The 50,019-nt window shown below is 63.7% G+C and carries 49 protein-coding genes (1 of these 49 only partly in view); 25 read left to right on the plus strand and 24 right to left on the minus strand.

The annotated features are described in order from the left end of the window. Positions 1 to 233, plus strand: the end of a protein-coding gene (locus tag LB553_RS23755; RefSeq protein WP_224516723.1) for a MaoC family dehydratase. The gene continues 238 nt to the left of window position 1, outside the view; 233 of the gene's 471 nt are visible here — the last part of the coding sequence; its start codon lies beyond the left edge, outside the window; it ends in the stop codon at positions 231 to 233. After that, positions 230 to 700, plus strand: coding sequence for a MaoC family dehydratase (locus tag LB553_RS23760; RefSeq protein ID WP_224516724.1), 471 nt, complete (start codon positions 230 to 232; stop codon positions 698 to 700). Before LB553_RS23755 ends, LB553_RS23760 begins: the two co-directional genes overlap by 4 nt. Positions 701 to 742: 42 nt before the next feature. Here LB553_RS23760 and LB553_RS23765 read toward each other — a convergent pair whose 3' ends face one another. The 5 genes from LB553_RS23765 to petA all read right to left on the minus strand — a co-directional run bounded on the left by LB553_RS23765 (position 743) and on the right by petA (position 5,071). Continuing rightward, the gene (locus LB553_RS23765; RefSeq protein ID WP_041004452.1) at positions 743 to 1,288 is read right to left on the minus strand and encodes an adenine phosphoribosyltransferase; all 546 of its coding nucleotides are present in this window, start codon (positions 1,286 to 1,288) and stop codon (positions 743 to 745) included. A gap of 193 nt (positions 1,289 to 1,481) precedes the next feature. Beyond that, complete coding sequence (locus tag LB553_RS23770) at positions 1,482 to 2,177, minus strand: acid phosphatase (RefSeq protein ID WP_224516725.1); 696 nt, start codon at positions 2,175 to 2,177, stop codon at positions 1,482 to 1,484. Between the two features lie 139 nt (positions 2,178 to 2,316). Beyond that, entirely contained in the window at positions 2,317 to 3,171 is an 855-nt protein-coding gene (locus tag LB553_RS23775) for a cytochrome c1 (protein WP_224516726.1), read from the minus strand. A 21-nt stretch (positions 3,172 to 3,192) separates the two neighbouring features. Next, positions 3,193 to 4,494 carry a cytochrome b gene (locus LB553_RS23780; protein WP_224516727.1) on the minus strand — a complete coding sequence of 434 codons (1,302 nt, stop codon included), beginning with the start codon at positions 4,492 to 4,494 and terminating at the stop codon, positions 3,193 to 3,195. A gap of 16 nt (positions 4,495 to 4,510) precedes the next feature. Further along, entirely contained in the window at positions 4,511 to 5,071 is a 561-nt protein-coding gene (petA, locus tag LB553_RS23785; protein WP_112126775.1) for a ubiquinol-cytochrome c reductase iron-sulfur subunit, read from the minus strand. Positions 5,072 to 5,382: 311 nt separating this feature from the next. Between petA and LB553_RS23790 the strand changes: the two genes are divergently transcribed. After that, the gene (locus LB553_RS23790; protein ID WP_224516767.1) at positions 5,383 to 5,727 is read left to right on the plus strand and encodes a cupin domain-containing protein; all 345 of its coding nucleotides are present in this window, start codon (positions 5,383 to 5,385) and stop codon (positions 5,725 to 5,727) included. A 4-nt stretch (positions 5,728 to 5,731) separates the two neighbouring features. Here the strand turns inward: LB553_RS23790 and LB553_RS23795 are convergent, their stop codons facing one another. The 5 genes from LB553_RS23795 to LB553_RS23815 form a co-directional block, all read right to left on the minus strand. Further along, positions 5,732 to 6,043, minus strand: coding sequence for a DUF6665 family protein (locus LB553_RS23795; RefSeq protein ID WP_224516728.1), 312 nt, complete (start codon positions 6,041 to 6,043; stop codon positions 5,732 to 5,734). Positions 6,044 to 6,052: 9 nt separating this feature from the next. Further along, a complete protein-coding gene (locus tag LB553_RS23800) occupies positions 6,053 to 7,936 on the minus strand; it encodes an ABC transporter ATP-binding protein (protein WP_224516729.1) in 1,884 nt (627 codons plus the stop codon). Beyond that, positions 7,933 to 9,825, minus strand: a complete 1,893-nt coding sequence (locus tag LB553_RS23805; protein WP_224516730.1) for an ABC transporter ATP-binding protein — start codon at positions 9,823 to 9,825, stop codon at positions 7,933 to 7,935. The genes LB553_RS23800 and LB553_RS23805 overlap by 4 nt, the downstream gene beginning before the upstream one ends. Before the next feature lie 254 nt (positions 9,826 to 10,079). Continuing rightward, the gene (locus LB553_RS23810; RefSeq protein ID WP_224516731.1) at positions 10,080 to 11,960 is read right to left on the minus strand and encodes an ABC transporter ATP-binding protein; all 1,881 of its coding nucleotides are present in this window, start codon (positions 11,958 to 11,960) and stop codon (positions 10,080 to 10,082) included. A gap of 26 nt (positions 11,961 to 11,986) precedes the next feature. Beyond that, the gene (locus LB553_RS23815; RefSeq protein ID WP_224516732.1) at positions 11,987 to 12,403 is read right to left on the minus strand and encodes a hypothetical protein; all 417 of its coding nucleotides are present in this window, start codon (positions 12,401 to 12,403) and stop codon (positions 11,987 to 11,989) included. Positions 12,404 to 12,846: 443 nt separating this feature from the next. On the opposite strand from LB553_RS23815, the gene LB553_RS23820 reads away from it, so the two are divergent. Next, positions 12,847 to 13,308 (plus strand): tRNA (cytidine(34)-2'-O)-methyltransferase, encoded by a 462-nt coding sequence (locus tag LB553_RS23820; protein WP_224516733.1) that lies wholly within the window; start codon positions 12,847 to 12,849, stop codon positions 13,306 to 13,308. A 146-nt stretch (positions 13,309 to 13,454) separates the two neighbouring features. Further along, positions 13,455 to 13,898, plus strand: a complete 444-nt coding sequence (gene soxR, locus LB553_RS23825) for a redox-sensitive transcriptional activator SoxR (RefSeq protein WP_224516734.1) — start codon at positions 13,455 to 13,457, stop codon at positions 13,896 to 13,898. Between the two features lie 162 nt (positions 13,899 to 14,060). Here the strand turns inward: soxR and LB553_RS23830 are convergent, their stop codons facing one another. After that, on the minus strand, positions 14,061 to 14,318 hold the full coding sequence (locus LB553_RS23830) for a hypothetical protein (RefSeq protein WP_112099415.1): 258 nt from the start codon (positions 14,316 to 14,318) through the stop codon (positions 14,061 to 14,063). 121 nt (positions 14,319 to 14,439) lie between these two features. Between LB553_RS23830 and hemF the strand changes: the two genes are divergently transcribed. The 5 genes from hemF to LB553_RS23855 all read left to right on the plus strand — a co-directional run bounded on the left by hemF (position 14,440) and on the right by LB553_RS23855 (position 18,192). Next, positions 14,440 to 15,354: an oxygen-dependent coproporphyrinogen oxidase gene (gene hemF / locus LB553_RS23835; RefSeq protein WP_224516735.1), complete on the plus strand. Its 915-nt coding sequence runs from the start codon at positions 14,440 to 14,442 to the stop codon at positions 15,352 to 15,354. Between the two features lie 258 nt (positions 15,355 to 15,612). Next, entirely contained in the window at positions 15,613 to 15,873 is a 261-nt protein-coding gene (locus LB553_RS23840; protein ID WP_224516736.1) for a DUF1344 domain-containing protein, read from the plus strand. A gap of 239 nt (positions 15,874 to 16,112) precedes the next feature. Continuing rightward, the gene (locus LB553_RS23845) at positions 16,113 to 16,298 is read left to right on the plus strand and encodes a DUF1059 domain-containing protein (protein ID WP_040989704.1); all 186 of its coding nucleotides are present in this window, start codon (positions 16,113 to 16,115) and stop codon (positions 16,296 to 16,298) included. Positions 16,299 to 16,572: 274 nt separating this feature from the next. After that, the gene (locus LB553_RS23850) at positions 16,573 to 17,148 is read left to right on the plus strand and encodes a hypothetical protein (protein ID WP_224516737.1); all 576 of its coding nucleotides are present in this window, start codon (positions 16,573 to 16,575) and stop codon (positions 17,146 to 17,148) included. Positions 17,149 to 17,220: 72 nt separating this feature from the next. Continuing rightward, a complete protein-coding gene (locus tag LB553_RS23855) occupies positions 17,221 to 18,192 on the plus strand; it encodes a S8/S53 family peptidase (RefSeq protein WP_224516738.1) in 972 nt (323 codons plus the stop codon). Positions 18,193 to 18,214: 22 nt separating this feature from the next. Here LB553_RS23855 and LB553_RS23860 read toward each other — a convergent pair whose 3' ends face one another. Genes LB553_RS23860 through LB553_RS23870 form a run of 3 tightly spaced genes read right to left on the minus strand, consistent with a single transcriptional unit; the run spans position 18,215 to position 20,801 of the window. Next, entirely contained in the window at positions 18,215 to 19,483 is a 1,269-nt protein-coding gene (locus LB553_RS23860) for a CCA tRNA nucleotidyltransferase (protein ID WP_224516739.1), read from the minus strand. Continuing rightward, a complete protein-coding gene (locus tag LB553_RS23865) occupies positions 19,480 to 20,112 on the minus strand; it encodes a CoA pyrophosphatase (RefSeq protein ID WP_224516740.1) in 633 nt (210 codons plus the stop codon). Before LB553_RS23865 ends, LB553_RS23860 begins: the two co-directional genes overlap by 4 nt. Beyond that, positions 20,112 to 20,801 carry a DUF1285 domain-containing protein gene (locus LB553_RS23870; RefSeq protein WP_224516768.1) on the minus strand — a complete coding sequence of 230 codons (690 nt, stop codon included), beginning with the start codon at positions 20,799 to 20,801 and terminating at the stop codon, positions 20,112 to 20,114. Before LB553_RS23870 ends, LB553_RS23865 begins: the two co-directional genes overlap by 1 nt. A 154-nt stretch (positions 20,802 to 20,955) precedes the next feature. Between LB553_RS23870 and LB553_RS23875 the strand changes: the two genes are divergently transcribed. From LB553_RS23875 to LB553_RS23890, 4 genes are read left to right on the plus strand one after another with little or no spacing between them, the layout of a single operon-like run. Then, the gene (locus tag LB553_RS23875; RefSeq protein WP_224516741.1) at positions 20,956 to 21,960 is read left to right on the plus strand and encodes an AAA family ATPase; all 1,005 of its coding nucleotides are present in this window, start codon (positions 20,956 to 20,958) and stop codon (positions 21,958 to 21,960) included. Beyond that, positions 21,960 to 22,874 carry a DUF58 domain-containing protein gene (locus tag LB553_RS23880; RefSeq protein ID WP_224516742.1) on the plus strand — a complete coding sequence of 305 codons (915 nt, stop codon included), beginning with the start codon at positions 21,960 to 21,962 and terminating at the stop codon, positions 22,872 to 22,874. Before LB553_RS23875 ends, LB553_RS23880 begins: the two co-directional genes overlap by 1 nt. Continuing rightward, positions 22,871 to 25,693 (plus strand): DUF4159 domain-containing protein, encoded by a 2,823-nt coding sequence (locus LB553_RS23885; RefSeq protein WP_224516743.1) that lies wholly within the window; start codon positions 22,871 to 22,873, stop codon positions 25,691 to 25,693. Before LB553_RS23880 ends, LB553_RS23885 begins: the two co-directional genes overlap by 4 nt. A 3-nt stretch (positions 25,694 to 25,696) precedes the next feature. Then, positions 25,697 to 27,784, plus strand: coding sequence for a hypothetical protein (locus tag LB553_RS23890; protein ID WP_224516744.1), 2,088 nt, complete (start codon positions 25,697 to 25,699; stop codon positions 27,782 to 27,784). A 42-nt stretch (positions 27,785 to 27,826) separates the two neighbouring features. Here LB553_RS23890 and clpS read toward each other — a convergent pair whose 3' ends face one another. From clpS to LB553_RS23910, 4 genes are all read right to left on the minus strand, one after another. Beyond that, entirely contained in the window at positions 27,827 to 28,132 is a 306-nt protein-coding gene (gene clpS / locus LB553_RS23895; protein ID WP_224516745.1) for an ATP-dependent Clp protease adapter ClpS, read from the minus strand. A gap of 132 nt (positions 28,133 to 28,264) precedes the next feature. Beyond that, the gene (locus LB553_RS23900; protein ID WP_224516746.1) at positions 28,265 to 28,579 is read right to left on the minus strand and encodes a hypothetical protein; all 315 of its coding nucleotides are present in this window, start codon (positions 28,577 to 28,579) and stop codon (positions 28,265 to 28,267) included. 155 nt (positions 28,580 to 28,734) lie between these two features. Beyond that, positions 28,735 to 28,968 (minus strand): hypothetical protein, encoded by a 234-nt coding sequence (locus LB553_RS23905; RefSeq protein ID WP_224516747.1) that lies wholly within the window; start codon positions 28,966 to 28,968, stop codon positions 28,735 to 28,737. 36 nt (positions 28,969 to 29,004) lie between these two features. Further along, positions 29,005 to 29,307 (minus strand): hypothetical protein, encoded by a 303-nt coding sequence (locus tag LB553_RS23910; RefSeq protein WP_224516748.1) that lies wholly within the window; start codon positions 29,305 to 29,307, stop codon positions 29,005 to 29,007. A gap of 234 nt (positions 29,308 to 29,541) precedes the next feature. Between LB553_RS23910 and LB553_RS23915 the strand changes: the two genes are divergently transcribed. The 3 genes from LB553_RS23915 to LB553_RS23925 all read left to right on the plus strand — a co-directional run bounded on the left by LB553_RS23915 (position 29,542) and on the right by LB553_RS23925 (position 32,134). Continuing rightward, complete coding sequence (locus LB553_RS23915; RefSeq protein ID WP_224516749.1) at positions 29,542 to 30,258, plus strand: response regulator; 717 nt, start codon at positions 29,542 to 29,544, stop codon at positions 30,256 to 30,258. After that, positions 30,255 to 31,664: an ATP-binding protein gene (locus LB553_RS23920; protein WP_224516750.1), complete on the plus strand. Its 1,410-nt coding sequence runs from the start codon at positions 30,255 to 30,257 to the stop codon at positions 31,662 to 31,664. Before LB553_RS23915 ends, LB553_RS23920 begins: the two co-directional genes overlap by 4 nt. Before the next feature lie 95 nt (positions 31,665 to 31,759). Next, positions 31,760 to 32,134 (plus strand): YciI family protein, encoded by a 375-nt coding sequence (locus LB553_RS23925; RefSeq protein ID WP_224516751.1) that lies wholly within the window; start codon positions 31,760 to 31,762, stop codon positions 32,132 to 32,134. Positions 32,135 to 32,154: 20 nt separating this feature from the next. Here LB553_RS23925 and LB553_RS23930 read toward each other — a convergent pair whose 3' ends face one another. Then, positions 32,155 to 33,633: a pyridoxal phosphate-dependent decarboxylase family protein gene (locus LB553_RS23930; RefSeq protein ID WP_224516752.1), complete on the minus strand. Its 1,479-nt coding sequence runs from the start codon at positions 33,631 to 33,633 to the stop codon at positions 32,155 to 32,157. A 75-nt stretch (positions 33,634 to 33,708) separates the two neighbouring features. Beyond that, positions 33,709 to 34,794 (minus strand): PLP-dependent cysteine synthase family protein, encoded by a 1,086-nt coding sequence (locus LB553_RS23935; protein ID WP_224516753.1) that lies wholly within the window; start codon positions 34,792 to 34,794, stop codon positions 33,709 to 33,711. A 242-nt stretch (positions 34,795 to 35,036) separates the two neighbouring features. On the opposite strand from LB553_RS23935, the gene LB553_RS23940 reads away from it, so the two are divergent. Further along, on the plus strand, positions 35,037 to 37,037 hold the full coding sequence (locus LB553_RS23940; protein WP_224516769.1) for a transcriptional regulator: 2,001 nt from the start codon (positions 35,037 to 35,039) through the stop codon (positions 37,035 to 37,037). Positions 37,038 to 37,083: 46 nt separating this feature from the next. Here LB553_RS23940 and LB553_RS23945 read toward each other — a convergent pair whose 3' ends face one another. The 4 genes from LB553_RS23945 to LB553_RS23960 all read right to left on the minus strand — a co-directional run bounded on the left by LB553_RS23945 (position 37,084) and on the right by LB553_RS23960 (position 41,322). Next, complete coding sequence (locus LB553_RS23945; protein WP_224516754.1) at positions 37,084 to 38,121, minus strand: MBL fold metallo-hydrolase; 1,038 nt, start codon at positions 38,119 to 38,121, stop codon at positions 37,084 to 37,086. Between the two features lie 109 nt (positions 38,122 to 38,230). Further along, positions 38,231 to 39,412, minus strand: a complete 1,182-nt coding sequence (gene choV, locus LB553_RS23950; RefSeq protein ID WP_224516755.1) for a choline ABC transporter ATP-binding protein — start codon at positions 39,410 to 39,412, stop codon at positions 38,231 to 38,233. Further along, positions 39,409 to 40,263 (minus strand): choline ABC transporter permease subunit, encoded by an 855-nt coding sequence (choW, locus tag LB553_RS23955; RefSeq protein WP_224516756.1) that lies wholly within the window; start codon positions 40,261 to 40,263, stop codon positions 39,409 to 39,411. Before choW ends, choV begins: the two co-directional genes overlap by 4 nt. Positions 40,264 to 40,386: 123 nt before the next feature. Then, positions 40,387 to 41,322, minus strand: coding sequence for a choline ABC transporter substrate-binding protein (locus LB553_RS23960; RefSeq protein WP_224516757.1), 936 nt, complete (start codon positions 41,320 to 41,322; stop codon positions 40,387 to 40,389). 250 nt (positions 41,323 to 41,572) lie between these two features. On the opposite strand from LB553_RS23960, the gene LB553_RS23965 reads away from it, so the two are divergent. The 7 genes from LB553_RS23965 to LB553_RS23995 all read left to right on the plus strand — a co-directional run. Then, on the plus strand, positions 41,573 to 42,184 hold the full coding sequence (locus tag LB553_RS23965) for a thymidine kinase (protein ID WP_224516758.1): 612 nt from the start codon (positions 41,573 to 41,575) through the stop codon (positions 42,182 to 42,184). Between the two features lie 279 nt (positions 42,185 to 42,463). Beyond that, positions 42,464 to 43,552 carry a hypothetical protein gene (locus tag LB553_RS23970; RefSeq protein ID WP_224516759.1) on the plus strand — a complete coding sequence of 363 codons (1,089 nt, stop codon included), beginning with the start codon at positions 42,464 to 42,466 and terminating at the stop codon, positions 43,550 to 43,552. Between the two features lie 29 nt (positions 43,553 to 43,581). Next, a complete protein-coding gene (locus tag LB553_RS23975; protein ID WP_224516760.1) occupies positions 43,582 to 44,727 on the plus strand; it encodes a hypothetical protein in 1,146 nt (381 codons plus the stop codon). Positions 44,728 to 44,751: 24 nt separating this feature from the next. Further along, positions 44,752 to 46,662, plus strand: coding sequence for an AAA family ATPase (locus LB553_RS23980; RefSeq protein WP_224516761.1), 1,911 nt, complete (start codon positions 44,752 to 44,754; stop codon positions 46,660 to 46,662). Positions 46,663 to 46,884: 222 nt separating this feature from the next. Further along, entirely contained in the window at positions 46,885 to 48,183 is a 1,299-nt protein-coding gene (locus LB553_RS23985) for a DUF6638 family protein (RefSeq protein ID WP_224516762.1), read from the plus strand. A gap of 218 nt (positions 48,184 to 48,401) precedes the next feature. Beyond that, the gene (locus LB553_RS23990; RefSeq protein ID WP_224516763.1) at positions 48,402 to 49,526 is read left to right on the plus strand and encodes a DUF2333 family protein; all 1,125 of its coding nucleotides are present in this window, start codon (positions 48,402 to 48,404) and stop codon (positions 49,524 to 49,526) included. Between the two features lie 308 nt (positions 49,527 to 49,834). Continuing rightward, positions 49,835 to 50,019 (plus strand): formate--tetrahydrofolate ligase (locus LB553_RS23995; protein WP_224516764.1); only part of this gene is annotated, 185 nt, incomplete at its 3' end.

A 50,019-nucleotide genomic window follows, 5' to 3' on the forward strand; every position in this document is an offset into this window, starting at 1 on the left:
CCTCGCAGGGCTCGCCGGGCATCGAGCATGTGAAATGGAAGAAGCCGGTGCTGGCCGGCGATACCTTGCGCGGCACGGTCACGATCCTGTCCAAGCGCCAGTCCAAGTCGCGGCCGCAGCTCGGCTTGATCACCATGCGCAGCGAATTGGTCAACCAGCGCGGCGAGAGTGTTTTCGAGCTGGAGAACACCGGCATGTTCCTCGCGCGTGATGCCGCAAGGGACCTGTCATGACCCTGGACGAGTACTTCCTGATCGGCGAAACGGTCACGCTCGGCTCGCATAAGTTCGAGGCCGACGAGATCAAGGCGTTTGCCAAAAAGTACGATCCGCAGATCTTCCACGTCGATGAAGAGGCGGCGAAGAAGAGCGTGCTTGGCGGGCTCTGCGCCTCGGGCTGGCACACCGCCGCCACCTGGATGAAATACAATCTCGAAAAGCGCATGGAGACCGAGGGCGTGCGCTGGACTGGCCCCGGCCCGCAGCCCGAATTCGGCCCGTCGCCCGGCTTCCGCAATTTGAAATGGCTGAAGCCGGTCTATGCCGGCGAGACCGTGACTTTCACGCGCACCGCGCAGGCGCACCGCCCGCTCGCCGGGCGTCCGGGTTGGAATCTGCTCACGCTGCGTTCGGAAGGGTTCGATTCGACTGGCGACAAGGTGATCGAGTTCGACAGCGCCGTTCTGGTGAAGGTGGGATAGTGAGCCTCTCCCTTGTCCCCTTGTGGGATGAGGGAAAGCTCTTCAATGCCCCTCGAACCCGATCAGCGTCCTGACCGGCACGCCGAGCGCTTCGAGCTTCTGGCGGCCGCCGAGATCCGGCAGGTCGATGACGAAGCAGGCGGCGACGATGTCGGCGCCGATTTGCCTGAGCAACTTCACCGCCGCTTCCGCCGTGCCGCCGGTGGCGATCAGGTCGTCGACCACGATCACCTTCTCGCCCGGCGAGACGCCGTCCTTGTGCATCTCCATCTCGTCCAGCCCGTATTCGAGGCTGTAGGCCACGCGCACCGTTTCGTAAGGCAGCTTGCCCTTCTTGCGGATCGGCACGAAGCCGGCCGAAAGCTGGTGCGCAACGGCGCCACCGAGGATGAAGCCGCGCGCCTCGATGCCGGCGATCTTGTCGATCTTCAGCCCGGCATAGGGATGGACCAGCTCGTCGATGGCGCGCCGGAAGGCGCGGGCGTCGCCAAGCAGCGTGGTGATGTCGCGAAACAGGATGCCGGGTTTCGGATAGTCAGGAATCGTGCGGATAGCCGCAAGCAGCGTGTCTTCTAGGGAGGATTTCATCGAGGCTTTCCGCGTGTCCGGCTGTCGGATGTGGCGGCGTCGGCCATTGCTGCCCGACGCGACCGACAAGGGCTACCGCGATGTCGAGCCAGAGACAAGCACATCCAGCAAAGGATCGGCACCGACCGGCCTCGGACGAAACGAAAAGGGCGCCCGCGAAGGGGCCCTTCGAAATACAGGCGCTACCGTGCGGCTACATGCCGAGGTCCGAGCGCAGCTCGGAGCGCGCCACCTCGTACTCGGCCTTGAAATCGGGACGGTTGAGCAGCACCGCGGCGATCACGCTGCCGGAGATCTTGCCCATCTCGATGTCGGACGGATAGTGGATGCCGCCGACCACGCGATTATGGGCGAATTCGGCCGCGCGCGCCATGATCTCAGCGCGCTTTTCCGGAACCATGTCGGCAAGGATGATGCCCATCATGGTGCCGACCGTCGCATGGCCAGACGGCCAGGAGCCGGAGTTCGACAGCTTCACGACCGGCTTGACCAGATCGCTCAGCTGATGCGGGCGCGGACGCTTCCAGACATCCTTAGCCGGATCGACGACGGCCCCTTCGGTCGCCACGACGCGATCGAAGAAGGCGCCGAATTTCGGCAGCGTTTCCTCGTTGAACTTCGGTCCCATGACATCGGCGAAGCGCCAGACATTCTCTTCGGCATCGGCGATGGCTCGCTTTTCCATTTCCGGCGTGCGCGTCACCTGCAGGGTCAGCACCTCGCCGAGCTCGGCCTTGGTCTCGGCCGAATCGTTGGCGGGCGGCGGCGGCAGGATCATCGTCAGCTCGATGTCTTTGCTGGTGACGAAGGGCTGCGCCTCGTCGGCATGGGCGGCATATCCGGTGACAAGCAGCAGGAAACCGGCCGCGAGCGATGCATATCTTTTCATGGGTGCGATCCTTTGATGAAGCAAGGCAGGATCGCCACGCGCAATGACGGCCATGTGACATAGCCCGCAGTTAGCGCGTACCGAAATGCAAAAAGGGCGCCCTGTGGCGCCCTTTCAAATTCTTGCGGTCAACGGCGCCTCAGTGCGCCACGTCGGCCCACACCCTGCGCTTGGTCATGTAGACCAGCGCGCCGAAGAGCAGCAGGAAGACCATGACGCGGAACCCGGTCTTCTTGCGTTCCTCAAGATGCGGCTCGGCCGCGAACATCAGGAAGGCCGCGACGTCGCGGGCATACTGGTCGACGGTCTGCGGCGAGCCGTCGTCATAGGTCACCTGGCCGTCGGAGAGCGGCTTCGGCATCTTCAGCGACACACCGGACAGGAAGTACGGGTTGTAGTGCGTGCCTTCCGGGATCACCATGCCGGCCGGCGGCGTCTGGTCGTAGCCGGTGAGCAGCGAGTGGATGTAATCCGGGCCGCCCTGCGCGTACTGGGTGAAGATATCGAAGATGAAACGCGGGAAGCCGCGCTCGACGCCGCGCGCCTTGGCAAGTAGCGACATGTCGGGCGGCGCGGCGCCGCCATTGGCGGCAGCAGCGGCCTGCTCGTTCGGGAACGGCGCCGGGAAGTGATCCGACGGCTTGCCGGGACGGTCGAACATGTCGCCGGCATCGTTCGGGCCGTCATGGATGGTGTATCCGGCGGCCAGCGTCTTGATCTGCGCTTCCGAATAGCCGAGCCCTTCCAGCGTTCGGAAGGCCACCAGGTTCATCGAGTGGCAGGCCGAGCAGACTTCCTTGTAGACCTTGAGGCCGCGCTGCAGCTGCGCCTTGTCATAGGTGCCGAACGGACCGGCGAAGCTCCAGCTCATTTCCTTCGGTTCGTTGATCGGGAAATGCGTCGGAGCGGCCGGGTTCTGCTCTTCGGCGGCGATGGCCGCGGTGCCCGCGACCACCAGGCCGAGCAGCGCCAGCGAGGTGAGAATCTTCTTCATACCCAAAATCCCCTCAGATTCTCAGCCCTTGGTATCCGGCGCGGCGGTCATGCCTGCCAGATGTCCGCTGCCGCCCTTTTTCTTTTCCAGCACCGCCTCGGTGATCGAGTTCGGCAGCCTGCGCGGCGTCTCGATCAGGCCGAGTACCGGCATGACGACCAGGAAGAAGGCGAAGTAGAACAAAGTCGCCATCTGCGCCATGAACACGTAGCTGCCTTCCGCCGGCTGCGAGCCCAGCCAGCCGAGCAGGATGGCATCGGCCACGAACAGCCAGAAGAACAGCTTGTACCACGGACGGTAGACCGCCGAGCGCACCTTCGAGGTGTCGAGCCACGGCACCAGGAACAGCATGGCGATGGCGCCGAACATGCACAGCACGCCGCCGAGCTTGGAGTTGATCGGGCCGATGTTGAAGGTGATGGCGCGCAGGATCGCGTAGAACGGCAGGAAGTACCATTCCGGAACGATGTGGGCCGGCGTCTTCAGCGGATTGGCGACCGTGTAGTTGTCCGGGTGGCCGAGATAGTTCGGCAGATAGAAGACGAAATAGGCGAAGACGAACAGGAATACGATCATGCCGAACGCGTCCTTGATGGTCGCATAGGGCGTGAAGGCCACCGTGTCGGTCTTCGACTTGACCTCGATGCCGGTCGGGTTCGACTGGCCAACGACATGCAGCGCCCAGATGTGCAGGACGACGACGCCGGCGATCATGAACGGCAGCAGGTAATGTAGCGCGAAGAAGCGGTTCAGCGTCGGGTTGTCGACGGCGAAGCCGCCGAGCAAAAGCTGCTGGATCCAGTTACCGACCAGCGGGATGGCGCTGAAGAAACCGGTGATGACGGTGGCGCCCCAGAAGCTCATCTGACCCCAGGGCAGCACATAGCCCATGAAGCCGGTGGCCATCATCAGGAGGTAGATGATGCAGCCGAGGATCCACAAAAGCTCGCGCGGCGCCTTGTACGAACCGTAGAACAGGCCGCGGAAGATGTGAATGTAGACGGCGACGAAGAAGAACGAAGCGCCGTTGGAATGAAGATAGCGCAACAGCCATCCCGAATTCACGTCGCGCATGATCTTCTCGACCGAATCGAAGGCGAGATTGGTATCGGACGTGTAGTGCATCGCCAGCACGATGCCGGTCAGGATCTGCGCGACCAGCATGATCGACAGGATGCCGCCAAACGTCCACATGTAGTTGAGGTTGCGCGGCACCGGATAGGCGACGAAGCTGTCATAGATCAGCCGCGGCAGCGGCATGCGGGCGTCGAACCAGCGCTCGATACCGGTCTTCGGCGTATAGGTCGAGTGTCCCTCGCTCATCGAAATGTCCCCTGCCTCAACCGATAAGGATCTTGGTATCGGAAATGAACTTGAAGACCGGGATCGCCATGTTCTCCGGCGCCGGGCCTTTGCGGATGCGGCCGGCGGTGTCGTATTGCGAACCGTGGCACGGGCAGAACCAGCCGCCGAAATCGCCTTCCTGGCCGAGCGGGATGCAGCCGAGATGGGTGCAGACCTGCACCATCACCATCCAGGCTTCCTTGCCCGGCGTGGTGCGGTTGGCGTCGGTCGCCGGCGCGTCGGCCGGCAGGTTGGCATTGCGCGCGATCGGATCCTTGAGATCGGCGAGATTGACGGCCTCGCCGTCCTTCATTTCCTTTTCGGTGCGGTTACGCACCACCACCGGCTTGCCGCGCCATTTGACGATCAGCGAGCTGCCCGGCTGCAGCGAGGAGACATCGACCTCGACCGAAGCAAGCGCCAGCGTCGAGGCATCGGGGCGCATCTGGTCGATGAATGGCCACGCGACGGCTCCAGCGCCGACAACGGCGGCCATGCCGGTCGCTACATAGAGAAAATCGCGACGGTTGGGATCGTGGATGTCGGTTGCGCTCACGGGTGCCTGATCCTTTCGCCTCTTCCTAACCGGAGGCCGAGCCTTGTCCCCGCTCAATCGCACCTGCCCGACAGCGCATGGCGAACAGGCTAGCGAATTCCTCCGGCATTTGGAGTTCGGTTTATGCGTGCGGCCCGTTTTTGTCCAGCGGGGTGAGACCACAAGGGCAGATTGTCGCGGGCATGCGCGGCGGCCGTTGCCGATGCATCCCGGCCCGGCCGCCGGACAGGGTGGAACAGCGGGAAATCCGGGGAGAAATCGGGCCGGTGTTCGCCTCGACATCGGCTGCTGGCCCGGTCTATTCTGCCGTCATGGCGTATGTCATTGAACGCTACAGCTGGGCCGACGCCCCCGACCTCTGGATAGGCGAGCTGCAATGCGGCCAGTTCGGTGCCAATTCCTGCCTGATCTTCAACTATCAGCCGACGATCGGCGGCGGCCCGCGCCTGCACAAACATCCGTATGCGGAAATCTTCGTCATCCGCTCCGGCACCGGCCTGTTCACGATCGGCGACCAGGAGATCAAGGCCACGGCCGGACAGATCCTGATCGTGCCGCCCGACACGCCACACAAATTCACCAATCTCGGCCCCGGCCCGCTCGAAAGCACCGACATCCACGAGAACGGCCACTTCATCACCGAGTGGCTGGAATAGCTGTTTAGCTGGCGCCGAGCCTGACCAGCACAGCCCTTGGGATGTCGTATTCGCGGATCACGGCATCATGCTTGCGCAGACCGCAAAGCTCGCGCTGGATGAAATAGGCGTGGACGGCCGCGGCCGCTTCCTTGAGCAGCCGGTTGCGATGCTCGCCCTCGCCGCCTTCGCGCAATTTGGCAAGGGTTTGCTCCACGCGCTGGCCGGCGCGGCCGAGCGCGGCAGCCTTTTCGGCGAGGATCTCGTGGCCGAGGAGATCGAGGGCGCTTTCCTGCGCGCCTGACCGTCCGAAATTGGTGGGCATGCGTACCGACATGGTGCCGTTCTACTCCGCCGGCCGCGTCTCTTCCAGCGCGCTTTCCTCGTTGAACAGGAAGCCGCCGGACTGGCGTTTCCAGAGCCGCGCGTAAAGGCCGTCGAGCGCAACCAATTCGTCATGCGTGCCCTGTTCGACGATGCGGCCGCCGTCAAGCACCACCAACCGGTCGAGCGCTGCGATGGTGGACAGCCGGTGCGCGATGGCGATCACTGTCTTGTTTTCCATCAGCTTGGTCAGGTTCTCCTGGATCGCCGCCTCAATGTCCGAATCGAGCGCCGAGGTCGCCTCGTCGAGGATCAGGATCGGCGCATCCTTGAGGAAGACGCGCGCGATGGCGACGCGCTGCCGCTGGCCGCCGGAGAGCTTTACGCCGCGCTCGCCGACATAGGCCTCGTAGCCGGCGCGGTCTCTGGTGTCGCGCAGTCCCAGGATGAATTCATGCGCCTCAGCCTTCCTGGCCGCGGCGATCACTTGCGCATCGGTGGCGTCCGGCATGCCGAGCTTGATGTTGTCGCGCAGCGAGCGGTGGAACAGTGCTGTATCCTGGCTGACGACGCCGATATTGCTGCGCAACGAGTTCTGCGTGACCCCGGCAATATCCTGGCCGTCGATCAGGATCTGGCCGCCCTCCAGGTCGTAGAGGCGCAGGATCAGGTTGGCCAAGGTCGTCTTGCCGGCGCCGGACGGGCCGACTAGGCCGACCTTCTCGCCCGGACGCACGACGAGGTCGATGCCGTCAAGCACCCCTGCCCCCTTGCCGTAATGGAAGGTGACGTTGCTGACGTCGATGCGGCCGCCGGTGACGACCAGTTCCTTGGCGTCAGGCGCGTCGGTCAGGCCGAGCGGCTGCGAGATCAGCGCCTTGGAATTCTCCAGCACGCCGAGATTTCGCAGGATGCCGTTGAGCTGCATCATCAGCCGCCCGAGCAGCATGTTGAGCCTCAGCACCAGCGACAGGGTGAAGGCGACGGCGCCGACTGTGATCGAGCCTTCGACCCACAGATAGATGGCGAAGGCCGCGATCGCGGTGATCATGATGCCGGAGAGCATGGTGAGCGCCATGCGCACGCCGGTCAGCCGGCGCGTGAACGGCCGCAGCGCGTCGAGATAGATGCCGAAGCCGCCGCGGATATAGCGATCGTCGCCATCGGCCGAAAACAGCTTCAGTGTCTGCACGTTGGAATAGGAATCGACGATGCGGCCGGTGATCATCGAGCCCGCCTCGGCCGTCGCCTCAGCATGCTTGCGGATCGCCGGCAGATAGAGTTTTGCCAGCCAGCCGAACGCGGCGATCCAGATCACCACCATGACCGCCAGTCGCAGATCCAGCCCCGCGACCAGCGCCAGCGTCGTCACCGTATAGACGATCATGAACCACACGACCTCGATGAAGCTTTCCATCAGGTCGCCGGTCGCCTGCCCCGCCTGCCAGACTTTTGTCGCGATGCGGCCAGCGAAATCATTCTGGAAGAAGGCATAGGACTGGCGCGAGACATGCCGGTGCGCCTGCCAGCGCACCAGATTGTAGAAGCCGGGCGTGATCGTCTGCTCGTCGACTAACGCCGACAGGCCGACGACAGCGGTGCGGATGACAAGCACCACCGCGCCCATGAACAGAAGCTCTGGCCCCGCAGCAGCCCAAAGCGCATGCCAGCTGCGTTCGCCCGGTAACTGATCGAGGATATCGACCAGCCTTCCGACGAAATAGAAGAGGCCGGCCTCGACCAGCGGCGCGATCCCGCCGATGATCAGCATGGCGAAGAAGGCGAGCTTCGCCTGCCCGACATAGTGCCAGAGGAAGCCGCCGACGCTGGCGGGCGGTCGCAGATTCGCGGGCTCGCGGAACGGGTAGACCAAATGCTCGAACCAGCGATAGATGGCCTGCATCATTCTGCGGCTTCACCTTTCGTCGCCAAACCGTCGGCCGCCTGCTTTTCCTCGAGCAGGAAACCGCCCGACTGACGCCGCCAGAGCTGGGCATAGAGCCCGCCTTTGGCGATCAGCGCCTCATGCGAGCCGTCCTCGACGATGCGCCCCTTGTCCATCACCACCAGCCTGTCCATCGCCGCGATGGTCGACAGGCGGTGGGCGATGGCGATGACGGTCTTGCCCTGCATGAGCTTGTAGAGGTTCTCCTGGATGGCGGCCTCCACTTCCGAATCGAGCGCGGACGTGGCCTCGTCGAGGATAAGGATCGGCGCGTCCTTCAGCATGACGCGGGCAATTGCGATGCGTTGCCGCTGCCCGCCGGACAGCTTCACACCGCGTTCGCCGACAAGCGCCTCATAGCCGCTCTGCCCATGCGGATCGGTCAGCCCCGCGATCACATCGTCGATCTGGGCGGCCTTGGCGGCGCTGAACATCGCCTCGTCGCTGGCTGACTGGCGTCCATATTTGAGGTTCTCGCGAACGGATCGATGCAAGAGCGAGGTGTCCTGGTTGACGAAGCCGATCGCCGCGCGAACGCTTTCTTGCGAGACGTTGCGGATGTCCTGCCCGTCGATCAGCACCTTGCCGTCCTGCACGTCGAACAGCCGCAGCACGAGATTGACCAGCGTCGACTTGCCGGCTCCCGAACGGCCGATCAGGCCGACCCGCTCGCCCGGCGCGATCTTCAGCGACAGATCGTCGATGACGCCGCCTTTGCCGTCCTTGCGCCAGTAGTTGAAGTTCACCCGGTCGAACTCGATGCCGCCGGCGGCCACGACGAGGGCCGGTGCGTCAGGCTGGTCCTGCATGACGATCGGCCGCGCGATCGTCGTCATCGAGTTGCTGGCGACGCCGATCTGCCGGAAGACGTTGGCGCCGACATCGAGGATCCTGCCGGAGATGTTGGCAATCTGCAGCGCGAACGGTATCGCGGTCGCCACGGCCGCGGTGGTCATGGCGCCGGCGTTCCAGCCGGCGAGCGCCAGCCAGCTCACGGCGATAAGCAGCGCCGCGTTGAGGATGAACAAGGCCGACCACATCAGCGTGAAAACGCGCATCAACTGGTAAAACGTGTCGGCGTGCTCGACCACCGCTTGCGAGACATATTTGTCTTCATGCTCGCCGGTCGAGAATGTCTTGAGCGTCAGGATGTTGGTGTAGCTGTCGACCATGCGGCCGCTCACCTGCGACCACCGCTCCGACAGCTGGGACGAGCGTTGCGTGATCCTGGGCATCGCAGACCAGAAGATCAGGCAATAGACCACCAGCCACACCGCCACCACGGCCAGCAGAAGCGGGTCGAGCCGCGCCAGCACCACAATGGCAACCGCAACGAAGACCAGCGCATACCAGACGGCATCGACGGTGAGGTTGACGCTCATCTCCATCGAATCGCCGCTCTGCATCACCTTGGTTCCGATGCGGCCGGCAAAGTCGTTCTGGAAGAACGACCAGTCCTGGCGCACGACATGCCAATGGCTCTGCCAGCGGATGAGGTCGATGAGGTTCGGCGCGATGGCGTGATTGCGGATGAGACCATCAACAACCATCGACAGCGGACGCAGCAGCACGACGAAGGCCATCATGGCGAGCAGCGGCCCATGCGCGGCAAAGAAATCGCCGGGCTTGGTGCTGGCGAGCAGGCCCACGATCAGGCCGACGAAAATCGGCAGCATCGCGTCCACTATCGCCGCGATGGCAACGATGACGATGCGCAGCCAATAGGCGGCGCGAAACTGCCTTATGAAATACCAGTAGAAGCGCCAAAGCCCCATTGGCGGCTGCCTGTCGTCGGCCAGCGCCACCGGCGAGTAACGGCTTTCGAACCAGGTGAAGATGCGGTCGAACATTTTTCTCTCATAGACGCCGGAAACTCGCCGGCGAACGATCTGGCCGCCGGCAGGCCTCCGACCAAGTCGTGGTTACGCCCGGGAACGATTCCCGGCAATCGCCGTAACCTTGATGCCGGAGCGGCTCCACGGCTCACAGAACCGCCGGGCCGCTCTAAGTCTTTGTTTTGCGCATTCCGGACGGAAGGCTACGGCGAAGCCGCCGAGCCCGACCGCTACGCATTTTTCCTGGAATTGCTGCAATTGCGATCGCGTTACTCCGCCGCCATCTCGGATTGAGGCGCCTTGGCATCGGGTCCGGCCGGCACGTCATCAAGCAGGAAGCCGCCCGACTGGCGCTGCCAGAGCTGGGCATAAAGCCCGCCCCTCGCGACGAGCTCCTCATGCGAGCCTTCCTCGATGATGCGGCCCTTGTCCATGACGACGAGCCTGTCCATCGCCGCGATCGTCGACAGCCGGTGCGCGATGGCGATCACGGTCTTGCCCTGCATCAGCTTGTAGAGGTTCTCCTGGATGGCCGCCTCGGCTTCGGAGTCGAGCGCCGAGGTTGCCTCGTCGAGGATCAAGATCGGCGCGTCCTTCAGCATGACGCGGGCAATCGCGATGCGCTGCCGCTGGCCGCCGGACAGTTTGACGCCGCGGTCGCCGACTTGGGCGTCGAAACCCTTGCGGCCATTGTGGTCCGAAAGCCCGCCGATGAAATCGAGCGCCTCCGCCCGCCGCGCCGCCTCGATGAGCATCTCGTCGGTCGCGTCCGGCCGGCCATAGAGGATGTTCTCCTTCACCGAGCGGTGCAGCAGCGAGGTATCTTGCGTCACCATTCCGATCTGCGCGCGCAGCGAATCCTGCGTCACTGCCGCGATCTCCTGGCCGTCGACGAGGATCCTGCCGCTTTCCAGGTCGTAGAAGCGCAGCAACAGATTGACCAGTGTCGATTTGCCGGCGCCGGAGCGTCCGACAATACCGACCTTCTCGCCGGGCTTCACGGTGAGCGACAGGTTCTCGATGACGCCCTTCTGCTTGCCGTAATGGAAGCGGATGTCCTCGAAGCGGATCTCGCCCTGGGCGACGGTGATGTCCTTGGCGCCCGGCCTGTCTTCGACCAGGCGCGGCAGCGAGATCGACTGGATGCCGTCCTGCACCGTGCCGATATTCTCGAACAGCACGGACATCTCCCACATGATCCATTGCGACATGCCCCACATGCGCAGCACGAGGCCGATGACCACGGCGACCGCGCCAATCGTCACCGCTTGCCCCAGCCAAAGCCACAGCGAGATCGCCGTAACGGAGAACAGCAGCAGCGAGTTCAGGATGTAGAGCAGGCCATAAAGCACCGTTACCAGCCGCATCGAGCGGTAGACGGTATCGAGGAAGCCTGCCATGCCTTCCCTGGCGAAGGTCGCTTCGCGGCGCGCGTGCGAAAACAGCTTCACCGTCTGGATGTTGGCGTAGCTGTCGACGACGCGGCCGGTCATGGTCGAGCGGGCATTGGCTTGCTCCTCGCCGACCTTGCCCAGCCGCGGAATGAAATGCCACAGCAAGGCGACATAACCGATCAGCCATACAGCCAAGGGCGCGGCCAGCCGCAAATCCGCCGAACCGACGATGAACAGCATGCCAAGGAAGTAGACGATCACGTAGTTGAGGACGTCTATCAGCTTCATGACGCAGTCGCGTACGGCGAGTGCGGTCTGCATCAGCTTGGTGGCGATGCGGCCGGCGAACTCGTCCTGGTAGAAGGCCATCGACTGTTTCAGCAAGTAGCGATGCACCTGCCAGCGGATGCGCATGGGATAATTGCCCATAAGCGTCTGCTGGTTAAGCAACGAACGCAGCCACACCGTACCGGGCAGCACAAACAGCACGATGAAGGCCATGCCGGCGAGCTTCCAGCTCTCGGTCTGCAGGAAAGTTTCCCGGTTCTGCGCTGACAGCCAATCCACGATGCGGCCCATGAAACCGAACATCCACACTTCCGTGATAGCGATCGACGCCACCAGCACCGCATCTACGGCGATGTAGGGCCAGACGCCGCGCGTATAATGAACGCAGAATGCGATCAGCGTCTTCGGCGGCTCGACCGGCTCCGCGGCGGGAAACGGATCGAGCCTGTTTTCAAACCAGCGGAACATTCCGGGCACTCGACTTATCTATGCGCTCACGCGGCGCGGGATTGATGGGCTAGGCGTTGCAGCCGCGCGGCATTGCGGGCCGGCGATACGGAATCATCCGCATCGCCGGCCTTGCTACGCGCAATATAGGGTTTCGCCGGCATTTCGCCGACAGGCTCGTTTGACGTCCTTGACGGCACCGAACTTCCCGACGAAAGGCTGGAGCCTGCCCGGCTCCTGTCGCCCGGCCGGATCAGGCGGATGATCCGGCGCACCAGCGTGGGCCGGCTGTGGTCGGGCACCGCGCGCGAGAAATCGACGTCCGGCAGCATGCCGCGATGCGGCCTGCGCCGTTCCTCGGCATGCACGGCCGACGAATAGGTCTCGCCGATCAGCAGCGCCCAGGTGGCCGCCTTGCGCTCGTGCAGGCTTCTTGAACCAGGTATTTTGTAGGGATCGAACATCGGCCCGTCCTCCATATGCAAATGCGTTAAAAAGGGTGATGCGGCCTCGACCATCGGCATTCGGCCGAAGGCGCGGATCGAATCGGCCGGGAGACGACTAGCGTCGGTCCCGACACGCTCAGCTGGGGCGCGGCGCCCCTTTGGCAGTTTGAAAAACATCGCAAGATTCCTTCGAAGGCCGAAAACTGGGTTCGGCGGGAATCGGTGCGATGAGGACTTAAAGTGTCAGAAGAATCGTCGTACCGAAACCGCCTGCGGGCATACGTGAGCCCCGGATGGGAGCTGGATGTGCATGGTCATCATGTGTTCCCCTCCATACGGTTCGGGTTGACGATGGTGGGCATATACTCGACTTCGCAGAAAATGGCCATCCGCCAGTCCAGAAATTGCCGAAAGCGGGAGATGCCTGTGGCCGATCTGCCACTTATTAGCAGGATGCGAAAATGAACGATCGTCTCCGCATCGCGCTCTACCAGCCGGACATTGCCGGCAACACCGGGACGATCCTGCGCTTCGCCGCCTGCCTCGACATCGGTGTCGATATCATCGAGCCGGCTGGTTTCCCGCTCTCCGACCGGGCGCTGAAACGGGCCGGCATGGACTACCTCGAAATGGCGGCGCTTTCCCGCCATGCCGACTGGCACGCCTTCGAGGAATGGCGAAAGGCGCATGCGCGCCGCCTGGTGCTGCTCACCACCAAGGCCGCGACCGCCTATACCGATTTTGCTTTCGCCGCCGGCGACATCCTTCTGTTCGGCCGCGAATCCGCCGGCGTGACGGAAAAGGTCCATGAGGCGGCCGATGCGCGACTGACCATTCCGATGCGAGCGGGCGCGCGCAGCATCAATGTCGCGCTGTCGGTCGCCATGGTCGCGGGTGAAGCGCTCCGTCAGTTCGGAAAATAGTTTTCGCGCTTCCGCGCCATCCCGAACCGCCGTGCCTTCCGCCGTCATTCTTGCCCAGACGCACATCGCCTTCTCCTGCAATTGCCCTATCGATATTTCTTGGCTACAAGCTCAACTTAACTTGAGGTCAAGCGGGAATTTGGGAAATGACTCCAGCGAGGGAATTGACGGTTGGCCAAGTGGCGATGCGCAGCGGTGTTGCGGTATCGGCGCTGCATTTCTACGAGGCGCGCGGGCTGATCCGCAGCCACCGCACGTCGGGCAACCAGCGGCGCTACAGCCGCGATGTGCTGCGCCGCGTCGCGATTATCCGCGTCGCCCAGGAAGTCGGCATCTCGCTGGCCGAGATTGCCGCCGTGTTCCAATCCTTGCCTGAAGAGCGCACGCCAACACGTGAGGATTGGAACCTGCTTTCGACAGCCTGGCGCGACGGGCTCGACCACAAGATCAGCCAATTGAAGAAATTGCGCGATGGCCTGACGGATTGCATCGGCTGCGGCTGCATGTCGATCGACAAATGCCCGCTTAGGAACAGGGAAGACCGGCTGGCCCGGGAGGGTACGGGGGCGAGAAGGCTGGCGGTGCGCTGACAGTCTGTCGCCAAGGCGCATTGAGATTCAGGTCAGGCCGAGTCGAAAATGGTGCTTCCGAGAACCGGAGCGGAGCGTACGCAATGTACGTGAGCACCGGAAGCGCTGGAAGCGCTGGAAGCCGCCATTTGCAGGCCGGCCTCGCCTGAATATCAATGCACCTTAATCCGCCGCCGGCAGCCGGCGCATGGTGAATTCGATCACATCGCCCGGGCGTTCGAACCAGCTTTCGATCTCGGTCCAGTAGGCCTGTTTCGGAAAACGCTCGAACCACTCCTTGGCCTTGAGGCGCGCGGCGGGCCTCGGCAGCACGAAGGTCTCGCGCAGGAAACCGTCGCGTGGCTGGCCTGCGCGCTCGGCCCGCGAGCGCTCCAGCCTCTTCTTCAAACCATCCAGCGGCGGCCTTGCCGGGGTGCGCACGAAGGAACTCCTTTGCACCTTGGTCAGACAGGACTTGACCCTTGCCTTTAAGAGATTAGGGATCGCGCGCAGAAAAAACGAGTCATTTGTCAGGCAAGCGGGCCTGTGACTGGAGACGGAATTGGAACGACCTGACCTTCCAGTGGGACTGCCGGCCGACATCGAACAGAAGAAGATGAAGGCTCGCCTCTGGTTCGAGGCCCTGCGCGAGCGCATCTGCGCCACCTTCGAGCAGCTCGAGCAGGAACTCATCGGCCCGCAAGCGTCTTGGTCGCCCGGCCATTTCGAAAAGACTCCCTGGGAGCGCGACGAAGGCCGTGGCGGCGGCGGCACCATGTCGATGATGCGCGGCCGCGTCTTCGAGAAGGTCGGCGTGCACACTTCGACCGTCCATGGCGAATTCTCCCCCGAATTCAGGAAGCAGATTCCCGGCGCCGAGGAAGACCCGCGCTTCTGGGCGAGCGGCATCTCGCTGATTGCGCATCCCTGGAACCCCAATGTGCCGGCCGTGCACATGAACACACGCATGGTCGTCACCACGCGCCAGTGGTTCGGTGGCGGCGCCGATCTGACGCCGGTGCTCGATCGTCGCCGCACCCAGGACGATCCCGACACGATCGCCTTCCATCGCGCCATGCAGTTCGCCTGCGAGAAGAACGCCGCCGTCGCCGACTATCCCAAATTCAAAGCCTGGTGCGATGAGTATTTCTTCCTGCCGCACCGCAACGAGCCGCGCGGCATCGGCGGCATTTTCTTCGACTGGCTGCATTCGGACGAGGACAAGGGCGGCTGGAACGCCGATCTCAATTTCGTCCAGGACGTCGGCCGCTCCTTCCTCGTCGTCTATGCCCATCTGGTACGGGGCAATTTCAACCGGAACTGGACCGATGGCGAGCGCGACGAACAGCTCATCCGGCGCGGCCGCTACGTCGAATTCAACTTGCTTCACGATCGCGGCACCATCTTCGGCCTGAAGACCGGCGGCAATGTCGCCTCGATCCTGTCCAGCCTGCCGCCCGAGGTAAAATGGCCGTAACGATCCGGTGAGTGCGGCGATGGCCGCATTGCTGTCCCATTCGCCGAATCTTGGCCGGCAATGTGGCAGCGACGATATCTTTTTCGTCTAATATCGTTTTGAAAAAAATGGGTTATTTAAGGTCGTCGGGTCGGGAAGCGCCGGCGGTCGAAGCGGAGATCATTTGTCTCCCGCGGCCGCGACCCGACGCGACTTGACGACCCTGATCACGCGAGGTGCCTCGCCAAATCGGGCACCCGCATTCCAGGAGAGCACGTCATGCGCAAGCTTATCGTGACGGCAGCAACCGCCGCCCTTCTCGCCTCCGGCGGCGCCGCCTTCGCAGCGGTCAAGCACACCACCGGCACCGTCAAGAGCTTTGACGGAACGGCCATGAGCCTTGTTCTGGAGGATGGATCCACATTCAAGCTGTCCAAAGCCTTCAAGGATCCCGGCATTCAGGCCGGCGAGAAAGTCCGCGTGTCCTGGGACATGAGCGGCAAGAACAAGATCGCCGAGGCGGTCAAGATCATGAAGTAACGGCCTTGCTCTGAAGGTCCAGTTCTCAGGCGGCAGGGAAAGGCGGGGCATAGCGCTCCGCCTTTTTCTTTCCAATCCGAGACAGGGGACTTTCGATGCAACCGAACCGTTGCACAGGTGTTATGATAGCCCGGCAGGTTAACCGGAAGAGGCGCGCCGCTCCCTCCCGGACTGCCAAGACAAGACATCAGGGGTGGGCGGCCAAGGTCGAACCACCCTGCGCTAGGAAAGGAAGGATCATGAAGGAATTCCAATGCGGGTCGCTGGTTCCGGGCTGTGACTGGCACACGCGCGCCGAGGAGGAAGCGGAGGTCATGCGCCGCGCCGTCGAGCATATGCGCGAGACGCATGGCGAGACCATCATCCGCGAGACGATGATCGAGGCGATCCGCTCGCGCATTCAAAAGGTTCGCGACGCCGCCTGAGCGGCCAAATTCCGGAATTCGACCAGATGGGCCGACACGCAAGAGCGGAACGCCGCTTACGCCTGCGCCCAACTCTCCGCCGGCGATCTCCCGGTCGCCGGCAGAAACATTTTCCCTATGATTCAAGCAAATTCTTATATTCCTAACGGCTCGGATAACCTTGCAGTAACGATGCACGTGCGATTCTCCGATCCATGATCCGGCCAGAGGGGCTGCCCGAGCAGCCTTCGTCATCAAGGCGCTGTCCGGAATGATGGGGCGAGGTGCTTCGCGCATGCGCGAGCGGTCCAACATCGGAGTCGGTCTCTGCGCGGCGCTCCTGTCGAGCGCCTTGCTCTTTGCGTCGCCAGTAACGGCCCAGGAATGGACGACCTCGCTCGTCGATATTCATCAGGGTTCTCCACTCAGCGATCGCGCCAGGAGCCTCGGCAATGGCGGCTATGAGTTGCAGGGCGGAAGCTGGGTATCGTTCACCCATTGGTACCATGCGAGCTGGGTCGATATGCATGCGGATCTTCTTACCCAGATCACACCCGATACCGGCATTCTTTGGGGATTTGGCACAGGCGAGCAAGCCGAGAAATACCGTATCGAGCCCAGCCTGAAGCTTGGCTTCCTCACCCAGATCCATCCCAATCCGAACAGCACGCTGTCGCTTTCCGTCACCTCGACCATCGGCGGCGGACTCACTGAAAAGCCTTGCGAAGCCGACTATGGCGACCTGGGCACCTACAGCGTCAATTGCCGGCTCGCGGCGGGCGAGACGGCGCCGGAGGAAACCTTGAAATATCTGGTCAGCGCCAAGCCGGAGACCATGCATCTCTGGTTGAATTACCGTCTCACATTCTGATTGCGGGAGCCGCAAATGAACATCATCTCGTGCCCAAATTCGCGCCCGTCCCGGTCCTCGTTGGACTGGAGAATGACCCTGAAATTGGGCGTTGCAGCCGCTTTAGCCGCCCTTTCGGCGCCGACTGCCTCGGCGCAGGAGGTCCTCAGCGCGGACGAGATGGCCGCGCTCTGCCATGGCGGCGGCTCCATCTGCGTGAGCGCAAAGATCCCGGTCGCGCGCACGACGCAAACGGTACAGAACTGGATGATCCCCGACGTCGGCGCCGCATGGGCAGCCGGCTACAAGGGCAGGGGCGTCACCATCACAATGGTCGACGACTTCAGCAGCACGTCGCGTTTTTCCGGCAATTTCGGGGTCGGCGTGCAGACCCAGCGGCACGGCGAATGGACGCGCGAGGAGGCAAGCATGATTGCTCCCGCCGCGACCATCCGCTCCAAGGATTTCTCGACGGGCACGGCGGTTTCGCTGGCACGCGGCCTCAACGTGCTGAACCTCAGCTACGGCATGTACGCCACCGCCGGCTACAGCGCGAACCAGATCTGGTGGGCTCCAGAGGAGTCCTCGATCATCTCCTACGCCACCAAAGGTTCGGCCATCGTCTCGAAGGCGGCCGGCAATGACTCTGTCGCCGTCGGCGGGGTCACCGATGGCCAGCAGGACTATCTCGACCTTGCCCTGATCGGCAAACCGACGGCGATCTTCGTCGGCGCGCTGTCGACGAACGGCACCACAGCCAACAAGGCCCAGCTCGCCTGGTATTCCGACTATGCCGGCTCCAACACGGCTGTGCAGAGCCACTTCCTGGTGGTCGGCGTCGAGGGCGACAAGACCGGTCTCTACGGAACATCTTTCGCCGCGCCGATCATCTCAGGCTATGCTGCGATCATCGGCAGCAAGTTCACCAAGGCGACGCCGGTGCAAATCACGAACGACCTGCTCAACACTGCCCGCACCGACACCCTGGTGGACTACGACCCCTCGGTCTACGGCAAGGGCGAGGCAAGCCTTTCCCGCGCGCTCGCCCCTGTTGCGATCCATTGACAGGCGCGGCCGCCTGAACAGGTTAGATCTCCAGCGCGTGCGCGGCGCGCTCCATCAGCACGCCGCGTTCCAGGGTGAAGCCCGATTCGACCCATTCCTTCTCGAGGTTCTTCAGCGTCGCGCCGAGCTTCGGCCCCGGCGAGGCGCCAAGCGCGGTCAGGTCGGCGCCTTTGATCGGAAACACCGGCTTTTGCCATTTCAGCGTGAAATTGAGCAGGCGTGAGAAACCGCCGGCTTCCATCATCGCCTGATTGTCCTCGACGGCACGCGTTCGCGCCGCGGCAAGCGCCAGCCGGATGCGGTCGACATAGCCATTGCGATCGCCGTGATAGAGTTTCTTGGCCAGTTCGGTTTCGGTCACCTTCGCATCCGGCGCAATAGTCAACGCCCAATGCCGCAGGCGGTCGGCCTCGTCGTTCGACAATCGCAGCCGCTCGCCAAGCGTCTTCATGCGTAAGGCATCGGGCGGGACGATCGCCTCCAGCCTCAGCACAGGATCGGCGGCCCAGCCGAGATCTTTTCCAGTCTTGACCAGGCCATGGATCGCGTCAATGCCCCATTTCTCGCTCTCCGGCAGCACGGCGGTGAGCACGCCGGCCTGGCGCATCCACAAGAGCGCGCGCGAGGGATCGGGCGCCGACAGCAGCTTCTTCAGTTCGGACCAGACGCGTTCGGCCGAAAGCCGCGCAAGCCCGTCCTTCAGCCTTGCGCAGGCCTTCAGCCCATCCGCGTCCGGCCGTCCGTCGCCATACCAGGCAAAGAAACGGAAAAAGCGCAGGATGCGCAGATAATCCTCCCGGATGCGCGCTTCCGCGTCGCCGATGAAACGCAGCCGCCGCGCCTCTATATCGGCAACGCCGCCGACGAGGTCGACGATCGTGCCATCGGCCTCGGCGTAGAGCGCGTTGATGGTGAAGTCGCGCCGCTCGGCGTCCGCTTTCCAGTCGCGCCCGAAGATCACTTTTGCCCGCCGCCCGTCGGTCTCGATATCGGCCCTGAGCGTCGTCACTTCATAAGGCTTGCCGCCGGCGATCACCGTGATCGTGCCATGCTCGATGCCTGTTGGCACAGTCTTGAAGCCGGCCGCCTCGGCGCGCCGGATCGTTTCCTCGGGCACGGTGGTCGCAGCGATGTCGATGTCGGCGACCGGCTGGCCGATCAGCGCATTGCGCACCGCGCCGCCGGCGACACGCGCTTCCTCTCCGCCTTGCTTCAGCGCCGCAAGCAGCTTCTGCAGATGCTTGTCGGCCAGCCAATCGGCCCTGCCCGAGAGTGACGTCTCAGCGCTCAACCGTAAAGCCTTTCATAGAGCGTGCGGATGATGCCGGCGGTGACGCCCCAGATGCGCTGGCCGCCATAGGGCATCTCGTAGAAGAACCATTCGAGCTCGTTCCACATGCGGCTGTCGCGCGCGTGGTTGGCCGGGTCCATAAGGAAGCTCAAGGGCACCTCGAAGGCGGCGTCGACCTCGTCGACATTGAGCGTCAGCGAAAAGCCGGGCCGCACGATGGCAAGCACCGGCACGATACGGTAGCCGCTGCCCGCGACATAGTCCGGCATGCGGCCGATGATCTCGACATGGCCACGATCGAGGCCGATCTCCTCGAAGGTCTCGCGCAAAGCGGCGGCCTCGGGGCTTGAATCGGTCGTATCGATGGTGCCGCCCGGAAAAGCCACCTGGCCGGAATGGCTGCGCAGCTTCTCGGCGCGTTTGGTGAGCAGCACCATGGCGCCCTCGGCACGGTCGATCACCGGGATCAGCACCGCCGCGTCGCGCAATGGCTTGATGTGCTTGAGCCTGGGATGGCCGGGATTGAAGCGATGGTCGCCGAAATCGTCGCCAGGGCCGATCGCGGCCTGCGCGGCGACGCGCGCCCGAAAGTCTGCGATCGAAAACGGCGCCGGCGTCACCTGGTCCATCACGCGCTCAGCCGTTTCAGCTTCTCGGCCGGCATGATCGGATAAACCTCGCCGCCCGAGCGGACGGCGAACATCGCCCTGCCGTCGATGTCGATCTCCTCGCCGTGCTCGACCAGTTCATACATCACCGGCCGCGCCACCAGCGCCTCCAACCGTCCGCGCACCAGCACATAGGGCTTCAACCCCCCGGTTTCGTGCTCGTCGACGAAGCGCAGCGGATGACCGGGGCCGGCCGCGACGACGTCGCCGACATTGGTACGGAAGGTGATGACCTGCTCGCCCCCGCTCCCCGACACGTCCATTTCGACGGCGATGAAGGGCGCGTCGACGACGCGGATCCCGACCCGCTCGACCGGCGTCACCAAATAGGTCTTGCCGTCGTCATCCTTGCGCAGCACGCTGGAAAAGAGCTGCACCAGCGGCATGCGTCCGATCGGCGTGCCGAGGTAGAACCATGTGCCGTCGGCCTTGATCTCCATGTCGAGATCGCCGCAGAAATCGGGATTCCAGCGCTCGACCGGCGCCGGCCCCTTGCCGGCCCGCGCCGCGCGCGAGATCAGCGCCTCCAGGCCCCGCGCCTCGGTGGCCCCAGTCAGACTCTGGTTGCTCAGATTCTGGTTGCTCAGGCTCTGTTTGCCCAGGCTCTGCTCGTCCGAGCTTGGTTCACGATGTTCGCTGCGTTCGGCCATGGTCACGAAATAGTCACTGTTGTCCCGATTGTCAGCCTTGTCCGCCCGAGTCTGTGATTTAAGTTCAATTGCAGGCGCCGGGTGAGGCCGAATCGCGGCATTCTGCGGCATTGAGAATGCAGGCCGGCATTTCCAACCACAAGGATCGAACGGCATGAGCGTGATGATCAAGGAGAGCCCGATCAGCGAAAAAGCGATGATCGAGGAAGCCGAAAAGGCGCTGGCCGACATCTCCAGGGTCCGCGACGCGGTCGGCCGGGTGATCTTCGGCCAGGAAGCCGTCGTCGAGCGCGCACTGGTGGCGCTTCTGGCGGGCGGCCATGCGCTGCTGGTCGGTGTGCCGGGTCTCGCCAAGACCAAGCTGGTCGAGACATTGGGCATCGTGCTTGGCCTCGATTCGCGCCGCGTCCAGTTCACGCCCGACCTGATGCCGTCGGACATCCTCGGCTCCGAGGTGATGGAGCAGGACGAGTTCGGCAAGCGGTCCTTCCGCTTCATTTCCGGGCCGATCTTCACGCAATTGCTGATGGCGGACGAGATCAACCGCGCCTCGCCGCGCACGCAGTCGGCGCTGCTGCAGGCGATGCAGGAATATCATGTCACCATCGCCGGAGCCCGCCACGACCTGCCCTCGCCCTTCCATGTGCTGGCCACGCAGAACCCGCTGGAGCAGGAAGGCACCTATCCGCTCCCTGAGGCCCAGCTCGACCGTTTCCTGATGCAAGTCGACATTCTCTATCCGGAGATCGAGGCGGAACGCCGCATCCTGCTCGAAACGACCGGCGTCGACGAGGCAAAGGCCGACAACGTGCTGCAGCCGGCCAGGCTCAGGGAAATCCAGACGCTGATCCGTCGCATGCCGGTGCCGGAAAGCGTCGTCGAGGCGATCCTCAAACTGGTGCGTTCGGCCCGGCCAGGCCAGGGCAATGCCGAGACCGACAAGCACGTCGCCTGGGGGCCGGGCCCCCGCGCCAGCCAGGCGCTGACCCTGTGCGCCCGCGCCCGCGCCCTATATGATGGCAGGTTGGCGCCTTCGGTCGACGACGTTCGCGCCTTGGCCGAACCGGTGCTGCAGCATCGCATGGCGCTGACTTTCGCCGCCCGCGCCGAAGGCACTTCCGTGCGTGACGTGGTGGCGAAGCTGGCAAAAGGCATCTGATGGGTCGAATAGGCGAGGTCCAGGCACCGGTTGCGACGCGCGACGCGCTCGCCCGTGGCCGGTTGCGGGCTTCACTGGTGCCGGACCTGCTGGTCGAGGCGCGCCGTATCGTCAATACGGTGATCGCCGGCTGGCATGGCCGCCGCAAGCGCGGCATCGGCGAGAATTTCTGGCAGTTCCGGCCTTATGTCGAAGGGGATTCCTCGCGCATCGACTGGCGCCGCTCGGCGAGAGATGACCATACCTATGTGCGCGACCGTGAATGGGAAGCCGCGCACACCGTCTGGCTCTGGGCCGACCCCTCGCCTTCGATGCTCTACAAATCCGCCGCGGCAAGCGTTTCCAAGGAATCGCGCGCGCTGGTGCTGGCGCTCGCCTTGGCCGAGCTTCTGTCGCGCAGCGGCGAGCGCATCGCCTGGCCGGGCCTGACCGACCCGTTCACCGCCCGCAGTGGCGCCGAGCGTATCGCCGCCCAGCTGAGCCATGCCGTTGCGCTTCCCGCCAAGCCGGATCTGTCGGCCATCCGCCGCTTCTGCGACATCGTGCTGGTCAGCGATTTTCTCGATCCGGTCGAGGAAACCATGGCTTGGCTCGACGTGCTCGCCCGCCACGGCGTGCGCGCGCATCTGATCGAGGTGGCCGATCCGGCGGAGGAAACCTTCCCCTATGCCGGCCGCACCGAGTTCACCGATCCCGAGACCGGCGACAAGCTGACCGCCGGCCGCGCCGAGATGCTGGCCGAGGAATATCGCCTGCTATACCGGGCCCGCCGCGAGGAACTGGCCGCCTGGTGCAAGCGTCTCGGCTGGAGCTACACCGTCAACCACACCGACCGCCTCGCCTCTGAGGCGCTGGTTCGTGTCCACTTGGCCATGACCGCCGACGGCACCAATTTCGGAAAGGCGGTCGCATGAGTTGGCTGCCGCTTTCCTTCGGGGCGCCCATGGTGCTGTGGGGCCTTCTGGCGCTGCCGGTGATCTGGTGGCTGCTGCGCTTCACCCCGCCCAGGCCGCAGATGGAGGTTTTCCCGCCGCTGAGAATTCTCGCCCGGGTCCTGAGGCGCGAAGAAACCCCGCAGCAAAGCCCGTGGTGGCTGACGCTGCTTCGTTTGCTGATGGCGGCGCTCATCGTGATGGCGCTGGGCGAGCCGGTCTTCAATCCGCGCGAAAAACTGCCGGCGGAAGGTGCCGCCCTGGCGCTTGTCGTCGACAATGGCTGGGCGAGCGCCGCCGACTGGAACAAGCGCGTGGCCACCGCCGAGCGGCTGATCGCCGACGCCGGCTCGAACGGCGTGCCGGTCGTGATCGCCTTCACCGCCGAGAAGCCCAATGCCGAGATCGGCCCTTTCGACGCCTCGGCCGCGCTCGATCACCTGCGTGCCGCCAAGCCGCGGCCGATTCCTACCGACAGGCCCGCCGTCTACGCCCGCGTCGCCGCCGCGTTGGAGCGCCTGCCGGGCGCCAGCGTCGTGGTGCTCGCCGATGGGCTTGCCGCCAAAGGCGACGAAGCCGCTTTCAGGACGCTGCTCGAAAAGAATGCGACACGGCTGGTCTGGGCCACGTCCGACCGGCCCTCCGTGACCGGCCTGATCGGCGCCGAGAATCAGGTCGACGGTTTCGCTTTGACCGCCATTCGCGCGCCCGGCAATCCGGCGCCGGCGCAGGTCACCGCTGGCGCCTTCGACGACAAGGGCCGCCGCATCGCCGATGCGACGCTGACCTTCGCGCCGGGCGAAGCCACCGCCACGGGAACAATGGCGGTCCCCTTCGAACTGCGCAACGATTTCGCTTCGATCGCGCTCGACGGCGAGCGCCAGGCCGGCGCCGTGCGCGTGCTGGACGAGAGCTCCAAACGCCGCCGCGTCGGCCTTCTGTCGCAGGCCGAGGCCGACCAGGCGCAGCCGCTTCTGTCGCCGCTCTATTACATCCGCCGCGCCCTGCAGCCGTTCGCCGACCTGGTCGAGCCGTCGAGCGCCGATCTGGCCGACGCCATTCCGCAGCTTCTCGACCAGAAGCCGGCGATGATCATCATGGCCGATGTCGGCACCATCCCGGCGCAGGTCAAGCAGCGGCTGGTCGACTGGGTCGACAAGGGCGGCACGCTGGTGCGCTTTGCCGGTCCCCGTCTTGCCGCGGCCGGCAATGACGACGACCTTTTGCCGGTCAGGCTGCGCAGCGGCGAGCGCGCGCTGGGCGGCGCGCTGTCCTGGACGACGCCGCAGGCGGTGACCGAATTCCCGAAGAACGGTCCCTTCGCCGATCTTTCGCCGCCCTCCGAGGTGACGGTGAGCCGGCAGGTTCTGGCCGAGCCGACGCCCGACATCGTCGAGCGCACCTGGGCCACGCTCGCCGACGGCACGCCGCTGGTGACGGGCATGAAGAAGGACAAGGGCACGCTGGTGCTCTTTCATGTCACGCCCGAGGCGACCTGGTCGAACCTGCCGATCTCCGGCAGCTTCGTCGAAATGCTGAGACGCGTCGTGCAGCTGTCGCGCAACCAGGGCGCCGCGATCGCCAATGCCGAGGCCACCGCCGCATCGCTCGCGCCCTACCGCATGATCAGCGCCGACGGCATGCTGACGCCGCCCTCACCGGATGCCCGGCCGCTGGTGCCCGGCGCCGGTCCGCTGCCGGTGACGCTGGAGAATCCGCCCGGCCTTTACGGCTCCGAAACGGGCGTCTTCGCGCATAATCTGCTCGATGCGTCGAGCACGTTCACGCCGCTGGTCCGTCCGCAGGTTTCGCTGCCGGTGACAGCCATCCCCTATGCCTTCGATGAATCGGAGAACCTGAAGGGCCCGCTGGTCGCCATCGCGCTCCTGTTGATGGTGCTCGACACTTTGGCCGTGTTCGGGATGGGCGGTCTGCTGGCGCGCCGGCCGCGCCGCGCCGGCACGGCGGCGACCGCCGCGGCCGTTCTGGTCGTGCTGGGCGGCCTCTTCGGCCATGCCGATCTTGCCCGCGCCGACGATTCCAAGCCCGGCGACACCCAGGCGATCGAAGACATTTCGAAAACCCGCATCGCTTATGTCATCACCGGCGAGCCGGGCGTCGATTCGATCAGCCGCGCCGGCCTCGAGGGCCTCACCCGTTTCCTGGTCGAGAAGACCGCGCTCGAGCCCGGCCCGCCGGCCGGCGTCGACATCGCCAAGGACGAACTATCCTTCTTCCCGCTGATCTATTGGCCGATCGATGCGACGGCGCCCATGCCCAGCCAGGCGGCGATCGCCCGCATCGACGCCTATATGCAGCAGGGCGGCACGGTACTGTTCGACACGCGGGACCAGTTTTCCAACGGCATTGGCGCCGGCTCGGCAAGCCCGGCGACCGAGCGGCTGCGCGACATCCTGGGTAATCTCAACGTGCCGCCACTGGAGCCGGTGCCGTCGGACCACGTGCTGACCAAGTCCTTCTTCATCCTTCCGGAATTCCCCGGCCGTTTCAACGGCAGCCCGCTCTGGGTCGAGGCCTCGCTCGACGCCAGCAACACCGAGAACCGCCCCGTGCGCACCGGCGACGGCGTCTCGCCGATCATGATCACCGCCAATGATTTCGCCGGCGCCTGGGCGACCGACGAGAACGGCGATCCGATGCTGCCGACCGTGCCGCCGGATCCGATGCAGCGCATCTACGCGCTGCGTGCCGGCGTCAACATCATGATGTATATGCTGACCGGCAACTACAAATCCGATCAGGTGCATGTGCCGGTGCTGCTCGAACGGCTGGGGCAGTAGATCATGAACTGGTCTATCTCGTTCGAACCGCTTCTCTCCTGGCCGCTCTTCGGCCTGCTCTTCGTGCCCTTGCTCTTGCTGGCTCTGGTCGGCCTGTGGTTCCGCCAGCGCGGATCGGCATTGCGCTTCATTGCGCTGCTCGCGCTTGCCGCTTCATTGCTCAATCCCGTTTTCCTCGCCGAGGAGCGCGAGGCGCTGAAGAGCGTCGTCGCTCTTGTCGTCGACCGCAGCCAGAGCCAGGACATCGGCGACCGCACCAAGCAGACCGACGAAGCGCTGGCCGGCCTGCAGCAGCGTCTTGCCCGCTTCAAGCAGTTCGATGTCCGTGTCGTCGAGGCCGGCAAGTCCGAAGCCGCCGACGATCGCACCGAAACCAGGCTGTTCAGCGCGCTGGAAGGCGTCTTCCGCGACGTGCCGCCGTCGCGCATCGGCGGTGCCGTCATGATCACCGACGGCGAGGTGCATGATGCGCCTGCCGGCGCGCCGGAGTTCAACGCGCCGCTGCACGCGCTGATCACCGGCAATGAGCATGAGAAGGACCGCCGCATCCGTTTCGAGAACGCGCCGCGCTTCGGTCTCGTCGGCAAGCCGCTCGACATGACCTACCGCGTCATTTCGACGGAAGGAGACGGCGCGCCTGTGGACGTGCGCGTCTCGGTCAATGGCGAGCAGGTCTCGGTCGAGCACGCGACCGTCGGCCAACCGATGAAGCTCTCGGTCACGATACCCAACGCCGGCCGCAACATCGTCCAGCTCGGCATCGACCGGGAGCCCAGCGAACTGACCGACGCCAACAACCGGGCGATTGCCCTGGTCGACGGCATCCGCGAGAATCTGCGCGTGCTCTTGGTCTCCGGCGAGCCGCATGCCGGCGAGCGCACCTGGCGCAACCTTTTGAAGTCGGACGCGTCGGTCGATCTCGTCCATTTCACCATCCTGCGCCCGCCGGAAAAGCAGGACGGTACGCCGATCAACGAATTGTCGCTGATCGCTTTCCCGACGCGCGAGCTGTTCGTCGAGAAGATCAAGGATTTCGACCTGATCATCTTCGACCGCTACCAGCACCGCGACGTGCTGCCGATCCTCTATTACGATTACATCTCCGAATATGTCGAAAAAGGCGGTGCGCTGCTGATTGCCGCCGGCCCCGAATATGCCGGCGAAAACTCCATTGCCCGCACGCCGCTCAACGCCGCGCTGCCGGCCATGCCGACCGGCGAAGTGGTGGACAAGGCCTTCTATCCGCGCCTGACCGATCTCGGCCAGCGCCATCCGGTGACGCGCGGGCTCGACGGCTCGGCAAGCGAGCCGCCACATTGGAGCCGCTGGTTCCGCACCATCGGCGTCAAGAACCCGGAAGGCGAAGTGGTGATGAAGGGCGCCGACAACCGGCCCTTGCTCCTGCTCGACCGCAAGGGTGAAGGCCGGGTCGGTATGCTCTTGTCAGACCAGGGCTGGCTGTGGGCGCGCGGCTTCGAAGGCGGCGGACCGCATGTCCAGCTCTACCGGCGCATTGCCCATTGGCTGATGAAGGAGCCTGAGCTGGAGGAGGAGCGGCTGACCGCCGACGGCCGCGGCATGGTGCTCGAAATCCGCCGCCAGACGATGAGCGACGATCCGGGTCCCGCCCAGGTGATCACGCCGTCCGGCAAGACCGTGACGGTGAAGCTCGAGAAGGCCGAGCCCGGCATTTTCACCGGAAGCCTGCTGACCAGCGAGATCGGCCTTTACCAGATCGGCAATGGCGATCTCACCGCGCTTGCCCATGTCGGTCCGGTCAACGCGCCGGAATTCTCCGACGTGGTTTCGACCGAGAACAGGCTGAAAGCGCCGGCCGAGGCGACCGGCGGCAGCGTACGGCGGCTGGCGCCGTCGTCGACGCTCGCCAATCTCGCCGGCGGCGTGACCCTGCCGTCGATCGTGCCGGTCCGCTCCTCAGCGGCCGCTTCGGGCGACGATTGGATAGGCCTGCGCACGACCGATGATAGCACGCTCAAGGCCGTGTCGCGCGTGCCGCTGTTCGGCGGCTTCCTCGGCCTCGGCCTCTTGCTGCTCGCCATCGGCTCGATGTGGTATCGCGAAGGACGGTGACGCCACCTCTTCCTTCTTCCCTTGTGAGAGAAGCGCCCTGCCCTATTCTTCCGGCTCGGTCGTGAACAGCAGCGGGTAGCCCTTGGCCTTGCCGGCATCGGTTGCGCGCGCCGCCTTGGTCTCGGCGACGTCGCGCGTAAACACCGCGACGACGCACACGCCGCGCGTATGCGCGGTGATCATGACGCGGTGCGCCTGGTCCTCGCTGAGCTTGAACTCTCCCTTGAGCACCGTCACCACGAATTCGCGCGGCGTGAAATCGTCATTGACGAGGATGACCTTGTAGAGCTTCGGCCGCTCGGTTTTCGGCTGCGTCTTGGTGCGGGGGTTGAGGACGGTTTCGGGCATCGGAATCCACCAGCGATGAACTGGGTTTTCATTTTCACTTTGTCACGCAGGAACGCGCACGTCTATTTGCCTGCGCAGCGGCAACAGGGCCAATGCGATGAAAACTCTATGTGGGGAAGCGTTCCCTGCCGGTCAACGGCCCTGCCGCCCGGCCGTGCGCGACCTGTCGGGGCCGCCTGATCCGCGCTCCAGGAGTGCGAAGAACATCCAAGCGACAAAGCCGATCATCGTCACGCCGGCCAGCACGAGCAAAATCCACGACTGCGCCGGCGTGATGTAGTCGAAGCTCGAAGAGATCAGCGGAGCGAACAGCTCAGGCTCGGTCCTGCCGCTGGCCGGATCCGGCACGGGGCTTGCGGTAAAGATCATCAACGACCGCGCGGCCGCCGTGGCGATCAGGCCGCCGAGTGTGAGCGAACGCATCAGGGACGAAAACCGCTTCTTCATGCGGATTGTCCTACTGCACCGGCATTGCAATCAGGTTAAAGGTCGCGCCAGGCGCAGCGGAAAGCTGCCGGTTGGGAGGCTTCCGTGCGTAAGCCGCTCCGGCCGAAATGGCCGGAACGGCTTTGCAATTTGCAAGATGATGCCGAAGCCCCGGATCAGGTCTTCGGGGCGTCCTTCTTGTCGGCCTTCTTGACGACCTTCTTGTGCTTCTTGGCCGTCTTCTTGACGACTTTCTTCGCCGGCTTGGCGGTGGCGTCGGCCGGAGCGGTCGTGGTGGTCGTCGTCGAAGCAGCCGGAGCGGTGGTCGTCGTCTGGGCGTTGCCGAGAGCCGGCATCGCGAACGCGAGAGCAACACCGAGGCCGAGGGCGGAGAGGATGGACTTCTTCATGGCTTCATTTCCTTTTCTTGCAGATCTGGATGAGCGTCACTGAACGGGATCGATCGGCGTCACTCCAAGCAGCTTCAAAGCGTTTGCGAGCGTCCGGATTCCCTGTGCCTGTTTCTTGTTGGCGCAGAACCGGTTTCCCTTTCTTTGCAGTGCTTTCGCCGCGGTGACCTGCGTTGCCGCGGCATGGGTTTCGAGGGCTTCGTCAACCTGACGGCTCAGATTGGTGCAACGCTCGGTCCGGGTGAGCGGGGCGACTTTCGCGGTGGAGGCGCCGGCCGCGGCTGTGATGAGTGATATGCTGAGCAAAGCACCCATCACGCTGATCCAGAACCTCTGCATTGGTCTTGTCCGTTACTCCGGAAACTTGCGTCGCAGCCGATGACCTGACCGCCACGGCACCGGTTATGCCCTTGAAATTTTTCACGAGTTTTTCCCAACTGTAGAATTTTGTTTCCGGATTGTTTCTGGGGAATCCGCGCAGCGCGCGATCGCGGCCACTGGCCAAGATGTGGCCCGAATTCTATCGTGTGGGTGTTTCGCGAAGAACGTCCGGCAAAGAACGATAGGTTTCGAGTGAAATCCGATGCGCACATACTGATCGTCGACGACGACAAGGGCATACGCGACCTGCTGCAGGAGTTCTTCCAGAAGCGCGGCCTGCACACCACGGTGGCCGGCGACGGCACCGAGATGGAAGCGGTCCTGCGCCGCACGCCGGTGGATCTGATCATTCTCGACGTGATGCTGCCCGGCAAAAGCGGGCTTGAGCTTTGCCGCGAGCTTCGCGCCAATTACACCACGCCCATCATCATGCTGACCGCGGTGACGGAAACGACCGATCGCGTCGTGGGCCTCGAAATGGGCGCCGACGACTACGTGCCCAAGCCCTTCGATCCGCGCGAGCTTCTGGCCCGCATCCGCGCCGTGCTGAGGCGCAACGGCAGCGCCGAGCCGCGTCGCCCCACCACCAAGCAGGTCTACCGCTTTGCCGGCTGGACCATGGACTGCGCGCGGCGCCGCCTGACGGCGCCCGACGACGTGCGGGTGGAGCTGACGATGGCCGAGTTCAACCTGCTGCAGACCTTCGTCAAAAGCGCGCAGCGCGTGCTTACCCGCGAGCAGCTGATCGAGCTGTCCGGCGGCGACACCGGCTACAGCTTCGACCGCAGCGTCGATATCCTGGTGAGCCGCTTGCGCCGCAAGATGGAAGACGACCCGAAGACGCCCAAACTGATTCTGACTGTGCGCAGCGGCGGCTATCAGTTCCTGCCCGAGACCACGTCCGAATGAGACGCTTCCTGCCGCAGACCCTGCCAGTCTGGGTGCTGCTGATCGTCATTGCCGGGCTCATGATCAGCCAGGTGACGACGCTCTACATCGTGGCGCGCGACCGCGCCGCCGCCAACAGCATCGTCGATCTCTACCGGCTGAACGACCGCGCCTACTCGCTGGTGCAGCTGTTGCATGACGCCCCGCCCGAAGAGCGCAAGGCAATCGCGTCCGGCCTGTTCAACTCGACCTATGCGCTGACGGTTTCGGACACGCCCGCCGTCACCTCTTCGATCGCCGGCGACGACGAGCTGGCCGAGCTTGAGGACATCCTGGTCGGCCGCCTGTCGAAATTCGGCGTCACCGACGCGCGCGTGCGGCGCGATCCGGCCACCCAGGAGGCCGACGTCCCGGACGGCCAGGCGGTGAACAAGGATGTCGGCCAGGTCGAGCGCGACCTGCTGGTTCTGGCCGCGGATTTCGCGCAGAGCGACAAGCTGACCGCCTCGCTGCGCTTTTCCGACGGGCAATGGCTGAATTTCACCGAGCCGATCACGCCGGCGGGACCGATACTGAGCGTCGACAGCCTGCCGCTCTACTCGCTGATCGCCGGTTTGATCGTCATCATGTCGATCTGGTCCCTGCGCCGGTTGACCGCGCCCTACCGGATGATGGAAACGGCGGTGAAGCGCATCGGCAACGACCTGAAAAGCCCGCCGATCGCCGAAAGCGGCAGCCGCGAGATCCGTGCCGCCGCGAAGGCGATCAATGCCATGCAGATGCGGCTGCGCGATTATGTCGAGGATCGCGAGCACCTCGCGGCGGCGCTGGCGCATGATCTGCGCACGCCGCTGACGCGCATGCGCCTGCGCCTTGAACTGCTGCGCAAGTCGTCGGCGCGCGAGGCGCTCGCGCACGACCTCGCCGATATCGAAAGCATCGCCAGCTCCGTCATCGACTTCGCCAAATTCGAGGTGACCGAGGAAAAGGCCGAGCGGATCGATTTCTGGTCGCTGGTGGAATCGGTGGCGGACTCCTTCGACGGCGCGTCCTTCGACGAAGACGTGGTCCCTTCGCGCGGCCTGATCTGCATCGCGCGGCCGGTAGCGCTGCGCCGCTGCGTCACCAATCTCATCCAGAACGCGGTGACTTACGGCAAGAAGGCGCATCTGGGCGTGCGCCGATCGGGCGACATGATCACGCTGTCGATCCGCGACGAAGGCCCCGGCATCCCGCAGGCGAAGCTGGATGCGGTGTTCGGCTCCTTCGTGCGGCTGGAGGAATCGCGCAACCGCACCACCGGCGGCCTCGGTCTCGGCCTGACCATCGCCCGCAATATCGCGCGCGGCGCCGGCGGCGAGGTCAATCTTTCCAACTACCCTGGTGGCGGCTTGTTGACGGAGCTACGGCTGCCGTTGGCAACTTGAGTCAGGAGTGGGCTTTGTCCTCCACCGGCGCCACTGGATCAGTCGAGCCATCCTTGTGATAGTGCGGCCCACCTGGTTACGAGGGAAATCCGCCCATGTTCTACGCCGTCCTGGCCTATCACGTGGAAGACACCGTGCAGTCCTGGTCGCCCGACGAGGATGCGGCGCTGATGAAAGACCTGCTCGAGCTCAACGACAGGCTGACGCGCGAGGGCAAGCTCGGGCCGGCGGCGAGGCTTGACGTCACGGCAAAGGCGGTGACGCTGCGCGGTCCCGGCGACGGCATGGTCATTGACGGCCCCTTCGCCGAAACCAAGGAGCAATTGCTCGGCCTCTATGTCCTCGACTGCGCGACCCAGGACGAAGCGATCGCCGCGGCGCGCGATCTCAAGCGCGTCAACCCCACCGCCGTCTACGAGATCCGGCCGATCATGCTCTATCTGCCCGGCGCCACGCTGAGAGTAAGCTGAGACAGCTTCCCGGGCATGCTTCAGACCGGTGTCGCGGCCGCGATTTCCTGTCCCAGCCGGAGCACCTCGCTGACCAACAAGTCGAGATCGTCGCGGCGGGTGCGGTGATTGGCGATTGCCACTCTCAGGCAATGCCGGCCCTGCACCGTGGTGTCGGACAAGACCGCGATGCCCTCTTCCTGAAGTCTCAGCATGATCTCGGTGTTGAACGCCTTGAGCTTTTCCTCCGACGCGCCATCCAGCCGGTGGCGGAAGCTGACGATGTTGATGATGGTCGGCGACATCAGTTCGAGCGCCGGCTCCGCCTCGATCAGCCGGGTGAGGTGGCGTGCCTGGGCGATGTTCTGATCGATCAGGCGGCCGAACTTCTCGACGCCATGCTCCTTCAGCGCCATCCAGATCTTGAGCGCGCGGAAGCCGCGCGATGTTTGAAGTCCGTAATCGTGCAGCCACTCTCCGGACGCCAGGCCCCGCGGCGTCGATTCCAGATATTCCGGCGTGACGGCAAACGTATTGCGGTGCTGGGATGCGTCCCGCACCAGGGCGCAGCCGGCTTCGAACGGCGCGTGCAGCCACTTATGCGGATCGAGCGCGATCGAATCCGCCTGTTCGATGCCTGCGACGAGCGATCGGTTCTCAGGCGCGATCGCGATCAGCGCGCCGATGCAGCCGTCGACATGGAACCAGAGGTCTTCTTCGGCCGCGACGCTCGCCAGCGCCTGCAGGTCGTCGACCGCGCCGGTGTTGACCGTGCCAGCGGTGCCGATCACGCAGGCCGGCCTGAAGCCCGCCTCGCGATCCTCCGCGATTGCCGCCTTGAGCGCGGCGATGTCAATGCGCAGGCCGGCATCAGTCGAGATCCGCCGCAGCGCCCGATTGCCGAGGCCGAGCGCCTCCACGGCCTTGCGGTGACAGGAATGGACCTGGTCCGAGGCGTAGTAGCGCAACGGCTTCGGCATGGCGCCGACGCCCCGCTCGCGCACGTCGACGCCGGCCTTGACGTTGCGCGCCACGGTCAGGCCGATGATGTTGGCCATCGAGCCGCCGCTGACCAGCGTGCCGCTGGCCGAGGCGGGAAAGCCCACCATCTCCTTCATCCAGTTGACGACCTGCTTGTCCATCAATCCGGCGGCATGGTTGCCGCCGCCGAGATTGGAACCCTGGATCGCGGCCAGGAAGTCGCCGAGCGCGCCGGTGAAGTTGCTGGATCCCATATACCAGGACCAGAAACGCGGATGGATGTTGCCCATCGGATAAGGCATGAGGTTACGGGCGACGTCGTCATATACGTCGGCCGCGGGCGCCGGAGATCGCGGCAACGGCGCCGAGAAGAATGAGCGCACTTCAGCCGGCATCTCGCGCCAGACCGGGCGCTCCCGGACATCTTTGAGATAGGCAATGGCGTCGTCGACGATCCGGTGCGAGAGCGCTTCCACCTCGGTCCAGTCCGGCGGATCGAGCGTTTCGTCCGCGGCCGCCGCTTCCTGAAGGCTGTCCATCCATATCTCCCGCCGGCATGTGCATGCGCAACAATGGCGACGCCGCCAAATCACGGCGGCGTCGCGTTTCTATCTTCAGCCTTCGAACTGGCAGCTCGGCGTCGAGCGCGACAGCGCCGTCTCCTCGGCGTCCATCTCGGCTTCGATGCCGTCGAAGAGCGGGCTCGACATATAGCGCTCACCGGTGTCGGGCAGCATGCACAGGATCACCGAGCCGGCTGGGGCCTTGCCCGCGATCTGCCGCGCCACGGCGAAGGTGGCGCCGCCGGAAATGCCGGTGAAGATGCCCTCCTGCCGCGCCAGCGCCTTCGCCCATTTGATGCCTTCGGGACCGGAGATCGGCACCACCTCGTCATAGTAGCGCTGGTCGATCGCTTCCTGCAGCACATTGGGGATGAAGTCGGGCGTCCAGCCCTGGATCGGATGCGGCTCGAAGGCCGGATGGCTGGCGGCCGGCGCGCCGCCGGCGTCGCGCTCCTGGGCCTTGCCGCTGCCGATCAGCTGCGCGTTCGCCGGCTCGGCCAGCACGATCTTCACCTCCGGCCGCTCGCGGCGCAGCACCCGGCCGACGCCGGCCACCGTGCCGCCGGTGCCGTAGCCAGTAACAAGCACGTCGAGACGCGACCCGGCGAAATCATTGACGATCTCGCGGCCGGTGGTTGCCTCGTGGATGGCGGCATTGGCCTCGGTCTCGAACTGGCGCGCCAGGAACCAGCCATTGGCCTCGGCCAGCTCGACCGCCTTCTTGTACATGCCGAAGCCCTTTTGGGCGCGCGGCGTCAGCACCACCTTGGCGCCAAGCATGCGCATCAGCTTGCGGCGCTCGATGGAGAAGCTGTCGGCCATCGTCACCACCAATGGGTAACCTTTCTGCGCGCAAACCATGGCAAGGCCGATACCGGTGTTGCCGCTCGTCGCCTCGACGACGGTCTGGCCAGGCTTGAGCTTACCGCTGCGCTCGCCTTCCTCGATGATGTTGAGGGCCAGCCGGTCCTTCACCGAGGCCGCCGGATTGAAGAACTCGGCCTTCACATAGATCGTAGCGTGACCCGGCCCGAGATTGTTGATGCGGATGACCGGCGTGTCGCCGACCGTATCGAGAATGGTGTCGAACAGACGGCCGCGCCCGGCCGTGGTCCTGATTTTCAACTGATGCAACATGGGCTTTCTCCTCGAAATCTCACGCGCCGGTTACAAACCGGCGGATTGGGCGGCGCGGTTTCGACACCTTGCCGCGTTAGTTGCGAGTGACTTGCCGGCAATTCGGCAAAGGCCGCGTCCGGCTCGAAAGTTCGCCGCCGGATGCGCCCTGTCGTGTTTGGTGATAGAACATGGACCAACTGTTCGACGTGGGAGCGAGCGTGGAAACGGACGTGGAATCCGTTCGGTCGACTCTGAAAGGCATGGCAGCCCGCCTTTCAATCAGGCTGCTCGGCCCGCTTGCGATCATGCGCAACGATGTTCCTGTGGTGTTGCCATCGTCACGCAAGCTGCGCGCGCTGCTGGCCTATCTGGCGCTGGCGCCCCATCCGGTCAGCCGCAGCCGCCTTTGCGAACTTCTCTGGGACGTGCCCAACGATCCGCGCGGCGAGCTGCGCTGGTGCCTGAGTAAGCTGCGTGCCGCGCTCGACGAACCGGGCTTGCGCCGGATAGAAACGGAAGGCGACACCGTGGCGCTTCGCCTCGGCGATGTGAGCGTCGATGCCGTCGAGGCAGCTGCCGCGGTGGCGGGCGGGATCGAGACACTTGGCCTCGACCGCCTGCGGACACTTGCGCTACTATTCGCCGGCAACTTCCTTGATGGCCTGGAACTCGATCGCAGCCCGCATTTCGGCAGTTGGCTGACGGCGCAGCGCCGCCGTTTCAGCACATGCCATGTCGCGGTCCTGGAACACGTTATCGGCCTTATCCCACAGGGAGCCGATGAGGCCGGCCCCTATATCGACAAATGGCTGGAGCTTGCACCCTTCGACGGCCGCGCACATGTGGCGCTGCTGGAAAATCTGGCACGGCGCGGACAGATCGGCGCCGGCGAAGAGCATCTTGCCACCGCGGCGGAGCTGTTCCATTCGGAAGAGCTGGATTTCACGCCATTGCGCGAGGCGTGGCAGGAGATAAGAGCCCGGAACGCCGGCGCAACGCCATGCGCCCGATCCGGGCCGGCTTTCCCGCCCCCGGACTTGCCGGTCGCCGCGATCGAATCCGAACCCGCGGCGACGCGCCGGGCTTCGCTCGCGGTGATGCCGTTTGCGGAGAGCGCCGGCACTGGCGGCTTCCGCGGCGGCCTGGCCGACGGCCTCACGCATGACATCATCACGCGGCTTGCCAAGCTTCGCGATTTTTTCGTCATCGCCCGAGGCTCGGTCTTCGCGCTCGCCGAGAGGAACATTGCGCCGGACGACGCCGGACGCAGGCTGAATGTCGACTATGTCGCGACGGCCTCGGTGCGGGCTTTGCCGGGCCGATTCATCGTGTCGGTCGAGCTTGTCGAGGTCCGCACGGCAAGGATCGTCTGGGCAGAGACCTTCGAGCACAAGCCCGACGACATCTTCATCGTCATCGAGGATATCGGCAACAGCATCGTTTCCTCCATCGCCGCCGAGATCGCGACGGTGGAGCGCAATCGTGCATTGCTGAAAGCGCCAAACTCGCTCAATGCCTGGGAGGCTTACCATCGCGGCCTTTGGCACATGTATCGCTTCACCCGCCAGGAAAACGAGCTGGCGCAGCATTTCTTCGGCGAGGCGTTGAAGCTCGATCCTACTTTCGCACGCGCCTATGCCGGCATGTCCTTCACCCACTGGCAGAACGCTTTCCAGCGCTGGGGCGACCGCGACCGCGAGGCCGCGCTTGCCTTCGAAAGCGCCGGCCAGAGCCTGCTGGTCGACGACCGTAACCCAGCCGCCCACTGGGCGATGGGCCGCGCGCTATGGCTGCGCGGCGAGCAGGACAGCTCGCTGTTGGAACTGGCGAGCGCCGTCGATCTCAGCCCCAATTTCGCGCTCGGCCATTACGCGCTGTCCTTCGTCCATTCGCAGTCGGGCGACCCGCAATCAGCGATCGGCTCATCTGACCATTCGCGTCATCTCAGCCCCTTCGATCCGCTGCTGTTCGGCATGATGGGCGCGCGCGCCATGGCGCATGCGCGGCTCGGCGAATTCGAAGCGGCGGCCGAATGGGCGCTGAAGGCGGCCGCAAGGCCAAACGCCCATGTCATCATCCTGGCGATCGCCGCCCATTGCCTGGCGCTGGCCGGCCGGCAGGACGAGGCGCGCACCTTCGCCGCGACGATCCGCAACACCTTGCCGAACTATCGCGCCGACGATTTCATAGCCACATTCCGCTTCGACCGGGACGGTGAAGCCCTGTTCCGGAACGGCGCCAAGCTGATCGGGCTGGATTGAGCGGCCGGCCGTTTGCAGGCCGGCATTACCTGAATATCAACACACCTCAGTGCATCAGCGGGCCGCTGGCCTTCCGCCAGGCGTCGATGCCGCCCTGGATATGGCGGGCGCTGGCAATCCCGACATCCTGCGCTGCTTGCACCGCCATCGCCGAACGCTCACCGAAGGCGCAATAGAACAGGATCTGTTTGCTGGTCGACTTCGCCAGCTCATGCAGCATGCCGCCGGCGGCGATGTTTTCCTGCAGCCGCGCATAGGGCAGATGGATCGCGCCGGGAATGACGCCGTGGCGCTCGCGTTCGGACTGCTCGCGCAGGTCGATCAGCGCCACGTCGGGCCGTCCGACCAGCGCCAGCGCCTGCTCCGCGCTCACCGCCCAGCCGCGGCTGGCGATGTCGTCCTGATGCAGACCGACCCGCATATTGGCCGGCACGGCCACATCCATCATTTTCGGGTTGGACAAATTGAGATTGTTCATGATGTTCACATACTCGTCGACCGACTTCACTTGCAGGCGCGGGTTGAAGGCCTTTTCCTCGCCGATCGTCGACACGGTCTCGCCCTTATAGTCATGTGCCGGGAAGATCAGCGTCTCATCGGGCAGCTTGAGCAGGCGGCCGAAGATCGATTCATATTGCTGGCGCGGATCGCCGTTCTGGAAGTCGGTGCGGCCGGTGCCGCGAATGAGCAGTGTGTCGCCGGTGAAGACCCGGTCGGGCAGGACAAAGCTGTAGGAATCGTCGGTATGGCCGGGCGTGTAGATGACGTCGAGCGCCAGCCCTTCGATACCGAGCTTGTCGCCATCGGCAAGCCGCATCGACACCACGTCGGCCTTGGTCTGCTCGCCCATGACGGTCACGCAATGCGTCTTGTCGCGCAGCGCGCCGAGGCCAGTGATATGGTCGGCATGGAGGTGCGTGTCCACCGCTTTGACCAGCCTGAGGTCGAGCTCATTAACGAGCTGCAGATAGCGTTCGACCTTTTCCAGCACCGGATCGATGATCAACGCCTCGCCGCCGCGCCGGCTGGCGAGCAGATAGGAGTAGGTACCCGAAACGGAATCGAAGAGCTGACGGAAGATCATCTTGCGGCTCCTTGCTACAGCCGCTTGTAGCCCGACTGCCGAGTGAGTTTAAAACAAGCTGGAGGTGCCCGCCAGCGGGCCACCCAATGCTTGTTCTAAAAACCGAACCTCAGCGCCTCAGCACAGCGCTCAGCACATCGCGGATGCCGATCGCGCCGACGAAACGCGAGCCCTCGTCGAACAGAGCCACCGGAGCCGTCTGCGAGCGGTGCATGGCGAGCATCACCGTCTTCAGCGGCGTGCCGGGATTGGCCCAGAACACCTGCGCCCCTTCTTCCGGCTGGCGCTCGACATCGGCACAGGAGACCCACACCGCCGGCTTGCCATCGCGTTCGGCTGCCGCCACAAGGCCATGCTCGTCGATCTTGAAGCGCGTCGTCTTGCGCCGGTCGAGCCACACCCAGCCATTGTCGCCCTGCTCCAGGTCGCGGCGGTCCCGCATCACGTTCCACGCCGTCAGCACCGACAGCGGATTCACATTGGCAATGAAGTCGCGGACATAGTCGTTGGTGGGCCTGAGCACGATGTCTTCCGGCGCGCCGGTCTGCACGATGCGACCGCCCTCCATGATCGTGATGTGGCTGCCGATCTTCAGCGCTTCCTCGAGGTCGTGGCTGACGAAGATGATGGTCTTCTTGAGTTCCGCCTGCAACTGCAGCAATTCGTCCTGCAGCTTGGTGCGGATCAGCGGGTCCAGCGCCGAGAACGGCTCGTCCATCAAAAGGATCGGCGCCTCGGTGGCAAAGGCCCGGGCGAGACCGACGCGCTGCTGCATGCCGCCGGAAAGCTCATGCGCATATTTCTTCGACCACTGGTCGAGGTGGACAAGCTGCAGCTGCTTCTGCACCCGCGCCTTGCGCTCGGCTTCCGGCACGCCGGCAAGCTCAAGGCCGAAGCCGACATTTTCCTCGACCGTGCGCCACGGCAACAGGCCGAACTGCTGGAACACCATGGCCACCTGCTTCTGCCGCAGCCGCCGCAAGGTCGGCTCATCGCAGGTGACGACATCGACGATGCGGTCGCCGTCCTTGACCAGCACCTGGCCGCGCGACACGACGTTGAGCCGGTTGACGGCCCGCAGCAGCGTCGACTTGCCGGAACCGGACAGGCCCATCAACACCGAGATCTCGCCTTCGTGCACGGTGAGGCTGGCGTCGGCGCATCCGAGCACATTGCCGGTCTTTTCGAGGATCTCGGCACGGGTGGCGCCCTGATCGATCAGCGCCAGCGAACCGGCCTGATCGGCGCCGAAGACGATGTCTACATTCTTGAAATCAACCGCGACGGTCATTTCTTACCTCCAACGCCGATGCGGGTCATGCGGTCGAGCACGATGGCGAGCACGACGATCGCGAGGCCCGCCTCAAGCCCGAGATCGATGCGGCGCGAGCCGAGCGCCCGGTTGATTTCCGTGCCGAGGCCGCCTGCGCCGATCAGGGCGGCGAACACCACCATCGAGAGCGACAGCATGATCGACTGCGTCAGACCCGCCATGATGGTCGGCAACGCCGAAGGCAGCTCCACCTTCCACAGAAGCTGGCGCTTGGTGGCGCCGAACGCCTCGCCCGCCTCGATGATTGCCTTGGGCACCGAAACGACGCCGAGATGGGTGAGCCGAACGGCCGTCGGGATGACGAAGATGATGGTGACGATGAGGCCGGGCGCATTGCCGAGCCCGAACAGGGTGAGCACCGGTATCAGGTAGACGAAGGTCGGCAGCGTCTGCATCAGGTCGAGCACCGGCAGCATGACGCGGTAGACCTTCGGCTTGTGCGCGGCCCAGATACCGAGCGGCACGCCGATCGCCATCGCCATGGCGGCGGCCGCAACCACCAGCACCAGCGTCTGCACCGTCTGCTTCCACAGATTCTGGTTGATGATGAAGATCAGGCCGAGGAAAACGCCGATGGCGAGCGGCCGCGAACGCTGCAAGAGCCAGGCGATGATCGCGATGACCAGGGCCAAAAAAACCGGCGGCACCATGAGCAGGAGGCTCACTGCTCCATCCAGGATGAAATTCAGACCGTTTGAAAATGCGCGGAAGATGGTGTCGAAATTGTCGGTCAGGAAACCGAAGAAAGCCTTGCCCCATGGCCCGATCGGAATTTTGTAGTCGGTCAGGAATTTAGAAATCGGATCCATCTTTCCCCTCTCGGCTTCGCCGCGCTTGCCGCGCGGTCATCCTCTCACGTCTCCAGGCATATGAAAAAGGGCAGCCTCTTCAAGGGCTGCCCTTTTCCGGAAATCATGCCGGTCCCAAGCGGATCAGCCCCCGAGCGCGGTCTTGACGGCCGCGGCAGCGTCGCCGCCATCGAAGGTGGTGACGCCGGCGATCCACGGCGTCACCGCATCCGGATGCTTCTTCAGCCAGTCAGTGGCGACCGTCTGCGGGTCGCCGCCCTTGAGGATGGCGTCCATCATCTCGCCTTCCATGTCGAGATTGAACTTCAAATTGGCGATGAACTTGCCGGCATTCGGGCACTCGGTCATGTAGCCCTTGCGGACATTGGTCGAGACGGTGGCGGCGCCGAAGCCGCTGTCGCCCATGCCGCCGAGATAGGTGATCTTCATGGCGCCCATCACCGGATGCGGCGTCCAGCCGAGGAAGGCGATCCATTCATTGTTCTTCATCGACTGCTCGGCCTGCGTCAGCATGCCGGCTTCCGAGGATTCGACCAGTTCGAAGCCGGCAAGGTTGTCGGCCGGGTTCTTGATCATGTCGAGGATGATGCGGTTGCCGTCATTGCCGGCCTCGATGCCATAGATCTTGCCGTTGAACTTGTCCTTGAACTTGCCGAGATCGGTCAGCGTCTTGACGCCGGCATCCGCGACATAGGTCGGCACGACGATGCCGTAGCCGGCGCCGGCGAGGTTCTGGCTGACGGTCTCGACCGAGCCGTCGGCGGTATAGTCCTTGATGTCGTTGGTCATCGAGGGCATCCAGTTACCGAGGAAGACGTCGAGGTCCTTGTTCTTCAACGACGCATAGGTCACCGGCACCGAAAGCTGTATCACCTGCGGCTCATAGCCGAGCGCGGTGAGCAGCACCGAAGCCAGGCCCGTGGTGGCCTGGATGTCGGTCCAGCCGACGTCGGAGAGCCGGACCGCCTTGCAGCTCGCCGGATCGCCGGCATAAGCGGCAGTCGTGGACAGAAGCGCCGCCAGGCCGAGGCCTGCGACGAATGATTTCATACGCGACATAAACTTTTCTCCCATTGGAACTTTGAGGCAAAGCGAAGTCACGGTTCTTGCGCCCGCCTTGTTTCGTCAGCCAAACACCATTTTGAAGCTGTTTCAAGCGCTTCAACATCACGACGAACGGCGCGCGCTGGTCATTAAGCGACATGACAGGCTTTTGAACGACATCGAGTTTTAGACGGCAGGGAGTTTTTGGTGGACGGAGCCCCGGGCCCCCTCCCCGTGCGCCGACATGTGAGCTTAGAAGGACGGCATGGCCAAGCTTTACTTCCACTACGCGACGATGAACGCCGGCAAGACCACCATGCTTTTGCAGGCGTCCTACAATTATCGCGAACGCGGCATGGCGACGATGCTGTTCGTCGCCGGCCACTATCGCAAGGGCGACAGGGGGTTGATCTCTTCGCGCATCGGTCTCGAATCCGAGGCCGAGATGTTCCGTGACGGCGACGATCTTTATGCCAGGGTCGCCGAGCATCACCGGCATGCCCCGGTGCATTGCGTCTTCGTCGACGAGGCGCAGTTCCTCGAGGAGGAGCAGGTCTGGCAGCTCGCCCGCATTGCTGACCGTCTGGGCATTCCGGTCATGTGCTACGGCCTGCGCACCGACTTCCAGGGCAATCTGTTCCCCGGCTCGCGGGCGCTGCTTGCCATCGCCGACGACCTGCGCGAGGTGCGCACCATCTGCCGTTGCGGCCGCAAGGCGACGATGGTGGTGCGCCTGGGACCCGACGGCAAGGTGGCGAGGCAGGGCGAGCAGGTGGCGATCGGCAAGGACGTCTATGTCTCGCTCTGCCGTCGCCATTGGGAAGAGGAGATGGGCCGGGCAGCGCCCGACGACTTCATCGGTTTTGTCAGCCGCTGAGCCGGAAGGCTGCCGGTCGACGGGTAGCGCAAGAGATTTGCCGGCGCTGTTTCGTCGCCTTGGCCGTCCGTGAAAACAATAACTTAGGCATATAAGGCGAAGCTGTTCGACGGTGGCGAGCATTACTGGCCGCCATGCGCATGCTTGCCTTGTCTTTCAAGGACCTAACCAGTTCTTTTGTTTTGACGTCCCTCCTTGTCTTCCTTCTTTCAATCCCTTGAAGCCCCACATATATTCGCCGCCACGACACGGAAACGGATGCCCAAGCGGGAGGCCCCAATGGCGACATTGCAGAATTTCGATGCCGAAATTGCCAAGACCAAGCAGGTCGTTCAGGACATGCGCACCAAGATCGAGCAGTCCGGCACCGTACTCGACACGCTCGCCCAGGCCGACAAGAAGATCGGCGACGCCAATTTCGATATCGAGAACGCCCGCATCGAGGACGTGCTCAAGCAGCAGAAGGTCATGGAAGGCAACATCGCCGACCTGATCATCGGGCTCGAGGACGCCACCAACGTCTTCGGCGCCGAATTCGAAAGCATGAAGAACTACACCGGCTGGGAAAACTTCGTCGGCGTCTTTTCGGCGCAGCGCAAGCAGCGCATGCGCACCGACCGCGTCCGCAACATGTCGCTGGCCGGCAATCTGCAGGAGCTTTTGGCGAAGTCGGATACTATCGTCGGCATCTTGAAGGCGCAGAAGCAGATCCTCGACCAGCGCTACAAGACCTCCGAAGCCAGCCTGTCGCAGGTGATCGAGCGCCGCAAGACGACCATGTCCAACCTCGAAGCGGTGCAGAAGCGCATCGAGGAATTGAACCCTCTGCTGCTCGACATCGAAAACAAGATCGCGTCTTCCACGACCCAGAAGGAGCGCACCGAGCTTGAGGGCGAGCGCTCGAAGATGGCGACCGAATACAACGAAAAGCAGGCCAAGGAGCAGGAGCTGCTGGCCGAAAGCCAGACGCTGGAGCGCTACACTTCGATGTTCCAGACTTTCGTCGATTCGCTCAACAACCAGATCGCCGCGCAGTCGACGCTGATCAACAAGCTGACCATCGACACCGAGCAGCGCATCGTCCTTTACAAGGCGCTGGAAGATTCGCTGAAGACCGCTGCCCAGCAAGACGTCGCCCACAAGATCAACACGCTGGGCAGCCAGGTCGACAACACGGCCGAGGAGACGATGGCCGGCATCGGCGCCGCCTCGCAAAAGCACATCGGTGACCTGCTGGAGATGCATGAGAAGAACATGGTGGCTTCAGCCGACATCCAGCGCCGCAAGAAGCTTGCCGACGATGCTTTCGCCCGTCGCTTCGACGATGTGATGAAGAAGCACAATTCGGCAAACTACGTGCAGTCGTAGGGCGCTGACTTCATTTCCACGGCAGTCCCATGACACCTGAGAACGACGCGGCGGCACGCTATTTCTCCGCCATCACGGCGGCGCTGAGCGGGCTGGAAGTGTTCATGCGTGACGATCACTCGCCGCTTTACCGGCACGGCATCGTCGCCAGGATCGTCGCCGAATATATCGCGCGGCTGGACAAGTCCTTTGCCTGCTGGCGCAACCGGCTCGGCTTCATGGACACCTTCCGCATCTCGCGCGCCGAGAGCGGCTATCCGATGTTCCAGAACCTGCTCGAATTGGAAAACGACCGTCAGCAGGCGGATGCCCGCCTGGCCAACATCCCGCAGGCCGGCGAGCTGCGCGAGGAGATGGCCGATTTCATCCTGCGCCACAAGGAGTTTCCCGAAGCGCTGCAGAAGTCGATGGCCGAGCGGCTGTATCTGGAGGATGTCAAGAGCGAGGCGACTTTCGGTCCCTTCACCCTGGCGCAGACGGCCAAGGTCTCGGTCAACCCGAAGACCATGCGGCCCTATTATCTCGTCCACTGGGCAACGTTCGACGGCAGCGCCAACCTGCCGCTGGTCTATATGGTGACGGTGGAGGATTCCTCCGAAAGCATGGTGCGCCAGCTGGTCGACGTGAACGGCAAGCTGAACGAGAAGGTCGATATCCCGCTTCCCGTCGACGGCCTGCTCAACCCGGAGCTTGCGCACCGCTTCGACGATTTCACCGAGAAGAACTCGGCTTATACGCTCTCGCCGGCGACGATCGCCGTCAATCTCGACAAGGATTTCGAGCCGTTGCACCCCAAGCAGCTGCGGCGCGTCGTGCTTGGGCCCTTTTATTCGGCCGGCATCACCGAGAACAATTCGACCGTGGCCGAGGTGCTTGCCAAGGTGCGCAAGCCGGACAACGCCTGGCTGCTCACCTGGACCATCCAGGAGGTCTTTTCCAAGAGCGAGAAGCCCGGCCGCAAGGGCCTGTTCTCCAGCGAGAAGACCACGCAGGAATTCTTCATCAACACCGACGACCTCGAAGCGGCGCGCCAGGGCGTGTCGAGCTACGAGAACCATGCGCTGATCCCGCACGAGGCCTACCAGGCGCTCTATGCCGCCGGCGAAGCGCAGAAGATCTTTTCCGGCTACCAGGTCCACATCCTGTCCAACGGGCAGGTCATCAGCGACGTCTGACCGTCAAACCGCGGAGCATCCTTCATGGACACCGGCCTGACAACGATCTCGGAAGCAGCAATCGAGAAGCACCGCGCGACCGCGCAGAGCTTCATCACCCGCTTCGTCGTGCTGGAGAACCCTTCGCGCGTATCCGGCACGGCGCTTGCCGGCACCAACCGCCGCTTCGTCTCGACCGTGTCGGTCGGCTCGGTGCGGCGCACGCGCGAGGTCGAGCTCACCAAGAGCGTTGCCGCGATCCATCCCGACGACCAGTTGATGACGATCCCGCAGCACACGCTGCTCTACCGCGCCCGGCGCGGCCTGGCGATCGCGCTCGCCATATCCGACGTCTTCGCCGAGGGCTCCGATCTCGAAAGCCTGCAGGCGAAAAACATGCGTGCACCGCTGGAAGGCGACGAGGCAGCCACCTTCAAGAAGCTTCTGTCGGCTTCGGCTTACGTCTCCGCCTTCAGTTTCGCTTCGTATCTCGTCCAACTGATCGACAGCGATGGCGAGGCGCCGAACGACATCCCCGAGCCCGACTTCCTGTTCGACACGCCGCAGGATGCGGTGAAGTCGATCGTCGCCGGCCTCGACAAGGCGATCGTCGGCTCGAAGGATGACGCCGACCTGACGACGCGGGCGCGGGCCTTTGCCCGCCTCGCCGTCGACGGGCTTCTGGCGCGAAAAGGCCGCTTCGACGGCATCGGCTCGTTCGAGAACGCCCATATCCGCATCGATGTCGACGATTTCACCCTCGACGGCTTCGACGTTGCGCCCGGCAAACGCGCCAAGCCGCTGGTGATGACCTTCAAGAAGCCGGAGGAAGTGGTCGGCAACCACATCGCCAAATATCAGTCGATCAAATTGGCCAAGATGCTGATGGCCTACGACTTCGAGCGCGAGCTGAACCCCTTCGTCGAGCTCGGCGGCTTCCTGTTCACCTTCATCGGCGACGGAGCGCCGGGCACCGGCAAGACGACGCTGATCCAGATGATCGCCGGCCTCGTCAATGGCTACTGCCAGGTCGCTGGCTATCCTTTTGCTTATGAGAATTTCGGCGTCGACCAGATCTCGTCCTATCAGGGCAAGTCCGGCCAGAACTGCCGCCAGTTCATCAACAACGTGCTCAATCCGCGCGTCATCGGCTTCGGCACCATCGACGACATCGATCAGGTGGCGGCGCGTCGTTCCGACGACCGCGCTTCGGCCGGCCAGCAGGAGATCACCGGCGTTTTGATGGACGCCTTCGCCGGCGCTTCGACCGTGGTGCGCGGCAACTGCTCCTTCGGCATGTTCTCCAACTATCCGGAAAATGTCGACGACGCGCTGCGCCAGCGCGCCGGCGCACGCTGGCTGGTCGACGGCCCGCAGACGCGCGACGACTATATCGACATCTTCGTGCTGCTCGCCGGCAAGAACCACAAGATTCCGCTCGGGGACCACGAGCTCTATGCCGCGCAGGAGATCCAGCGCGCCGTGGCCGAGGCCTATGAAGAGCACGAGAAGCCGCAGGAAGACGGGCTGATGAAGGTCTATGAGCGCTACATGAAGCAGAATGGCGCGCCGAAGACTATGGCCGACGTCGGCACCTATCTGCACATGATCAAGGACGCCGAGCCGCGCTTCACCGGCCGCGCCATCAAGAACGTCACCGACGCGATAAAAATGCGAGCCATGGACATCGAGCTTCCGGACGACTGGTTCGAGAAGCCGGAAGCCTTCATGCACAAGAGCTACGACGACAAGAAAGCGATGATCGAGGAACTGCGTGGGCCGTTCTCGATGGACATGGTCATGCAGGAGATCAACCGCTACGCCGATTCCGAATTCCGCTATTCCGACAAGTCGGATGATGCAGCAGTAGAAAAGCTCCTGCGCGACGCCAGGTTGCGCGAGCGCGCGGCGCGCGAAATGGAGGAGTTGAAGAAGAAGGGGGCGTGGAATGCGTGAGTTGCGCCTTCCCCTTCTCCCCTTGTGGGAGAAGGTGGATCGGCGCGATAGCGCCGAGACGGATGAGGGGTGTTCCAGCGGAGTGAGACGCTGGCATTCCCTGGAGCACCCCTCATCCGGCCGCTTCGCGGCCACCTTCTCCCACAGGGGGAGAAGGGAAGGCTGCGCCGCCCCTCATCCGCCCTCCCGGCACCTTCTCCCCGTAAACGGGGAGAAGGACAGGTGAAGAAAAACCCCGACCTCCTGCGCGACAACGACCTGATCTACGGCCGCTTGCTGACCGTGGACGAGCCGCATCTCATCCAGCGCTACAACAAGGCGCTTGCCGCTTTCGGTCTCGAGCCGACCAGGCTCAAGAGCTTCCAGATCGACCGCACCGGCTTCTCACCCGAAATCGCCGAGGAGTGCGGCGACTATGACTATCTCGATCCCAACGAGGTCAACCGCCGCTTCATCATCCTGACGCCGTCGCAGATCGACCTGCCGGTGGTGCACACCGCCTTCTCCAACACCTCGCAGCTGATGTTCGAGTTCATGTCGAAGAACCGGCGCGCCATCGACGCGCTGACCATCAAGGACGTCATCTACGGCGAGATCGAGGACTCGGTCCCCAAGGTCAACGACATCGAGGACCTGCTGTCGATCAACCAGGTCGAGTTCAAGGTGCTGTCGGCCGAAGACGTGCTGGGCAAGGCGGCCGAACTCGGCAAACTGGTCGACCGGCTGAAGCAGGAGCCCGACGCCTGGCGCGACAATGCCATGCTCCAGCGCATGGTCGATCTCGCCAAGATCTGCGGCGACATCCGCGAGAACGCGCTGGTGCCGGACCAGGTGATCTTCCGCCACAACGCCTACTGGACCAGCCATTTCGGCGGCCTCTATGTCTTCGTCGACCCCGATATGACGACGGTGATCAGCGATCCGGCCGCTCCCGGCTTCCGCCGCTCGCGCCCCTGGCAGGTGAGCTATCTGTCGATCAACGACGCCGACAAGGTGTTCGGCTTCCTGGCCGCCACCGGCCGCCTCGACCTGCCGCGCGCCTCCTGGATCGAGACTTCCGGCTATCTCGAACACCGCGCCGAAATGGTCGTGCGGACGCTGATCCGCGACGCCGAGCCCAATCGCAATCTGACCGATGTCGACAAGGTCTGGCTGCAGACCTGGATCCTCGGCCATGCCGACCTGATCGCCAGCGACGGCAATTTCCCGTTCCTCAACGCTGCCAAGCGCGAGATCGCCCAACTCGGCCATCTCAAGATCGAGGACGTGCCGCCGCGCCAGCGCTTCCTGGTCGTGCGCGCCAAGCCCGAACACCCCGATGCCTGGCTGATCAACCAGCTGATCTCGGATTTCGTGCCGCAGGACTTCGTTTCGCGCTACGTCTTCAACAAGCCCGGCTTCTACAAGGATGATGACGGCTTCAGCGACGCCTGGCGAAGCCATGTTGTGGACGTTCTGAAAACCACATATTTGAAGGACAAGACGGCGTTCCGCGCGCGCCTTTACGGTTTGACTGACTAGAGCATGATTCCGAAAAGTGGGAACCGGTTTTCGGGGGAAATCATGCTCCAACAAAGAGTTAGATCAGGATGACGTTTCACGAAACGTCATCCTGATCTAGAGCAATTCCAGGAAAAGTGTGGGCGGTCTTCCGCCCGGAATTGCGCCAAAACAAAGGGTTAGGGCAGATCGCCGTTTCCCTTGAAACGGTGAAATGCTCCAAGGGGGTGACGAGAGCCATGCTTGACCCGATCGTGAACTTCTTCACCCGGATCTTCCAATGGATCGGCCGCGGCATTGGCTTGGCCATCGGCGCCATCCTGTGGCCGTTCATGTGGGTCGGCCGCTGGTACGGACAGCGTGGCTGGATACTGAAGGTTGTGGTCGGCCTTGCCATTCTGGTATTGATCGGCCTCTACGCCAATTTCTTCTACGCCACCCAGTGGTGGAACAATTTCAACCCGAACTATCCCGACACCTACACGTTCGAGAAGCGCAGCGTTTCCGCCGGCGAGCAGGTTTCGGCCGGCAGCGGCACCGACACGGCTAAGACCTGCGGCAACTCGGCGATCGCCCAGGTCGCCGCCGATCTGACGGATTTCAACGTCAATCAGAATGCCTGGGTCTCGTCGATGATCCTGTACAAGCTCGGCCTGTTCGGCATCAACTGGGACAACACGCCGTGGATGGACAACAAGGCCTCCTTCCAGCGCGGCATCAATCAGGCGGTGCGGCGCACCGCGACCGAGCTTGCCGACAATCTCGGCCGCGTGCGCACGACCTCGCAGATCGACGCCGACCTGCAGGACGCGCGCGGCAATTTGCAATTCGACGAATACACCTGGTATTTCGGCCTGAATCCGTTCGGGCCCAAGACGCCGACGCCGAGCTATTATCGCGACGCGGTGCGCAAGCTGCACTCCTTCAACGCCCGTCTCGCCACTTGCCAGGCGACCTTCGACGCCCGCGCCGACAATCTCAAACAGTATATCGACCGCATCGCCAGCGACATCGGCTCGACCTCCGCCATCCTCAAGGAGCGCGCCGAAAACCACAACAATGGCTGGTTCGATACTCGCGCCGACGACCGCTTCTGGTTCGCCTATGGCCAGCTCTACGCCTATTACGGCCTGATGAAGGGCTCCCAGGCCGACTTCGAGGACGTGATCAAGGAAAAGCACCTGCAGAATCTGTGGGACACGATGGACCAGCAATTCGTCTCGGCGCTGCGCATCCAGCCCTTCATCATCGCCAACGGCCGCGAAGATGGCTGGCTGTTGCCGACGCACCTGACGACGATGGGCTTCTACATCCTGCGCGTGCGCTCCAACATGGTCGAGATCAGCAACGTGCTGACGCAATAGCGGCGCGTTAAGCCAAGACGGCGATGGTGGATTTGCGCCGTCGCCTCTGTCGCTTTTCGCGTATTCAGCGGCTGTTTTGAGACGGCGGAACGGCCTTCGCTCTGGCTTCTATACGCCGCAAGCGACCGGGCCGAAGACCCGAACGGGTCGGACCGGGAACAGCAGTACTTTCTTTGCAGGAAACTTAGTTGCATGGAAGTTGACGCCGCGGCTGCGACAGGGTTAGAACTTGCCCTTGCGTCCGCGCGGCGTTTCGAACATGCACAGATGATCAAACCCTCCACCGTCCAATCCAGAGGAAAGCCGTCATGGCCGAAGTGAAGTCCGACATCGAGATCGCGCGCGGCGCCAGGAAGAAACCGATCCAGGAGATCGGCGCCAAGATCGGCATCCCGAACGAGCATCTCTTACCCTATGGCCACGACAAGGCGAAGGTCTCGGCCGAGTTCATCAAGTCGGTGAAGGGCAACAAGAACGGCAAGCTGATCCTTGT

The sequence above is a fragment of the Mesorhizobium sp. CA8 genome, from assembly GCF_020164955.1.
GTDB lineage: Bacteria > Pseudomonadota > Alphaproteobacteria > Rhizobiales > Rhizobiaceae > Mesorhizobium.

Excerpts from the sequence above, each read along its gene's own strand:
- LB553_RS23760 (WP_224516724.1), top strand. The coding sequence starts at position 230 with ATGACCCTGGACGAGTACTTCCTGATCGGCGAAACGGTCACGCTCGGC.
- LB553_RS23765 (WP_041004452.1), bottom strand. The coding sequence starts at position 1,288 with ATGAAATCCTCCCTAGAAGACACGCTGCTTGCGGCTATCCGCACGATT.
- LB553_RS23770 (WP_224516725.1), bottom strand. The coding sequence starts at position 2,177 with ATGAAAAGATATGCATCGCTCGCGGCCGGTTTCCTGCTGCTTGTCACC.
- LB553_RS23775 (WP_224516726.1), bottom strand. The coding sequence starts at position 3,171 with ATGAAGAAGATTCTCACCTCGCTGGCGCTGCTCGGCCTGGTGGTCGCG.
- LB553_RS23780 (WP_224516727.1), bottom strand. The coding sequence starts at position 4,494 with ATGAGCGAGGGACACTCGACCTATACGCCGAAGACCGGTATCGAGCGC.
- LB553_RS23790 (WP_224516767.1), top strand. The coding sequence starts at position 5,383 with ATGGCGTATGTCATTGAACGCTACAGCTGGGCCGACGCCCCCGACCTC.
- LB553_RS23795 (WP_224516728.1), bottom strand. The coding sequence starts at position 6,043 with ATGTCGGTACGCATGCCCACCAATTTCGGACGGTCAGGCGCGCAGGAA.
- LB553_RS23800 (WP_224516729.1), bottom strand. The coding sequence starts at position 7,936 with ATGATGCAGGCCATCTATCGCTGGTTCGAGCATTTGGTCTACCCGTTC.
- LB553_RS23805 (WP_224516730.1), bottom strand. The coding sequence starts at position 9,825 with ATGTTCGACCGCATCTTCACCTGGTTCGAAAGCCGTTACTCGCCGGTG.
- LB553_RS23810 (WP_224516731.1), bottom strand. The coding sequence starts at position 11,960 with ATGTTCCGCTGGTTTGAAAACAGGCTCGATCCGTTTCCCGCCGCGGAG.
- LB553_RS23815 (WP_224516732.1), bottom strand. The coding sequence starts at position 12,403 with ATGTTCGATCCCTACAAAATACCTGGTTCAAGAAGCCTGCACGAGCGC.
- LB553_RS23820 (WP_224516733.1), top strand. The coding sequence starts at position 12,847 with ATGAACGATCGTCTCCGCATCGCGCTCTACCAGCCGGACATTGCCGGC.
- soxR (WP_224516734.1), top strand. The coding sequence starts at position 13,455 with ATGACTCCAGCGAGGGAATTGACGGTTGGCCAAGTGGCGATGCGCAGC.
- LB553_RS23840 (WP_224516736.1), top strand. The coding sequence starts at position 15,613 with ATGCGCAAGCTTATCGTGACGGCAGCAACCGCCGCCCTTCTCGCCTCC.
- LB553_RS23845 (WP_040989704.1), top strand. The coding sequence starts at position 16,113 with ATGAAGGAATTCCAATGCGGGTCGCTGGTTCCGGGCTGTGACTGGCAC.
- LB553_RS23850 (WP_224516737.1), top strand. The coding sequence starts at position 16,573 with ATGCGCGAGCGGTCCAACATCGGAGTCGGTCTCTGCGCGGCGCTCCTG.
- LB553_RS23855 (WP_224516738.1), top strand. The coding sequence starts at position 17,221 with ATGACCCTGAAATTGGGCGTTGCAGCCGCTTTAGCCGCCCTTTCGGCG.
- LB553_RS23865 (WP_224516740.1), bottom strand. The coding sequence starts at position 20,112 with ATGGACCAGGTGACGCCGGCGCCGTTTTCGATCGCAGACTTTCGGGCG.
- LB553_RS23870 (WP_224516768.1), bottom strand. The coding sequence starts at position 20,801 with ATGGCCGAACGCAGCGAACATCGTGAACCAAGCTCGGACGAGCAGAGC.
- LB553_RS23875 (WP_224516741.1), top strand. The coding sequence starts at position 20,956 with ATGAGCGTGATGATCAAGGAGAGCCCGATCAGCGAAAAAGCGATGATC.
- LB553_RS23880 (WP_224516742.1), top strand. The coding sequence starts at position 21,960 with ATGGGTCGAATAGGCGAGGTCCAGGCACCGGTTGCGACGCGCGACGCG.
- LB553_RS23885 (WP_224516743.1), top strand. The coding sequence starts at position 22,871 with ATGAGTTGGCTGCCGCTTTCCTTCGGGGCGCCCATGGTGCTGTGGGGC.
- LB553_RS23890 (WP_224516744.1), top strand. The coding sequence starts at position 25,697 with ATGAACTGGTCTATCTCGTTCGAACCGCTTCTCTCCTGGCCGCTCTTC.
- clpS (WP_224516745.1), bottom strand. The coding sequence starts at position 28,132 with ATGCCCGAAACCGTCCTCAACCCCCGCACCAAGACGCAGCCGAAAACC.
- LB553_RS23900 (WP_224516746.1), bottom strand. The coding sequence starts at position 28,579 with ATGAAGAAGCGGTTTTCGTCCCTGATGCGTTCGCTCACACTCGGCGGC.
- LB553_RS23905 (WP_224516747.1), bottom strand. The coding sequence starts at position 28,968 with ATGAAGAAGTCCATCCTCTCCGCCCTCGGCCTCGGTGTTGCTCTCGCG.
- LB553_RS23910 (WP_224516748.1), bottom strand. The coding sequence starts at position 29,307 with ATGCAGAGGTTCTGGATCAGCGTGATGGGTGCTTTGCTCAGCATATCA.
- LB553_RS23920 (WP_224516750.1), top strand. The coding sequence starts at position 30,255 with ATGAGACGCTTCCTGCCGCAGACCCTGCCAGTCTGGGTGCTGCTGATC.
- LB553_RS23925 (WP_224516751.1), top strand. The coding sequence starts at position 31,760 with ATGTTCTACGCCGTCCTGGCCTATCACGTGGAAGACACCGTGCAGTCC.
- LB553_RS23930 (WP_224516752.1), bottom strand. The coding sequence starts at position 33,633 with ATGGACAGCCTTCAGGAAGCGGCGGCCGCGGACGAAACGCTCGATCCG.
- LB553_RS23935 (WP_224516753.1), bottom strand. The coding sequence starts at position 34,794 with ATGTTGCATCAGTTGAAAATCAGGACCACGGCCGGGCGCGGCCGTCTG.
- LB553_RS23940 (WP_224516769.1), top strand. The coding sequence starts at position 35,037 with ATGGCAGCCCGCCTTTCAATCAGGCTGCTCGGCCCGCTTGCGATCATG.
- LB553_RS23945 (WP_224516754.1), bottom strand. The coding sequence starts at position 38,121 with ATGATCTTCCGTCAGCTCTTCGATTCCGTTTCGGGTACCTACTCCTAT.
- choV (WP_224516755.1), bottom strand. The coding sequence starts at position 39,412 with ATGACCGTCGCGGTTGATTTCAAGAATGTAGACATCGTCTTCGGCGCC.
- choW (WP_224516756.1), bottom strand. The coding sequence starts at position 40,263 with ATGGATCCGATTTCTAAATTCCTGACCGACTACAAAATTCCGATCGGG.
- LB553_RS23960 (WP_224516757.1), bottom strand. The coding sequence starts at position 41,322 with ATGTCGCGTATGAAATCATTCGTCGCAGGCCTCGGCCTGGCGGCGCTT.
- LB553_RS23965 (WP_224516758.1), top strand. The coding sequence starts at position 41,573 with ATGGCCAAGCTTTACTTCCACTACGCGACGATGAACGCCGGCAAGACC.
- LB553_RS23970 (WP_224516759.1), top strand. The coding sequence starts at position 42,464 with ATGGCGACATTGCAGAATTTCGATGCCGAAATTGCCAAGACCAAGCAG.
- LB553_RS23975 (WP_224516760.1), top strand. The coding sequence starts at position 43,582 with ATGACACCTGAGAACGACGCGGCGGCACGCTATTTCTCCGCCATCACG.
- LB553_RS23980 (WP_224516761.1), top strand. The coding sequence starts at position 44,752 with ATGGACACCGGCCTGACAACGATCTCGGAAGCAGCAATCGAGAAGCAC.
- LB553_RS23990 (WP_224516763.1), top strand. The coding sequence starts at position 48,402 with ATGCTTGACCCGATCGTGAACTTCTTCACCCGGATCTTCCAATGGATC.